The organism is Acinetobacter sp. SwsAc6, from assembly GCF_013391565.1.
Taxonomy (GTDB): domain Bacteria; phylum Pseudomonadota; class Gammaproteobacteria; order Pseudomonadales; family Moraxellaceae; genus Acinetobacter; species Acinetobacter cumulans.
In genome coordinates, this window is the sequence record NZ_JACAXE010000026.1 from 1 (window position 1) to 49793 (window position 49793).

Genomic DNA, 49793 nt, shown 5'->3' on the forward strand with positions numbered 1-49793 from the left:
ACGGATGAATATATTTCAGAAATCACTCAACGCTTGAATCATCGGCCAAGAAAAAGACTCGGCTTTAAAAGTCCGAGTCAGGTATTATGGCAACAACATGGTGTTGCACTTCAAATGCTAATCTAAGCTTTTTCAATGTCATAGCCAAAACGACCTGAGGCCAGTTCATAAAAATAGCGCGAGTTGGCAGCTTGCTCATCGGCGAGCATACCGCCTTCGCCCGAGCAAATCCCTGTACCTGCCAGCTCAGCGCCCATTGCAAGTGCTGTTTTTGCTTCTTGTGATAAGGCGCCAAAACTCATATCGGACACAAAGAGTGGAATATCTAAAACCAAGGGCTTTTTGGCATTTGGACCAATCACCACTTTTGTTGCAACGGGTGCATCATCAAGTAGAGGCACTTTCCACAGCTGTGCAGTCACCAGTTGAATATCTTCCCATTTGGGCAGCTTATCAAAAGGGACTCCCATCGCAGCCGTCGGGCCATGATGCCCAAAGTTTTTTAGGCCATTACGCGCAAGCTCTAAAATAAATTTATTGTGTGGCTCTTCTGGTGCAGGTGCAGAATCTGCATATAAACCTTGGTATTGATCGCGTTTATATTGTTGCGGATTGCGTTTTTCCCAAGCTGTAATTTCCTCTAAATCAACAAAAACCTGATCGTTCTCTACCCATGCTTTAAATTTTTGTAGGTTTTTATTGAGGTAACGAGGGTTGATTCCAGTTTTATAAATATAGTGCGAGCCATGTAGGCCACAGACAATTTTATCACCTTGAATATGTGCATCCGCCATCAATGCACCACGGTGCTGGCAACGACCGTACATGACGACCACATTTTCTGGGTCATCTTCGGGTAAGCGAAGAACGATTAAATCGACATTCGCCGCTAAAGCATAAGCGGGCTTTAATGGGGAAAGTTCTGTCCAAGAAATTAAAGAATGTGCTTGCATCATACCTGCCTAATTTTATTCAGTGAGTAATTTTGCTAATCAGATAAATTATTTTTGAAAACTCTAAGTGATGTCCAAGACCATCAAAATTGGATTTTCAAGCTAAGCTTAATATGGAATGATTTGATTATAGAGTGGCTAATTGTAAGAACACATGTTTTAGGAAATATAGACATCTGTGGATAAATCAGCATTAACGGTTTATTAAACGGGCCAAGACGTGTAAAATTTAGATCGAATTTTATTTATCCACCGTTTTTATCTTTTGAGGGTTTCCCTCGATCATAATCTCGCGGTGATATGCTCTATTGTACGGGGCATCACTCCTTAAGGATTTTTTATGCCAATTATCACTTTGCCAAATGGCGATCAAAAAGAATTTGATCACGCCGTATCTGTGATGGAAGTTGCTCAAAGCATCGGTCCTGGTCTTGCAAAAAATACAGTTGCTGGTCGTGTAAACGGTCAATTGGTTGACGCATCTGACTTAATTACAGCAGACGCAAGCTTGCAAATTATCACGCCTAAAGACGAAGATGGTGTTCATATCATTCGTCACTCTTGCGCTCACCTTGTAGGTCATGCAGTTAAGCAATTGTTCCCACAAGCAAAAATGGTAATTGGTCCAGTCATCGAAGATGGCTTCTATTACGACATCTTCAGTGAAAAACCATTCACACCAGAAGATATGGCTGCCATCGAAGAGCGCATGAAAAAGCTCATCGATCAAGATTATGACGTTATTAAAAAAATGACACCGCGTGATGAAGTGATTAAAGAATTCACTGCACGTGGCGAAGATTATAAATTACGTCTGATTGAAGACATGCCTGACGAAACAGAAATGGGCTTGTACTACCATCAAGACTATTTGGATATGTGCCGTGGTCCGCACGTACCGAATACTAAATTCTTAAAAGCATTCAAACTGACTAAAATGTCAGGCGCTTACTGGCGTGGTGATGCGAAAAACGAACAACTACAACGTATTTACGGTACAGCGTGGGCAGACAAAAAACAGCTTGCTGCATATATCAAACGTATTGAAGAAGCTGAAAAACGCGATCACCGTAAAATTGGTAAAGCACTTGATTTGTTCCACATGCAAGAAGAAGCACCGGGCATGGTGTTCTGGCATCCGAACGGCTGGACCATTTATCAAGTACTTGAGCAGTACATGCGTAAAGTTCAACAAGCCAATGGCTACGAAGAAATTCGTACACCACAAGTGGTGGATTTCACGCTTTGGGAAAAATCAGGCCATGCTGCAAACTATGCAGACAACATGTTTACGACGCATTCAGAGAATCGTAACTATGCTGTAAAACCGATGAACTGCCCATGTCACGTGCAAGTATTTAACCAAGGTTTAAAATCTTACCGTGATCTTCCTGTTCGTTTGGCTGAGTTTGGTTCATGTCACCGTAACGAACCATCGGGCTCATTGCACGGCATTATGCGTGTACGTGGCTTTACCCAAGATGATGCGCATATTTTCTGTACTAAAGAACAAATTGGTACTGAGGTTGCAGACTTTATTAAACTGACTTTAGATGTTTATAAAGATTTTGGCTTCGAAGAAGTGCAAATGAAATTGTCTACACGTCCAGAAAAACGTGTGGGTGATGACAAACTTTGGGACATGGCAGAAAAATCTTTGGCAGATGCTTTAGATGCTGCTGGCTTAGAGTGGGAACTTCAACCAGGTGAAGGTGCATTCTACGGTCCGAAAATTGAATTCTCATTAAAAGACTGCTTAGGCCGTGTATGGCAGTGCGGTACAATTCAATGTGACTTCAACTTGCCAGAACGTTTAGACGCTTCTTATGTAACCGAAGACAACGATCGTGATCAGCCTGTAATGTTGCACCGTGCAATTCTTGGCAGTTTCGAACGTTTTATTGGTATACTTATTGAACACTATGCTGGTTTCATGCCACCTTGGTTGTCACCAATCCAAGCATGTGTAATGAACATTACAGATTCACAAGCAGAAGCATGTGGGTCAGTCGTCGAGAAACTTAAAGAAAACGGTATTCGTGCCATTTCTGACTTGAGAAATGAGAAAATCGGCTTTAAGATTCGTGAACGTACATTAGAGCGTATTCCTTACTTACTGGTACTTGGGGACCGTGAAGTAGAAGAAGGTACAGTAAACGTACGTACCCGCTCTGGAACAAATTTGGGCACTATGTCAATCGATGCTTTCGTTGACTTAGTGAAAGCAGCCGTAGCCGAACGTGGCCGGTACATTGTGGAGTAAAAGCGATTAAACAGCCTGACCGTAATCAACAGGGTAGTAAATCAAACCGTCCTGCGTTGAATGATGAAATTCGTGCAAAAGAAGTCCGTCTTGTAGACGAAAATGGCGAGCAAAAAGGGATTGTATCTCTAAATGAAGCTTTGCGCGCAGCAGAAGCTGCTGATCTTGACCTTGTTGAGATCGTTGCAAATGCTGAGCCACCAGTCTGCAAAATCATGGACTTTAACAAGCATTTGTTTGATCTTAAGCAAAAGCAGAAAGAAGCGAAGAAAAAACAACATCAAGTACAGGTGAAAGAAATCAAGTTACGCCCAGGTACTGATGTTGGTGATTACAACGTAAAACTACGTGCAATCATCAAGTTCCTTGAGGAAGGCAACAAAGTAAAAATTACGTTGCGTTTCCGTGGTCGTGAAATGGCACACCAACAACTTGGTTTGGCTCAATTACAAAAAATTGAAGCAGACGTGGTTGATGTGGGTGTTGTTGAGCAGACCCCGAAAATGGAAGGTCGTCAAATGGGTATGTTACTTGGTCCTAAAAAACGTAAGTAATCTACATTTTGAAAAAAAGCCCTGCAATTGCAGGGCTTTTTTTATTGAAATAATAGGATTGAAGTGCTGATCTAAATAAAAGACATGAAAGCTACACTTTAAGCATGCTTAATGGTATCTACATAATCAGGGTTAAGGGCAGTATAAAAAATTGAAATAGATGTATTTGGCGAATAATCGGATTTTGAGAAAAACATTGCTTAATTTGTTATCTTTTTCGCTATATTTTTATGCTGAGTTTCAGTTTAAGTTAAGGTTTAAAAGCGTAATGCATGCTATAAACAGCACATAAATCAAGACAGTTGATATTAAAAATCAGAACATTGACAGGATAAGTATATGATTGATCTGTATTATTGGGGGACGCCCAATGGCCATAAAATCACCATTGCATTAGAAGAAATGGGCTTGGAATATCAAATTTTCCCAATTAATATTTTAGAGGATGATCAATTTCAGCCTGATTTTTTAAAAATCTCGCCAAACAACAAAATACCAGCGATTGTGGATCAAAACGGGCCACGTGGTGAAGCCATCTCCGTATTTGAGTCGGGTGCTATTTTACAGTACCTTGGCCGTAAAACTGGACTGTATTATCCTGAAGATGAATTTGAGCGTGTTGAAGTTGAGCAGTGGCTGATGTGGCAAATGGGTGGCTTTGGTCCAATGTTGGGTCAAAATCACCATTTTAGTCGTTTTGCGCCGGAGCGTATTCCGTATGCAACTGAGCGTTATGTGAATGAAACTAAGCGCTTATACAAAGTTTTAAATCATCAATTAATTGGGCAAAAATATGTAGCTGGCGGCTACTCGATTGCAGATATGGCGATACTGCCTTGGATTTTGCGTCATGAGTGGCAGGGGATTCAGTTAGAAGATTATCCACAAGTGAAAGAGTATGTCGAGCGCTTAACGGCGCGCCCTGCGGTGCAGAAAGCATTGGCTATAAAAGTCTGATGGCAATAACAAGGCATTGTTTTAAGCAGTTATGCTAAGATGATTGAAAATCATAAAACCACCACTTCTGCGGTGGTTTTTTATTGGATGAATACATGAAAGAATTTTTCTTAAATCTGACACGCATTGTGGAAGCCAATTCGCGGGTTTATTTTGCCATTATTGCAGCTATTGTGCTGTCTTTAGTCTTGTTTATTGCCGAGGCTGTGCATATTCAAACGGTCGCTAATGCATTGCAAACACATGATCAAGTCAGATTAAAAGAAGTGATTCAACCGCTAACTACACGTTATGGTTGGTCGCGCGCTTTCATTATTGGCGTTATGGTTTTGTGGTCGATTTGGGAATACCGTAAGACCAAACAGCGATTAGGTTTGTAATAACAACCAGACAGAGGAATAGCACAGCATGAGTTTGTTTTTGTTATTCCTTTGCGCCTTTGGGGCAGCCACACTGTTGCCTTTGCAGTCTGAGGCGGTTTTGTTAGGCTTGTTGATACAGCACAGTTATGCAGTTGGGTGGCTCATTGCCATAGCAAGCGTGGGTAATATTTTAGGTTCCTGTGTTAATTGGTATTTGGGCCTAAAGATAGAACAATTTAAAAATAAAAAATGGTTTCCTGTATCTGCCCAGAAAATGCAACAGGCTCAGGACTTCTATCAAAAATATGGCTATTGGTCATTGTTGCTCAGTTGGACACCAATCATTGGCGATCCAATTACCTTAATTGCTGGTCTATTAAAAGAAAATTTTTGGCGGTTTTTAGTGCTGGTAAGCGTGGCAAAAATTGGGCGTTATCTTTGCGTTTATTTGATTTTTATTAATGTATTTTAACGTTGTGCATGATTGAAGTCGGCATAAAAAAAGGCCCATCAAATGAGATGAGCCTTAGTGTGGACATTATTTGCAAGCATTGAGCTTAAATTCAATTTGGTCCTTAAAGTGGGATTGCTTATACATCCATAAGGTACGCGCATTGCGTTTTACGCTAATTTTACTGTCTGATACGGCTTGTACAATATTTTGATCCAGTGCATAAATACCAGAACCTTGTTTAATTTTTACTTTTTTAACGTTGCCGTGCTTGTCTGTGGCAAAGCTAAATTTAACTTGGCGGTTATGGCCATTGAGCTGACTTGAGTTAAGACTCAGCTTTGGTTGCACTACATATTGAAAAGCAGTTTTTTTTGCTTCGCTTTGAGCAAGCCAAACTTTTGAATCGAACTGGTAGTCACACACAGTTTCTTTGTTGCTGAGCTTGAGGTTAAAGGCTTGATAACCTATTTGTGATACGGCACGACCATTTTTGATATGGGGTTTGACCTGAGCATCTTCAACGGCTTGAATTAAAAGCTGGTCGAGGGCTTTAAGGCCAGTACTTTCTTCAACCGTAGCATTGGTTACATCACCTTTGGTATTGGCCACCACACGAATGATTGCTGCACGATTTTCATTTTTTAAATCTTCAATGCTGTAATTCGGCTCTGGAAACTTAGACCACTGTAAACGTGTGGTTAAGTGCGATGTCGGTGAGACGTCAATCGTCTGTGCAGGAAGCTGATGGACTTGTTTCGTAGCTGCACTGTAAGCCGTCAGTGGGAGGCACATTAAAGTAGATAAGCACAGAATTTTTTTCATAAGTTAAAGGCTTTAATCACGCAATGTGATGATTGGTCAATATTGAAGCGCAGTATTTCCTGAATTAGAAATACTGGCAAGTCTAAATCCACTGTTTTCGCTATTTTTCTGTACCCTTGGTGATGTCTAGTCCAAATAAATCTTTGGTTTTTGACCAACTGATCACAACAACAGCGAGGGTCATACAGCCGCCAAACACAGTTGCCATAATTGTCCCCATGTATTTTGCGGCTAAACCTGATTCAAAAGCGCCTAACTCATTGCTTGAAGAGACAAACATACCGTTTACAGCGGCGACACGACCACGCATATTTTCTGGCGGATAGATTTGTAAAATGGTTTGGCGAATGACAACTGAAATACTATCGCAAGCGCCTGTCATAGCGAGTGCAAATAAAGACAGCCACAATACGTTTGAATAGGCAAATAACAAGGTGAAGAAGCCAAAGCCCGCAACTGCTAATAACATATTGCGCCATGCATTTTGTGTGGGTGGAAACTTGGTGAGTGCAATCATCGTTATTAATGCACCGATTGAAGGTGCTGCGCGCAGATAGCCAAGGCCTTCTGGACCAACTTTTAAAATATCTTCTGCAAAGATGGGCAAAAGTGCAATCACACCACCAAACAGCACTGAGACTAGATCCAGTGAAATGGCCCATAGCACAATTTTGGTTTTCCAGATAAAGCGAAATCCATCGCCTAAGCTATTCCAAAGTTTGTCAGTTTCAATTTTTGGAAACTGACGCTTTTGCAGTAAGTTAATCAGCACAAAACACAGTACTAATAGGCCTGCAACGCTAAGTAAGCTGTTTTCACGTCCCCAGAAGGCCAACATAAAACCGCCTAACATTGGCCCTAAAATAACGCCACTTTGCCAACCAATCGTGGTCCATGTTGCACCATTGGCGTACAGTTCACGTGGAATTAAAAATGGTTTTAATGACGTAGCAGAGGGATTATAAAAACCACGAATGGTGCCTAGGCCAAAAATGACGGCATAAATACCCCATGACAGCGTTTGTACGCCAATCGTTGCTTGTCCATATAAGTGAAACAACCACCATAAAATGAGCGGCATGGGGATGGCAAAAAATAAGCAAATCTTCATAATTAATTGCTTATTAAAGCGGTCAGCAAAATAACCGCCCCACAAGGAAAGGCTGATAAATGGAATCGCTTCTGCTAAACCAATTAGGCCCAAGGTGAGTGGGTCTTTGGTAATTTGATAGAGGGAATAAGCCACAATAATTTCTTGAATTAAAATGGCTAAGGTCAAGCTAAATTGGTTGAGGGTGATAATTGAGAAATCACGATAGCGTAAGGCTGCGAATGCATCATGTGCAGGTGTCATAACAGGCAACTGGAGAGAAGATGCGAAAATTATAAGTCGCAGTTTATGCTTGGTTGATATTTCATCATGTAAAGCTTATAGAAAATAAAACTAAGCTCCTCAGAGGTAGATTTTAATTTTCGATGGTGCTTTTGTTTTGAACAAAGATGCTTTAGAATACTCGCTCCCTTACCTGCAGGGCGTAATCGCAATGGTGCGAACGTGCCGAACAGGTGTTCAAAAGAGGTTGTTATGCCTAAGATGAAAACTCGCCGTGGTGCAGCTAAACGCTTTAAAGCGACTGCAAACGGTTTCAAACGCAAACAAGCGTTCAAGCGCCACATTTTGACCAAAAAATCTGCTAAGCGTATTCGTCAATTACGCGGCTGTGTAATGGTTCACGTAAGTGACGTTGCTTCAGTTCGTGCTATGTGCCCATACATCTAAGGAGATTTTAAATGGCTCGTGTAAAACGTGGTGTACAGGCTCATCGCCGTCATAAAAAAATTCTAGCTCGTGCTAAAGGTTACTACGGCGCGCGTTCACGTGTTTATCGTGTTGCGTTTCAAGCAGTAATCAAAGCGGGTCAATACGCTTACCGTGACCGCCGTCAAAAGAAACGTCAATTCCGTGCTCTATGGATTGCGCGTATCAATGCTGGTGCTCGTCAAAACGGTTTGTCGTACAGCCGTATGATCGATGGCTTGAAAAAAGCTCAAGTGATCATCGACCGCCGCGTACTTGCTGACATCGCTATGCATGATTCAGTTGCATTTGCAGCTTTAGCTGAAAAAGCTAAAGGCGCATTGGCTGCTTAATCATCTTAGATGATAAAAAAAGACCGCTTTTAGCGGTCTTTTTTTTGGGCCTAATTTTAGGATGAATGGAAAAATATCCCAAATTTAAGTGATATGACTGTTTTTTGTTTAATGTTCTAATAGCTTCATTTAGCTTTGCTATTGGGTGAAAAATGAACAAAATATATAGAATCATTTGGAATAAGAATAAATCTTGCTGGCAGGCAGTATCTGAACTTGCAAAAAATGCAGCAGGCGCATCGTGTGCTGCCGTTAAAAAAAATAAGGCATCGTCTAAAATCTATTCAAATTATCTCAGCTTGCTGGTATTGCCGGCACTTTCATTATTGTCTTTCAGTGTATCCGCAGCGATCAGTGATATTGCATTGCCAACAGGCCAGCAGGTGATTGCAGGCAGCGCAGAATTTAAACAGTCTGGCAACACGCTGAATGTACTGCAGCAAAGTCAGAATTTATCAGCAAGCTGGAATACATTCAATATCGGCAGTCAGGCAGAGGTTAACTTTGTTCAGCCAAATAATTCCTCTATTGCAGTGAACAGGGTGTTGGACAGTAATGGCAGCCAAATCATGGGCAGGCTGAATGCCAATGGCCAAGTCTTTTTGATTAATCCAAATGGCGTGCTATTTTCCAAAACAGCGCAGGTCAATGCCGGAGGGATTGTAGCTTCTACTTTAGATTTGCAAGATCAGGATTTGTTTCAGGGAAAATTCAGTTTTTCCGGCAATGGCAAAGCAGCGTCTGTTGAAAACCATGGGAAAATCACTGCTGCGCATGGAGGCACGGTTGCGCTGATTGCTTCAGCCGTTAAAAATACCGGTGAAATTACTGCACCAAATGGCCGTGTGGAACTGACCGCAGCGGAAAAAGTGCGCATTACGCTGCAAAATGGAAAACTAGCCAGCTATGACATTGATCAGGGCGCGTTGCAGGCGCTGGTCGACAATGGCGGCGCCATTATTGCAGATAATGGAACTGTGCATTTAACGGCTGCTGCAGAAAAGCAGCTGGGCCGAGCGGTTGTCAACCATAGCGGCTATATCCAAGCTAACCGTCTTGAGACAAATGCGAAGGGCGAAATTGTGCTATTAGGCGATATGTCGAATGGGCAAAGCAATATTTCTGGAACATTGGCTGCTGAAGGCAAAAATGGTCAGAATGGCGGGTTTATCGAAACTTCGGCTGCGGCGGTTCATGTTTCTGATGCGGCTAAAGTCAGCACAGAGGCGGAACATGGCGCAAAACAGGGACAGTGGCTGATTGATCCTGTGGATTTTAAAGTCGGGCAGAATGGCCATATAACCGGCGCTGCATTAAGCGCTGCGTTAAAGACGACGGATGTGATTGTGCAAACGGGCCTGACGCAGGCTTCAGCATCCGGCGCGGTAAATACGGATACGTCCGGAAAAGGCGATATTATCATTGAAGACGCTGTTGCATGGGACAGCGGAAAAGCGCTGACACTGGATGCTTATAATGATATTTACATCAATCATGTCATTGATGCCGGCAAAGGTGCAGGCGGTCAGCTGCATTTGAAATACGGTCAGCAAAGTGCTGACGGCAGCATTAGTGAGATCTTTGATGCTGATGAACAGATGATGAAGCCTATCTATGCAGATTATTATATTCAAGCGCCGGTGCATTTGCAGCAGGGCTTGAATTTCAGCATTCAGCGCGGTTCTGATGTACAGAATTTTAAGGCTTTTCATGTTTTGACGGATATCCATGCTGTGCAGAACATGCAGGATGATCTCAGCGGCAATTATGCTTTAGGCAGCAATATTGATGCGGCTGCGCTTGCCAATTTTTCGCCTGTCGGTACGCTGATTGAAGGTACTGGCCCAAACAGTGGCAACCGCTCATTCACTGGCCGTTTTGACGGTTTAGGTCATATCATTGAAAATTTGACTGTTCATGCTGTGCAGCGCGGCCAGGGTCAAGGCAGTAACTGGGGGATGTTTGGCAAGACGCTAGATGCGGATATCCGCAATATCGGTTTGATGAATGTTAATGTCTCAGGAGATGACAATATTGGCGGTTTGGCCGGCAGCATATCGAGTACTCATATCAGCAACAGTTTCGTTACTGGCAAAGTTGCAGCGCAGAACTATGCCGGCGGCTTGGTTGGCTCATCCTATTTCAGCAGCATTGAACGCGCTTATGCAGATGTCAATGTGCAGGCGGATAATATGTCAGGGGCGCTTGCTGGTGAAGTGTACAGTACCGTTATCAAAGAAGCTTATGCGTTGAATGCTGATGGTTCACAGCAGGTTTGGGACAGCTCAGGTGCAATTGCTGCATTTATGGCTGGACAGGAAAAAAATAGCGCGGCCTATTCAGTTTTGGGCTGGTCTGTTGCAGACAGGGCTGGAATGAATGGCGCTTGGCGGATTTATGAAGGGCAGACTGCACCTTTGCTCAAAGCATTTTTAACACCTCTGACAGTAAAAGCGGATGACTACAGTGGCACATATAATGGCCAGATGCAAAACAGCAGCAGCTATACGGTGTTGGATGATTGGGCAGATGCTTCAAAAATTCTCGGATCTACTGTTTATACCGGAGGCATTAAAAATGCGGGATTAGGCCATTCTCAGCTGGCTGGGCTGTATTCAGTACAAAACGGCTACGATTTGATCTTTTCTCAAGGCGATATCACGTTAAGCAAAGCGCAGATCTATCAGATCAGCAATGCGGTTGCAGATAAAATCTACGATGGGCTGCTGACTGCACAAGTGAATGCAAATGCTGTTGCGGCAGGGCTGTTTGGGGCAGATCAGGTCACAGTTTCAATTGGAAGTGCGCAGTTCTCCGACAAAAATGCAGGCAGAAGTAAAACGGTGAGCTTGTACAATGTCACATTGAATGGCGCTGATGCGCAGAATTATGAGCTTGCATCTAATCTGACGTCGTCAGCGTTTATTTTTCAAAAAGTCATCGATAGTATCAGCGGGATAGAAGTCTTGAGCAAAACCTATGACGGCACAGTGAATGCATCACTGAATGCTGCAGATGCAATGCTCTTCGGAAAGGTTGAAAATGACAGCATTTCTCTAACCGGCAGTGCAAGCTTTATCGACAAAAATGCCGGTTCGGCAAAGTCCGCGCAAGTCAGCAATTTGCAGCTGAGCGGTGCGGATGCAGGCAACTATGCGCTGTCAAGCACGCTGCTGCAAAACGGCTTAACCGCAGCAGCAGACATCCATCAGGCTGAAATCCGCATAGACAGCGGTTTAAAAGCATTGAATAAAACTTATGACGGCACGGTCAATGCGCTGCTGGATGCATCCAATGCTGTTCTTTCTGGCAAAGTTCAAGGCGATGAACTGAGTGCATCCGGTACTGCAAGCTTTGCAGATAAAAATGCAGGAGAGGGTAAAACCGTCTATATCGGCAGCCTGAATTTAACTGGTGCAGATGCGTCGAATTATAAGCTGGAAGGACATTCGTCAGTGCTGTCGGCGGATATTGAAAAAGCGGATTTGACGGTAAGCCAGCTGCTGGCAAAAGACAAAGTGTATGACGGTACAGATGCTGCAGAGGCTGAACTTTGGCGTGCGCAGCTGAATGGCAAAATTGCTTCCGATTTTGTTGCCTTGAGCGGAGGAAAAGCCATATTTTCAGATAAGAATGCGGGACAGAATAAAACAGTTTATATTTCAGATCTGGTGCTGACTGGGGCCGATGCTCAAAATTATCAGCTGCAAAATACACCGTACACAGCTTCTGCGAATATCACGCAGAAAGTTATTTCGGATAACAGCGGCTTTGGGACGATTATCAAAACCTATGATGGAAAACTGTCTGCGCCGCTCTACAGTCAATATGCAATGTCAGCAGACATGATCCAAGGCGATAATGTGATTCTTTATGCCGAGGGAGCAAGTTTTGGCAGCAAAGATGCAGGCGCCAAAATTGCCAAGTTGGAAGGCTTGCAGATCCATGGTGCCGATGCAGCCAATTATCAGCTGTCGGCAAATGCGCCCTGGCTGAATGGCGTGATTGAGAAGGCTGTTATTCAAGGCATTTCAGGACTTCAGGCGCAGGATAAAGTATATGACGGCACAGTGAATGCAGTGATCGGTCAGAACAGCGCCGTTTTAAATGGAGTGATTCTAGGAGATTCAGTTTCTTTGAATATTGGCAGCAGCGCCTTTGCTGCTAAAGATGCAGGTACAGACAGGCAAGTCATTCTTTCTGATCTTGCGCTTATTGGGGCGGATGCGAAAAATTATCAGCTCTATGATCAAAATCTTTTTTTAACAGCGAATATACAGCAGGCGGAAATCAGTAGAATCAACGGCCTGAAGGCAGCGGATAAAGTCTATGACGGGACTATCAAAGCAGAGTTTGATACCCGCGGCGTCAGTTTCGATGGACAAGTCAGCGGCGATGATTTAGGTATTTGGGTCAATGGCGTTTTTGCAGATAAAAATGCAGGTACAGGCAAAAATGTTTCACTCAACAGCTTGCTGCTCATAGGTAAAGACGCGCTGAACTACAAACTGAAAGATACGGCGCTGGCAGGCTTTGAAGGCACGGCGAATATCTCCAAAGCTTTGATTACAGAGGTTCAAGGTTTATCTGCACAAAGCAAAACCTATGACGGAATAGCTTATGCCGATATTAATACAGGGATGAGTGTGCTGAAAGGCAAAGTGGGCTTGGATGACCTGCATATTAATGCGCAGGGGCAATTTGAAGATAAAAATGCTGGTGAAAATAAAAATGTATGGCTGAGCCTGCAGCTGGCTGGCAAAGACGCTTCAAATTATGAGCTGATCAATCCGTCATTAAATTTACAGGCTGACATATACAGCAGAATCATTTCGAGCATTTCAGGCGTGATTGTGGCGGATAAAATTACAACTTCAGATGATGGCACTTTCTATGCCTCTATCAATACGCAAAATGCAGTATTGGGCGGGAAGATTGGCGGGGATCAATTGGTGCTGAATGCCAAAGGCCGGTTTGAAGACAATAAGCCAGGAAATCAAAAAACAGTACATCTTTATGATGCTGTACTGACTGGGCCGGATGCTTCCAACTACAGCTTAGGAGACCTGAAATTTACAGCGCAGGGCAATATTAAACTCCCTGCTGCAGGAGGAGGCAGTTTTGCAGGGGGAAGCAGTTCTGCCGCAGGTATCGGCGCAATTGGCAATAGTATCAGCCTTACTGGCAGCAGCTATGCTGGTATTATTCAGGGGCTTGATATTGAAACCGCGCTTTTAGAGGTGCAATCGCGAAGAGCAGAATTACTTGAAAACCAGCTTGCGGCTCAGATTAATGCTGTGCAGGCAAAAAATGATCAAATTGCTAAGCTCAATGATGTATTGGCAGCAAGCAACGGCTTATTGGCGTTATTTAAGAAGGATGAAACTCATCTGATGCTAGGGCCAAATATTGTAAATAGTCCAGAGTATAAGAAGTGGCTGGAAGCCGCGGCTAAGGCTGGTGTTTCAGTCACTGCCCTCATTGCGGATAATAAAATCAGTAAAAGCGTATTATCCGCTTCTATAAACAATACAAAATCCCAAATAGATTCGTTATCCAATAGTCAGCAGATGGATATGCTGCGCTTGCAGAGTCTGTCAAATAAGCGCAATGAAGCTTTTGAGCAAATGACAAATTTTGTTAAGAAACTGCAGGACAGCCGAAGCTCGATTATTGGCAATATGCGCTAATAAAGCAGAATAAGCTGAATAAAAATAGATGCGGCATCGTTGAAAAAACGCCGTATATGGGGGAATGTAAAAGTGAATAAAGATCTGATGAGCAGAAGTTTAAAAAAATCTGCACTATTCTTGATGCTGCAGGCAGCAGTAACCATGTGTTTTGCAGAAACGATTCCAAATGCTGGACAGCTGCTGCAGCAGCAGATGCAGCCGCAGATGAAGGAGCCTGAATCAAAGCCTTTACCTGTTCCGGTCCAGCCAAATGGCACAATTCAAGGCAGTCAGACTATATTTGTAAAGCAATTTAATATAAGCGGGAATACGCAGTTTACTGAATCCATACTGAAAAAAGAAATTGCGGATCTTGAAGGCAAAACGCAAAACTTAGCAGGTCTTCAGCAGGCGGCTGACCGAATAAGTGACTATTATGCATCTCATGGCTACAGCTTCAGTTATGCATTTTTGCCTGTGCAAAATCTTAACAATGGCGAGGTGCAGATTCAGATTATAGAAACGGCCGTGAATGGCGTAAAGGTCAGCAATCAGACCAATACGCTGCCTTGGCTAATTAGGCAAATTGAAACGCCTTTACAGTCGCGGCAGATTTTGCGCGACAGCAGTTTAGATATGCTTTCAGTCAGATTTAATCAGCTGCATGGTGTAAAAAGTGAAGCGGCCTTAACACCGGGCAACGCTCTAGGTGAAACAGAATTAAGTCTCCTGCTGACGCCGGCGCAAAAAATTCAGGCTTATGCAGGCGCAGATAATGCTGGAAGTAAATATACAGGGGAAGCTCGAGCTTCAGCAGGTGTGCGTATCAACAGCATTGCAGGATTGGGTGACCAGCTGTCGCTGGATGTGCTCAGCAGCGGCAAAGGTGTGAATTACGGCAAAGCAGGATACAGCGCATTTATTAATGGCTATGGCACACAGTTGGGCGCCAGCTATTCATATTTGAAATATGAATTGCGTGAGGAGCTTAAAAATTTAGGCTATGAGGGTTCAGCGGAAGAGGCTTCGCTTTGGCTCCAGCAAAGCATGCGCAGTCAAACCGCCTTTGGGCTGGCACTGAGCCGTAAGCAGATTGAAGATGATATCCGCTCAGCGCAGTATGAAAATCACCGCCGTGTCGATGCGCTGCAGCTGAATTTAAATCACAGCAGTACCGACAGCCTTTTCGGAGCCGGCATCAATACGCTCTATACAGCGCTGAATTTTGGCAAACTTGATCTTCAATCTGCAGATACAAAAGCAATTGATGCATTAACGCGGAAAACTGACGGCAATTTTTTATCAGCTCAAATGAACGCATCACGCCTGCAAAAATTAGGCAGCAGCAGTCAGCTCTATCTTTCGGCTGCAGGTTTCTATAGCCCGGATAATTTAGACAGTTCAGAAGCATTTTATGTCGGCGGTCCAAGTTTTATGCGAGGCTATAAAAACAGCGCAATTTCAGGATCAGAAGGACTGACTGCATCGATTGAACTGCGTCAGGATTTGTGGTCAAGCGCCAGCAATAAGCTTAACGGCAAACTTTTTTTTGATGCAGCTAAACTGAAGCTGAATGCTTCTGTATGGGACAGCCTCACTGAAAAAAATACTATTTCGCTGCGTTCTGCTGGGGCAGGCATCGCATGGAGCAATGATCTGCTGGGCACTTTACAGGCAGATGCCGGATTTGCGCTGGGGGATAAACCGGTGCAGATCTCACAGCGTGATGATCACCAAATCTGGCTCAGCTGGCAGAAAGTATTTTAATGCCGTACAAAGTGAATACTAGAATGCAAAAAAGACCGCTTTTAGCGGTCTTTTTTGCTTAAAATTCTTATGCCGGGCGGGCGGATATTACCCGGGCTTTGTTTTGGTTTTGAGCTGAACCAGGGCAAGCTCGCTATGCTGGAAATGATAGTTATGCCAATGATAATAAATGGGAAATTCATAAATTTCATGGGTTTTAAGGTTCGGGTTGTAAAAGGGTGTTTTGGGTAAAATATAAAAAGTTTGCTGATTGTCTAATAAGCGCCATTTTTGGCCGCCTGCATCCATTGAGAGCAATTGCGCACCGGTCATTTTATGAGTGCCAAAATGCAAAGCATAATAACTATGCAATACCGGCATCAGAAAAAAGCTCAGGCTCAGCGTTAAAAATGTACTGGACAGCATGCTTCCTGTAAACGCTATTTTGGGAATATCTTTTTGTATCCATAATACGCTTGGAATGAAAATCAGCAGAAAAATAATGGCCAAACACAGCAAAACCGGATAATTGGAAATATAAAAGAACTGGGCTTGCGCGTTTAAATATAAGCCCAAAATACCAATAGGAACGTTGCCGATAAGCAGGTAGGCGATCCGCGGGCTGATCTTGGTTTGAAGAATTAAATTTTGCAGATCTTCTTGCGAAAGCGTCAGCGCCGCAATATCATCCTGAAAATTATAATATTGTTTGAGTATTTGAATCAGCTGCCCTTTTTCATGTTCACTTAAGCATGCAAGGTGCAATTGAGATTGAACATTTTTAAGGGGGAAGAATAAAAGCTGTGGATTCGCTTTGTTGGCAGTCTGAAAAATGGGACGCTGCATCCATGAGATCCATTTTGGGCGGGTTATACCAAGAATGGCAAATTGACAGTATTCTACCTCCTGCCGCTGAATGAATGTGCTGAGAGGCATTTTCCACAAGCGGTAATAAATTTTATCAGGCGTAATGACTAGTTTAATCTGCGTTTTTAAGTAATCAATGACAATTACAGATACGATGTAGATCAGTATCAGCTGAGTATGATCAGCTTGTAGCTCGTAAATCGGGAAATTTTTCAGGGTGTATTGCAGGTATTCAATCACTATGCTGAGGTTAAGCGGTTGAGCCTGATCTCTAAACCATTTGAAAAAAGGTATAACAATGATCATCACAATGCCCAGTAAAATAAGCATTAAACTTGTTGGCCATGAAATCAGCGGTTTTTTAGCGTAAATGGCAAATTCTGTTTTCATAAAGCCTCATAATAATTATGTTGAAATTTTATATTTAAGTATTTGGTTATTATATTTAAATTTTGAATATTTGAGCGATGCTCAGCGCTGCATTTTATTTGAAAATGAATAGGCTGGGCTGGGCTGGGCTGGCGCCGCGTCCCGGACGGAAGTTTGCGCGTTATGCCGTGATTTCAATGTTTGGTTTTGGTCATGCTGCCGTGCAGCTGCTTAATGTATTTAAATGCTCAGATGAAAACCCGCGCATATACTTGCCGCTTTGCGCTCAGTGCGGGAAGGCAGTCTTATGGCGCGCGCTCATCATAACCGCGGGCAGGCCCAAATCATTCAGCTGGGCGCGGCTTGATGTTCTGTTTTTTATACGGCGTGCAGATCAGGAGGGAAGCAGGCATAAATGAATGCTAAGGGCAAAATGATGGGATCAATACCGTCTGCGCACAGTGGGGTTTGAGGCTGCAATTGAACCGGATTCTATTGATGCCGATGAAAGTGCATCTGACGGCAGCGCAGAATAAAAGTTAACCTGCCGGATGGAATGCTGTTATCTTGATAGAGGTTCACCGGACTCAAGCGGATCATCATGACAATGAAAAGAATAAACGTAGTCGGTACTTCAGCCACGGGAAAATCAACTTTTCCAGAGCTTTGGCGGAAAAATTAGCGCTGCATTATATTGAACTGGATAACCTGTTTTGGCTGGATGACTGGCAGGAGTGCCCTGACGAAATCTTTTTTGCGCGTATCGAAGCTGAAATTGCCAAAGCGAAAAATGGTTATGTCATCGATGGAAACTATACCCGGGCGATTCCGGTGAAATGGTCGGAAATAAATACAGTAATTTGGCTGGATCTGCCGTTTCCAGTCAATTTATACCGCTCTGTAAAGCGCGCAATTTCTCGGGCCAAGTCCAAACAAGATCTTTGGCTGGATTCAAATAATCAGGAAAGCTTATGGCGGATGTTTGGCCGTGATTCTATCGTTTGGTGGATGATTAAGACCCATAAAAAGAATCGGGAAAAATATCAGCAGATGATGAAAGCGCCGGAATATCAGCATATTCAATGGATTCGATTAGAATCACCAACTGCAGTCGATGCGTTTTTAGAACAACTGAACGCTTATGTTTTTGATGTTTGAGTTTAGATATTTAAGTTTAGATGTTTAATCAATAAAAAGTGCAGCCCAGTTACAGAACTAATCTTTATAACGCGCTTTGCGCCATGCCTAATGTAGAGAGCAAAAAACACAAGGATAAGAATATGCTAGCTGAAATCAGAGGAATGGGGCAGGGTACGATCACGCTTGAATTGCAGATGATTCCGCGTAAAGGCGAATCTGTCAAAATTATGTATGGGCCGGATGCGCAGCTGGAAGGTGAGGTTGTATCAGTCAATCATTATATTAATCAGCATGCTGGAGAGCATAAAGTGCAGATTGAAATCAGGCCGTTTAATTATTTGATTACCGCTTAACCGGCTGAAAAAGCATCCTGACGGATGCTTTTAGCAAGCTGGCGGGGATACCGGGCTGAGTATGGCTGGGCTCAGTTTAAAGACCAAAATAATAGGCGCAGAGACAGATAACAATTGTCACCATAATCAGCGCAAAAACCCCGTTTTTATTGTTTTTGCTGTCATCGGCAGCCGGTTTTGCATAGGTTTTGCCGGCCTTTGGCGCATCGCTGCTGTCAAAAGGTGAAGGCACCGCTTTTGCAGTCAAACGTGCAGTTTTATAGTGGTTGGCAACTTTGACAATAAACTTACTGCGAAGATCATCTAACTTTTGCGAAAAATGACGCATATTCAGCTGTTCTTCTGCTGGTAGTGCTTCACCTTCAGCGTTGTATGGATGCTGAATTTTGTCTTGAATAAAAGTATCCAGTGCATCTAAGCGAAGTAAGGTCTGATGTGCATAATCCGCTTGATAATCTGTCGGCAATAAAGACAGCGCGCTTACATTATTCTGCAGTTGCTCGTGATTCAGCCCATAATAAGGGCTATCTAGCTCAGTTGGTTCAACAAAACCTTTGGCAAATTTGCTATCAAATAATTCATTGTCAGTATAAAGCTGAATATCATCCCAATTGGGTTGTTGTAAGTCGCTATCTATTCGTTTGGCTAAAGCGTTATTTAAGTCAAAGCGCCAAAATGTCTCAAGACGTAATGTAGATCGTTGAGATGTAGGTGCTTCATAATCATTGTCTGCGGTGTACCATTCTGCTAACTCTTTACCAAAGATCCAAGCCTGCTTTTTATGGGCATCATGGCTCACAATAAAGTGCGCAATAGGTAGAAGCTCAACATTGGCATTAGGATTTTGTTCGTCATTCAATAGTGCAGAGCGGTGCAGACTAATACGCTGAACACCTTGTTTTTTTAAGCCTTCTAACCAAATTTGAAAATGCTGTGCCAACAAATGTTGTGACATTAAGTCACGAAACACAAAATGGTGCTGATCGAAAATAGCATGCTGTACCCAGCGTTGAAAACTTAGATTTTGTGCTAAAAACTCATTTCCATAAGTAACCAGTGTTAGTTGCTGTTTCCAAATTTGATCGAGCGCCATAATGAAAGATCTCATTGATAATGCGCCTATCTTATACTTTTTTTAATTCTTGATGCTATTGCAATTTTTACTTATGAATGCGCTTCATCATCGCGTTCAAAAACTGTTAGAATATGGGGTTTTTATATTTTTCTAAATTGTTGCTTTGAGAGTTACTATGTCACTGGAAGCCCTGACCACTGAAGCGCTCGCTGCGATTGCAGCAGCAGATGACCTTGCTACACTTGATCAAGTTCGAGTGCAGTTTACGGGTAAAAAAAGCCAGCTCGCGGAACAATCTAAAGCACTGGGTAAAATGGACCCTGAAGAGCGTAAGGTTCACGGTGCAGCTATTCACGCTGTGCGTGAAGCGATTAACGCGGCTTTAACTGAACGCCAAACTCAATTACAAAAAGCGGCGCTAGAACAAAAACTGGCAAGCGAAACAATTGATATTACTTTACCTGGTCGCGGCCAAGCGATTGGTAGTATTCACCCGGTAACACAGGTGCAAGAGCGTATTTGTCAGTTCTTTACCAAAGCTGGTTTTACTGTTGCAACAGGCCCAGAAGTGGAAGATGACTATCACAACTTTGAAGCCCTCAATATTCCTGGTCATCACCCAGCACGTGCAATGCATGACACATTCTATTTTGATGTGAATCACTTGCTTCGTACGCATACCTCTGGTGTGCAAATTCGTACCATGGAAACACAACAGCCACCGATTCGCATTGTATGTCCGGGTCGTGTATACCGCTGTGACTCTGACCAAACGCATTCACCAATGTTCCACCAAATTGAAGGTTTATACGTTGCTGAAAACACCAGCTTTGCAGAATTAAAAGGCTTGTTGGTTAATCTTTTAAATGAATTCTTTGAAAAAGATTTAAAAGTACGTTTCCGTCCATCTTATTTCCCATTCACTGAGCCTAGTGCTGAAGTGGACATTATGGATGAGCGTGGCAAATGGTTAGAAGTATTGGGTTGCGGTATGGTGCATCCAAACGTATTACGTTCAGCAGGTATTGATCCAGACAAATACAAAGGCTTTGCATTTGGTCTAGGTGTAGAACGTTTTGCAATGTTGCGTTATGGCATCAATGACTTACGTATGTTCTACCAAAATGACGTGCGTTTCTTACGCCAATTTGCTTAAACGAATTTAAACAGTTATTTGAAAATTATTGAAATCCCCCTAAATCCCCCTTTGTAAAAGGGGGACTTTCCTGCCTTAAAGGGCAGATGTGCTTCCCCTCTATTTAAAAGAGGGGCTAGGGGAGATTAAGGAAATGAATTTATGAAAATTAGCGAAAATTGGTTGCGTACATGGGTTAATCCAGCCATTGATAGCAATACTTTATCTGACCAGCTGACGATGCTTGGTTTAGAAGTCGACGATATGGATCCAGCAGCAAAGCCTTTTACAGGTGTTGTAGTGGGTGAAGTTTTGACAGTTGTACAACATCCAGATGCAGACCGTTTACGTGTAACCACAGTAAACATTGGTACAGCTGAGCCTTTACAAATTGTATGTGGCGCGCCCAACGTACGTGAAGGCATGAAAGCACCCGTTGCAACCATTGGTGCTGTACTTCCAGGTGATTTTAAAATCAAAAAAGGCAAACTTCGTGGTGTTGAATCACAAGGGATGCTGTGCGGTGCATCAGAAATTGATTTAGAAGACAAAATCGATGGTCTGTTAGAGCTTCCTGCAGATGCGCCTGTGGGCATGGATATTCGTGAATATCTAGACCTAGATGATCACGTGATTGATATTAGCATTACACCAAACCGTGGTGACTGTTTCAGTATCCGTGGTATTGCACGAGAAATTGGTGTGATTAACCAATTGGCTGTGACTGCACCTGAAATTAAAGAAGTGGCTGCAACCATTGCGGATGAGAAAAAAGTTGTAGTTACAACTGAAGGTTGTCCTCGTTATTTAGGTCGTGTCATTAAAAATGTTAATACCAAAGCACCAACACCTGAATGGATGGAGCGTGCGCTTGCTCGTTCAGGTATTCGTCAGCATAGCATTTTGGTCGACATTACCAACTATGTATTGATGGAGTTGGGCCAACCGCTACATGCATTTGATGGCGGTAAAGTTCAAGGTGCTGTACACGTTCGTCAAGCAACTGCTGCTGAAAAGTTAACGCTTTTAAATGAGCAAGAAGTTGAGCTGAACGAAAAAGTGATGGTCATTGCAGATGATGAAAAAGCATTGGCAATTGCGGGCATCATGGGTGGTTTGTCTTCATCAGTAACAGACGAAACCAAAGAAATTTTCTTAGAATCAGCATTCTTTGCACCACTTGCGATTGCAGGTCGTGCACGTAATTTTGGTTTGCATACAGATGCATCTCAGCGCTATGAACGTGGTGTAGATTTTGAATTACCAATGATTGCCATGCACCGCGCATCTCAGCTCATTGCTGAACTTGCTGGTGGTGACTTTGGTCCAATCACTGTAGCAGAGCAAGCCAATGTATTGCCTACACGTGAAGCGATTGAATTAAAACAAGCGCAGGTTGATCAACTTCTTGGTTATAGCGTAGATGGCGAATTTATTGCAGATGCGTTAACGCGTTTAGGCTGTGATGTCACTGTACATGCTGCAGGTGAATGGACTGTTGTGCCACCATCACATCGTTATGATATGGCCATTTATCAAGACCTGATTGAAGAAGTCGCGCGTATTCATGGCTATGACAATATTCAAATCAGTCTGCCTGTTATTGATGTGAAATTGGCAAAATACCAAGACCAATTTGAGCTTGCTCAATTACGCCAAACGGTTGTGGCTTTAGGTTACCAAGAAGCAATCAGCTTTAGCTTTGCAGATTTGAAGCTTGAAAAACAGTTGAATCCAGCAGTGAATCCATTGGCATTGGCAAACCCAATTTCAAGTGATTTGGCAGTGATGCGCTCTACCTTGCTTTCAAGTCTGATTCCATGTGTGCAATACAATGTGAATCGTCAGCAAAGCCGTGTACGTTTCTATGAGCTTGGTTTGCGCTTTGACTATCAAGATGCAGCATCTATTCATGATCTAAAACAAATCCCAACATTTGCGATGATTGCGACAGGCCCACGTAATGTTGAATCTTGGCATGGTAAAGCAGCGCCAATGGATTTCTTTGACTTTAAAGGCGATGTTGAAGAAGTTTTAGCAGCAGGTCGTTTAGAGGTGGAATATGTACGTTCTGAGCGTGCATGGTTACATCCTGGTCAATCTGCAGAAATTTTGGTTAATGGAAAGTCAATTGGTTACTTAGGTCGCTTACACCCATCTTTAGAAGATGAATTGGATTTAAGTACGACTTGGGTTGCAGAACTCGATCAACAGGCTGTTTTGCAAACTTATGTATCTAATTTTACAGAATTATCACGTTTTCCGTCGGTAAGACGTGATATTGCGCTTTTAATTAGTGATAAGATTAATGTTAGCGAAATTCAGCAACTTATCGGAAAAACGGGTGGTGAGCTTTTAGACTCTACTTGGTTGTTCGATGTGTACACTGGTCAAGGTGTTGAAGAAGGCAAGCGCTCATTGGCATTTGCATTACTTTGGCAGCACCCATCACGTACTCTTGAAGATGCTGAGATCAAATCCGGTATGGATAATATTCTCCAAGTGTTAGAAAACACTTACCAGGCGACATTGAGGGCTTCATGACAGCACTAACAAAAGCAGAAATGGCTGATCATTTAAGTGAGCTCACGAGTTTAAACCGTCGTGAAGCGAAACAAATGGTCGAGTTATTCTTCGATGAGATTAGCCAAGCGCTAATCTCAGGCGAGCAAGTCAAACTTTCAGGTTTCGGTAACTTTGAGCTACGTGATAAGCGTCAGCGCCCAGGCCGTAACCCGAAAACGGGTGAAGAAATTCCGATTTCTGCACGCCGTGTAGTGACCTTCCGTGCGGGACAAAAATTCCGTCAACGCGTTGGAAATGAGCAGATCGATTGATCTGCTTTTTTTATTTTCCATTAACAACAAAATAGAGAATCTTAATCGATTTATATCGGAAGAGATGCTAGGGCAGTTGTTCTGGTGAAAGCTAATTGTGTACTGATCTTTCTGTTTATTGTGTTTTGAGATTTGTTGTTGTAATAAAAAAGAGAGCCATTAGGCTCTCTTTTTGTGCTTTATAATCGTTTAGATTATTTAGCTTCAGAAGCAGCAGCTTCAGAAGTAGCAGCAACAGCTTCAGAAGCAGCAGCAGTAGCTTCAGAAGCAGCAGCAGAAGCTTCAACAGCAGCAGCGTCAGCAGCAGCAGAAGCTTCAGAAGCAGCAACTACAGCTTCAGAAGCAGCAGCAGCAGGAGCTTCTTCAGTTTTTTTAGCACAACCAACGAAAGCTAAAGTAGTAGCAACTGCAGCAGCAACAGCGATTTTTTTGAATAACATGGCATCACTCTCTAAATATGAGATTAAAAAAAACCTTAGTTAGCACTGTTATTTGCTTTTATTATGCCTAATTTTTATTAGGTATGAACAATGCAGAGCAGTGTAACTGGTATGCGAATATGCTATCACTGAGTATTTTGAAATGCTACTGCTTCACAGGCAAAAAACTTAAAAAATTGGTTAAAAAGTGGCTTTTTTTAACAGAAAATAACAATCAAAGAAAAGAAATATATTGGATAAATGCTAAATAACCCCCTAAAAACAATAGGGTTTTTAATAAAATTATTTTTATAATCATTCACTTGAAAAAAACTTTACAAATGGCTGAGTGGATTGTGTATTTATGTAAACAAAGTCAACCAAATAAAAAGGCCATCGTTATAGATGGCCTTTTAAAATTTACATCGATTAGTTTGTCGCTTTACGCTTCATTTGGTCGAAGAAATCATCATTCGTTTTGGTTTCTTTCATACGATCAAGTAGGAATTCCATCGCAGCAAGTTCGTCTTGCGTATGCAGTAGCTTACGTAGAATCCATACTTTACGTAGGTTGTCTTCAGACATTAAACGCTCTTCACGGCGTGTACCAGATTTCTTGATGTTCATTGCAGGGAACACACGTTTTTCTGCAATACGACGATCAAGGGTAATTTCTTGGTTACCTGTACCTTTGAATTCTTCGTAGATCACTTCATCCATCTTACTGCCTGTTTCAATCAATGCAGTTGAGATAATGGTGAGTGAACCACCTTCTTCAATATTACGGGCAGCACCAAAGAAGCGTTTTGGACGTTCAAGCGCATGTGCGTCTACACCACCTGTGAGCACCTTACCAGAAGAAGGAATCACGGTGTTGTAAGCACGTGCTAAACGTGTAATCGAGTCAAGTAAGATCACAACGTCTTTCTTATGCTCAACCAAACGTTTGGCTTTCTCAATGACCATTTCAGCAACTTGTACGTGACGCGCAGGTGATTCATCAAATGTTGATGCAACCACTTCACCGCGAACTGTACGTTCCATTTCTGTTACTTCTTCAGGACGTTCGTCAATCAGAAGGACAATCAAGAAGCATTCAGGGTTGTTACGAACAATGGATTGCGCGATGTTTTGTAATAACATCGTTTTACCCGCTTTAGGCGGTGCAACAATAATCGAACGCTGACCTTTACCAATTGGAGCAACAAGGTCAACCACACGTGCAGTTAAATCTTCAGTTGTACCGTTACCCAATTCCATAACCAATTGCTCAGTTGGGAATAATGGCGTTAAGTTTTCAAATAAAATCTTGTTACGAGAGTTTTCAGGCGTGTCGTAGTTAATTTGGTTTACTTTAAGAAGGGCAAAATAGCGTTCGCCTTCTTTCGGTGGTCGGATTGTGCCGGTAATGGTATCGCCAGTACGCAGGTTAAAACGACGAATTTGTGAAGGGCTGACATAAATGTCATCAGGACCCGCTAAATATGAGCCAGCCGCTGAGCGTAAAAAGCCGAAGCCATCTGACAGAATTTCCAAAACGCCATCACCAAAGATCTCTTCGCCATTCATTGCATGGCGCTTTAAGATGGCAAAAATAATGTCTTGCTTACGGTTACGCGCCATTCCTTCAAGGCCCATAAACTCGGCAATCTTGATGAGTTCGCCAATCGGTTTTTTCTTGAGTTCGGTTAAATTCATAGGTGGTCAGATAGAATCTAAAATTCTGAGATACAGGTTAGAAAGGGAGCAACATTAGGCCGCAGGGATACAATAAAACGAAAGCAATTGAATATGTACAATCACAATTCAGAGGTCTGATTCATTGTTAGAAGAGAAATGTGAATAACAAATTCTTAGCCGAGCGGCATCTTATGTGTTGAGTCTCATAAGAAACTGAGAGGATTTAAGATCCTTTATTTCTTGAGCATGCAATATAAGAGAGATTCGATTTTTTGTCAATTTATCAGCAAAAAAAATACGCCACACAAGGTCGCGTATTTTTTAATTTTTTTAACTTAATTGAAGATTAGATGTTTTCTTCAATGAATGCAGTTAATTTAGATTTTGGTGCAGCGCCAACTTGAGTCGCAACAACTTCACCATTTTTAAACATAAGCAAAGCAGGAATGTTACGGATGTTGTAGTTCACTGCAGTTGCTTCGCAAGATGTCACGTCAACTTTAACGATTTTAACTTTGCCTTCGAATTCAGTAGAAAGAACTTCTAATACTGGTGCAATTGCTTTACATGGCGCACACCAGCCAGCCCAGAAATCTACAAGTACAGGTACGTCAGATTGTAATACGTCTGCTTCAAAGTTTGCATCAGTTGTGTTTACGATATTCGCTGACATGGATTTTGCTCCAGAATAATTTTTTAAAGGTGACTCTATAATTATTAGTATTACATAGCCGCCTTTAACAATGTAGGGGGATTGCTTAATTTTCGTAGATAAATTGAATTTTGTCTAATTGATGCTGACGATAGTTGCAATCGTGTCATGCAATTGTCACATTAAGCTCTAAAATATGGCACTTTTACTTCATGCACATAAATGGCTTTTAAATTGCATGGTTGTGAATTACTCTAAGCACAATTCTGTATAGGTTTATTTGAAATCATGTCTGATTTTTTGATTGATGAAGAACTTCTCGCTGCGATCGATATGGGGTCGAATAGCTTCCATCTTGCGATTGCACGTGTTGATCATGGCGAAGTAAAAAAAGTCGCATCAATGTCAGAAAAAGTACAGCTGGCAGCAGGTTTGGATGAAAATAAAAATTTAACTGAAGCAGCTCAGCAACGTGGTCTGGCATGTTTGGCCCGTTTTGTAGGTCGTTTGGGGTCTGTACAGCCAAAACGTTTACGTATTGTGGCCACCAATGCACTTCGCCAAGCAAAAAATGGACAAGAATTTATTCAAAAAGCGGCTGAAATTTTACCTAAGCCGATAGAAATTATTGCAGGTCGTGAAGAAGCACGTCTGATTTATTTGGGTGTTTCACACACCATGGCTAATAGTGGTCGCCGTTTGGTGATTGATATTGGTGGTGGCTCTACAGAGCTTATTATTGGTGAAGAGTTTGAGCCAATTCATACAGAATCGGTACAAATGGGTTGTGTAGCATTTACCAAAGCCTATTTTAGTGATGGCGAAATTAGCCAAAAAGCCTTTGATAAAGCGGTTACCGCAGCACGCAAAGAAATTTCAGGTCTTGCGACTACTTATAAAGCTGCTGGCTGGGATACTGTAGTCGGTTCAAGCGGTACGATTAAAGCTTGCCGTCAAATTACAGTAAATATGGGCTGGAGTAATGAGCAAGAAGAGCTGACGCGTGAAGGCTTAGAAAAACTAAAAGATAAATTACTCAAATATTCTCATGTAACGGATATGGAGTTTGATGGTTTAAAAGAAGACCGTCGAGCAGTTTTGCCAGCAGGTATTGCCATTTTATTTGCAGTATTTGATGTGTTAAAACTCGAAAAATTAGTCTATTCGGATGGCGCATTACGCGAAGGGGTGATGTACGACCTCTTAGGGCGTTTCCAGCATGAAGACATTCGCGATCGTTCGGTTCATGCTTTAATGGGCCGTTATAATGCTGATGTAAAACAGGCAGAACGCGTTGTTGCGACGGCACAACAGTTGTTCGAAGGTGTGGCAGAAAAGCTTGAATTAACCAATGATGACAGTGATTTACTGCGTCGTGCAGGCTATTTGCACGAAATCGGTTTAGCGATTAGTCATAGTGGTTACCATCGTCATGGTGCATATTTATTGCAACATTCAGACATTCCAGGTTTCTCGCAAATTGATCAAAATCATTTGTCACATTTGGTGGCACATCATCGTCGTAAGCTACGTAGCGATGCACGTGTAGATGTGATGAAAGTGGGCGGCACAAAACTCCTAAACTTGTGTTTGTTACTTCGACTCGCCGTTTTACTTAATCACAGTCGTAGCGATGAGATGCTTCCTGCCATTGAATTAGTCGCCCTCAATGCGCAACAATGGCAACTTAGCGTTTCTGGTGATGCCAAACAATGGCCACTGCTTGTAGCAGATTTGCATGATGAACAAGTGCAATTCAAGCATTGGGATATTGAATTGAATATTCAGTCGGAACAATTTATCGATTAACAGATCAGGTTAATTTAGGGATAATGGTCGACCTATGAAAAATAAAGCTGCTCAATCTAAAGCTTGGACAACGGTTAAAATTGCACGTCATCCAGAGCGTCCGCAATTTTTGGACTATGTAAGTGAAATTTTCACTGAGTTTGATGCGCTACATGGTGACCGTTTATTTGGTGATGATGGCGCTATGCTCGGTGGCTTGGCTCGTTTAGATGGCCAACCTGTAATGGTGGTAGGTCAACATCGCGGTCGTAGCACACGTGAAAAATTGCAACATAACTTTGGCATGAGTAACCCTGAAGGTTACCGTAAAGCACAGCGTTTGATGTCAATGGCAGAGCGTTTTGGTTTACCTGTATTTACCTTTATTGACACGATGGGTGCTTACCCAGGTGTGGGTGCAGAAGAACGTGGTCAAGCTGAGGCAATTGCAACGAGTCTTGCGCAAATGTCGAGCCTGAAAGTTCCTGTGATTGCAACAGTATTGGGTGAGGGTGGTTCAGGTGGCGCACTCGGTATTGGTGTTGCTGACCGTGTGGCGATGCTTTCACACAGTATTTATTCAGTAATTTCACCTGAAGGTTGTGCCTCAATTTTATGGAAAACTGCAGACAAGGCGGAACAAGCAAGTGAAGCACTTGCACTGACTGCAGACAAGCTCCAAAAAATGGGTATTGTGGAATATGTGGTTGACGAAGGTGAAGGTGCACATGTGCATCCTGAACAAGTCATGCAAAATTTAAAAGTAGTCTTGAAAGAGGCTTTGGCTGAACTTCAGCCAATGGATGCAACTGAACGATGCGAAGCACGTTACCAACGTTTAATGAAATTTGGCAGCAGCAATTTAGGACTGGCTTCTTAAGTCAAAGCCAAGCTTTTTCAGCACAGACTCGGTTTTTAATTGGATGCAGTGGTGGCATGGATTCCATGCTATTGCTGCATTTAATGTCTGAGCTGTGCCCAAATCACACACGTGCCATTTATATAGACCACCAGCTTCAGTCGCAAAGCGCAAGCTGGGGGGAATTTGTAGCTGAGCAATGCCAACAACGCAACATTCCATGCATTGTGCAAGCTGTTGAGGTTGCAACGGGTAATTTAGAAAACCAAGCCCGCCAAGCTCGATATGATGCCTATCTGCAACATTTAGCGCCCAATGAAGTATTGGTGCTGGCACATCACCAACAAGATCAAGCTGAAACGCTGATGCTCAGACTATTGTCAGGTGCAGGCATTCATGGTTTAGCAGCCATGCAGGCCGTTGATGTGCGCGAAGAAATGACCATTTGGCGTCCACTCTTGGATGTATCTCGTGAGCAAATTTGCCAATGGGCCCATCAATTAAATGTAAAAAACATTGAAGATCCTACCAATTTAGACACGCATTATGATCGTGCATGGTGCCGTGAAATATTGTGGCCCTTGCTTGAGTCGCGTTATCCTAAAATGCAACAAGCTTTAAGTCGTACGAGTTATTTAATGCAAGATGCGGAAGAAATTTTGGCATCAGTGTTGGAAACTGATTTAAAAGCCTGTGGTTCCGCCCAAGCATTGTGCTTAGAAACACTTTTGGCTTTACCTCAAGCTAGACAGCGTCAGCTTTTATCTGCGTGGATGAAAGGTCTGGCACAGTACCGCCCAGCATTTGAAATGGTGCAACGATTAGTTAATGAAGTCATACTGGCCAAAGCGGATGCACAGGCAGCGTTGCATTGGAATGGTTTTTATTATGTGCGTTTTGCTGGTTGGATGTATCGTTTAGCTAAGGCCGAGTATCTTGCATCTGCACAAGAGCAGACTGTGCCAAGCACCCTAAGCTTAGATTTGCATCAAGTGTTTACTGTGCTCTCGGGAAAGTTTCAAGTACAGGAAAATAGGCATGTGCAGGCCATGGGTTTGTCGCCAGCGCTATTGAATAAGCCTTTGATGCTCACACCGCGGCAAGGCGGCGAAAAAATCCATTTGCAGGGCCGTGTTGGGTCGTGGCCATTAAAAAAGGCCATTCAACAGGCACAAATATTTCCTTGGCAACGTCATACTATACAAATATTAAGCATAGATAATGTTATGCTAGGCGTCTTTACGCCCAAAGGTTTTTGGTTGGCTGTTTCATCTTATTGTGTAATAGGTGGGTGGCGACCAAACGTAATTTCTACAGTTGAAAATATCACAAGCGGATTGGAATCATGAGCGCAGTATTAAACAGTAATATCACTTTTATTGGTGGTGGCAATATGGCACAGGCCCTAATTGGAGGCTTGATTGCACGTGGCTTACCGCCGACACGTATTACTGTTTCAGATCCTGTAGATAAAGTCCGTGAACATTTGGCAAGCAAAGAATTGCATGTAACCACGGACAATATTGCAGCCATTCGCGATGCTGACATTGTATTATTTGCAGTAAAACCACAAGTCTTGGCCAGTGTTTTACAACCTTTAAAAGGCTTGTTGGACGGTAAACTGGTGATTTCAATTGTGGCAGGTGCTGACTTGGCAACCATTGGTGCATTATTAGATACGACGCGTATTGTACGTGTCATGCCAAATACACCAGCATTGGTTCAAACAGGTGCACATGGTTTATATGCAGAAGCCAACGTATCGGCAGAAGATCGTGAATTGGCAAGCCAAGTGCTAGCTTCTACAGGTTTAACCATTTGGGTGAGCACTGAAGCGCAGATTGATGCCGTTACTGCGGTGTCGGGTTCTGGTCCAGCATATTTCTTCTATATGATGGAAAGCATGATTCGTGCAGGTAAAAATTTAGGGCTAGATGAAAAAGTAGCGACAGCCTTAACTTTACAAACAGCATTGGGTGCGGCGCAAATGGCCATTACCAGTGCAAATAGCCCAGCAGAATTGCGTAAAAATGTGACGTCGCCAAATGGCACGACGCAAGCGGCGATTGAAGTATTTGATCACGCGCATATCTCACAAAATATTCAAGCAGCCTTGGCTGCCGCGCAAAAGCGTAGCCAACAGCTGGCGCAAGAACTCAGCGACAGCATTAAGTAATTTAATTTAGGAACGTTCAAGTATGGGTGCAAGTTCTGCGCTAATTTTTGGCATTATCATTAACGTCGCAATTTTGCTCGTATTCTTCCGGTTTTTAATGCAGTTGGCGGCGGTAAGCCCTTACAACCCTGTTGTATTGTCGACTGCAAAAGCGACCAAGATTGTTGATGTGTTCAGTCGAATTTTTCCAACAGTGGCAAAAGGTCGTGTGAACACGGCGGCTTTGGTTTTGCTGATCATTTTGTATATTTTAAAAATGTTTGGTCTGATGCATTTGTCTGGGGCTTCACTGAATAGTCCTGTGCATTTGCTGATTATGACCTTTGTTACCATGATTCAGGACTTGATCCGTTTCTGTCGTTATTTGATTTTTGCGACGATTATTTTGAGTTGGGTGGTGATGTTTACGCAGTCACGTTCACCTTATATCGAAGTGATTCAAGAGTTGGCAGAGCCTTTACTTGCGCCATTTCGTAAAATTATGCCGAATATGGGCATGATTGACTTGTCTCCAATTTTAGCGATTTTAGCGCTTTTGGTTGTAGAAACCATTATGAAAGAAGTTGCGATTGCGCTATTAACAGGTCTTTAAGCTTGTTGGTATCTGTGCAATAAAAAAGGACTCCGAGGAGTCCTTTTTTTAGGTCTTTATGTTTTGTGAGGGCTTTAGCTTACGAGCATTTTTCCTTGCGAACTCAGAATGTATTCTGAGATTCTCCTCTCCTGAGAGGAGAGGGAAAATGAAGTGTGTATTAATGCGCTTCGTCCCAGTTATTGCCTTTGCCAACTTCAACCACTAAAGGTACAGAGAGTTGTAATACAGATTGCATAACTTCTGCCAGTTTTAGTGCAAGCTCATCCGCAATCGCTTCATCAACTTCAAATACCAATTCATCGTGCACTTGTAGAAGCATTTTGGCCTGATCTTTAGGGAGCATTTTTTCTACTTCAATCATCGCCATTTTAATAATGTCAGCTGCTGAGCCTTGAAGAGGGGCATTAATCGCTGCACGTTCAGCACCTTGTTTTACCATTTTATTGCTGGCATTGATGTCTGGCGTATACAAGCGACGGCCTAAAATAGTTTCGACAAAGCCTTGCTCGCGGGCAACTTGGCGTGTGCGTTCCATATAGTCTAATACGCCAGGATAACGCTGGAAGTATTTACCAATATAGTTGCGCGATTCTTCACGACTAAAGCCAAGCTGGCGAGTTAGGCCAAATTCAGACATGCCGTAGAGCAGACCAAAGTTCACCGCTTTGGCTTGGCGACGTTGATTGCTGGTCACTTCGTCTAAAGGAATACCCAAAACTTCAGCCGCTGTACGACGGTGAACGTCTTGGCCATGATTAAAAGCATCCACCAAGGCATGGTCTTGTGAGAAGTGCGCCATTAAGCGTAATTCAATTTGCGAGTAATCGGCTGCCAGTAAGATACGACCTTTCGGCGCAATAAACGCTTTACGGATTTGGCGACCAATGTTTTCACGCACTGGAATATTTTGCAGGTTAGGATCGGTTGAAGATAAGCGACCTGTAGCAGTCAGCGCCTGATGGTAGCTGGTATGCACACGATGTGTATCATCATTCACTTGTTTGAGTAAGCCGTCTGTATAAGTACTTTTTAACTTAGACAGGCCACGGTATTCCAAAATTAGGTCAGTAATTGGATGTTCGATTTTTTCCAATACACTTTCGCTGGTGCTGTACTGACCTGTAGAGGTCTTTTTACCGCCTTTAAGCCCTAATTTATCAAACAGGATTTCACCGACTTGTTTTGGTGAGCTGACATTGAAAGATTGGCCCGCCAGTTCTGTGATCTGATTTTCTAGATTCTGCATGGTGTTTGCAAATTCAACACCCAGTTGATCCAAAAACGCCATGTTGAGCTCAATGCCGTTTTCTTCCATCATGGTCAGTACACGTGCCACGGGCATTTCGACATTGTGCAGAATATTCACCAGTTCTGGATGCTGTTGTAGTTTGGCATCTAAAACTTCGTATAAACGATAAGTCACATGCGCATCTTCAGCAGCATAATGCGCAGCCGTTTCGATCTCAATTTGATTGAAGGTTTTTTGTTTTGCGCCTTTACCTGCGACTTGTTCATAAGTCGTTGTTAAGTGGCTTAAATACAAACGTGCAACATCATCCATACCGTGGCGTGTAGCCACTGAGTTGAGTACATAAGACGCCAACATGGTGTCGAAGTACCAGCCCTGTAGCACAATGCCGTGATTTTCTAAAATATGTGCATCGTATTTGAGGTGATGACCAATTTTTTGGACTGATGCATCTTCTAAAATAGGTTTGATTTGCGCAAGTACAGCATTGCGGTCTAATTGTGCTGGTGCACCTTCATAGTCATGTGCGAGTGGCACGTAATAGGCATCTTGTGCATCAAAAGCAACAGAGAAGCCGACAATTTGCGCCACACGGTAATCTAAACTTGTGGTTTCGGTGTCAAAAGCAAAACGCTTTTCTGTGCTCACACGTTTAAATAAATTGTCCCAATCGGCTTGGCTCAGCACGGTATGGTATTGGGCTTCGCCTAAAACATCATCTGTACTGGTGAGGGTGGCTTGATCTTCTGCCACGACTTTTGCTGCAGTGTGCGTATCTTGAATAATCGCCTTAGAGTTTTGTTTATAGGTAACGCTATTTGGATTATTGGGATGGTCTAAAGATTGTAACTGGTTACGGAATTCGAGTTCCGTATATAAAGTACGCAGCGCTTCAACATTTGGATCTTGTAGTTTTAGATCGTCATAACTAAAACTTAAATCTAGATCAATCACAATGCTTGCCAATTGGTGATCAAGTGCAATGCCTTCAACACTGTCTTTGATGTTTTGACCGACTTTGCCTTTAATTTTATCGACATTTTCTAAAATGCCACCAATTGAACCATATTCGGTTAAGAGCTTGGCTGCAGTTTTTGCCCCCACACCTGGTACACCCATAATGCCGTCAGAGGCATCGCCCATGAGGGTCAGGTAATCAATAATTTGATTTGGCCATACCCCAAACTTTTCAAATACGCCATCGACATCTAAAGGACGTTCTTTGAAGCTGTCTTCTAAAGTCACTTTGTCTGTGACCAACTGTGCCATATCTTTATCGCCAGTGGAGATTAGGACTTGATGGCCTAAAGCTTCAGCACGTTTTGCCAAGGTGCCAATAATGTCATCTGCTTCGGCACCCGGTAGCATGTGTAAGGGAATACCTAGTGCTTTGATGAGTGCATGTAAGTAAGGGATTTGTTGAGACAGCTCCTCAGGCATGCTTGGGCGGTCGCCTTTATAAATTGGTGACAATTCATGACGGAATGTTGGCTCAGGTGTATCGAAAATCACCGCCATGTGAGTTGGCCCAATACGACGCATGAGTTTTTGAATAGCAGAAATCGCACCACGGACTGCATTGGTATGCAGACCTGTTGACGTGGTTAACGGTGGCACTGCGTGAAAGGCACGAAATAAAAAGTAAGAGCCATCGACCAAGACAAATGGTGGCATTGCGTAATTCCTTATCCAAAAAACGCTTTTATTGTACGTGATTTTTTCAACCTGCGCTGATGCTTGATGTTTTATGTGGGTTACCGAATATCTGATAAACATCCAAAATATTGCTGTCGAGGTGCGCTATGATCATCTTAAATAAATAGAGCGAAGACCGTATGCTGAAAGGGCAGAGTGATATTCGAATGATGTGGTTGATGGTGCTCATCATCGTTGCTGTTGGGCTGTGGTTTGCTGATTTAAAAGTTGTGAGTGCACTGTGTATTTTAGCTTTTGGCGTTAGTGTCATGCACTATGTCGATGATTTACAGCAACCGACCGATCAACTTAGACAACAGATTGGATTAGCACGACAGAGTACCTCCAAAGCACCGTTATATATTGCTTCGATTGTGGCCTTGGTGGGGGGGATTGCTGAATTTCATATTTTGACAGGGCTGGGTCTAAGCGCATGGATTTTCTTTTTTCTGCGTTGGTTAAAGCGTATAGAACGGCAACTGTTACAGACGCAGTATCAAATCCAACAGCAGGCGCAAGTTTTGGTACGGTCCACAGCGACTGCGGAATTTCAGCCGAGTTCTACCCTGGAGCATAGCACTGAGCCATTGGCTGAGCGTGCCCAATCTGCTTCGACAGGAAATCATTTGCGTTTAAGCGATCAGCTACAACAGTGGTTGTTTAAGGGAAATCCCGTTCTGAAAGTTGCTATTGCGGTTTTGGTGGTCGGCATTGTGCTGTTACTTCGCTTTGCAACAGAGCATTGGCAATTGAGTCTTGCCGTCAAACTGTTGCTGGTGGCAGGCGTGAGTATCGCAGTCACGGCGTTAGGCTATAGATTGCAACGTACAAATCGTAGCTTTACGCTTGCATTAGAAGGTTTAGGGCTTGCCAGTTTATCACTGACGTTGTCTTTTGCTTACTATAACCAGATCATTCCTACTTTGGCGCTGGCCAGTTGTTGCTTTGCAGGCATTCTCATGGCAACGGTATGGCTGAGTTTAAAACAACAAAGCATCGAACTTGCTTTGATGGCGATGGTCATTGCTTATATTGCACCCTTTACTTTACCAGTACGCAGTGCGAGCGCAGTCGAGTTTGTGAGCTATTACTTGGTGATTAATATTGCAGTTGCAGTGTTAAGCACACTTCGACCGTGGAAGTTTCTTAATCAAATTGCTTTTTTAATGACGCTGGTAGTAGGTGGCGCTTATGCTTTTTACCGTGGTGTGGATGCCGAACGCACTAGTTTAAGCCTGCTGATTTTTGCCCATGCTTCAATTTTTATTTGGTTAGGATTTCGCTATAGCCAATTGCTGGCTAAAGAGAATTTGGGCCAATTTCAGCTTAAACCAATTTTAGATTTGGCCTTAATTTTTGGTACTCCCATTGCCAGCTATGGCTTTTTATATTTGATGTATTTTGATGAAAATGGCTGGCAGGCGACCTTCAGTTTAGTCTTTGCGGTAATTTATGCACTGCTTTATCTGCTTGCAAAACGCTATCAGGTGATTGAGCAAATCACGCAGAGCTATTTTAGCCTCATGCTGATTTTTTTGGCCTTCGTCCCACCTATTTTACTGACCGAGCATTGGAGTGTTGCAGGTTGGGCGATTGAAGGGGCACTCATCTTTATGTATGCGCTGTATCGTCAGGCGCGTATTAGCCACTATGTGGGCATGGGCCTGTTGGTTATGGCGAGTTGCTCAGGCGTGTATTACTTCTCTGTGCAAAATGTTTTTCCAAGCCCTGTGTACTGGATTTTGGCATTGAGTTATCTCATGACGGTTTGCATTGCCAATGCTGTGCCTAAGTTTCAACAGCAATTGAGTAGTGGCACCATCAGCTTTTTCTGTTTACAGATGCTGTTTGCGACCATTGCATTGTTTGTGCTTTTACTGGATGTCATCGACAGCAAAAACCAAGTGACATGGATACTGCTCATACTCAGTTTGGGCTATGTGCTGTTGAATGAGTTGTTGTTGAGACGCGGCGCAACGTGGTCGTGGCTCCTGCCGAAATGGGTGGGGCTGATCCCCTTGTATGTGGTTGCATTTTATATGGTGATTGATGTGAGTCATCAAGGGGCATTGTTATGGCCTTCTGATTCTGACCGTATATTGGTGGCGACCACAGGCTTATTTTTAACCTTATTGTGGCTCCGACCTTTACTAGGGCTAAAAGCAGAAAAAGAGTGGGTGAGTTTAGGTGTGTTGTTGAGCTTGGCGCTGAGTAGTTTAACGCTTGTACCGAGTATGCCGTTTATTAGTGTGGTGATTTTACCGCTGTGTTTTGCCTTATGGTGTGCGTGGCGCCAGTCCGATTGGCCAATGTTCTGGCAAGCGCGTAGTAGTTTGGTGTTAATGTTGCTTTGGGTGGTCTTGTCACAACTGTTTAGCCAGCAAGCTTTTCAGTTTTATCTACTGCCAATACTGAATCCATTCGATTTAGTGAGTATTGCGATGTTGGCAGGTTTCATTTGGATGTTGAACCAACAAATGAAAGCAGGGTTAGAAAAAAGCCTAGGTGCCATTGTGATGGTACTCGGGCTACTTTGGCTGAGTAGTTATGTGGTGCTACGTGCATTACATCATTACTTGGATACACCATATAACCAATGGCAAATGTGGCAAGATGCGACCATACAGCTGAGTTTTACCCTGCTCTGGGTGAGTTTGGCCTTTATTTGTATGTTGCTGGCAAGTCGGCGTCAGTTGCGTTCGTTGTGGTTCTTTGGTGGCAGTATTTTAGTATTGGTCACTTTAAAGTTGGTGCTGTTTGATTTGTCTCATATTGGCACCTTAACGCGAGTGATTTCCTTCTTGGGTGCGGGTTTTGTCATGTTAATCATTGCCTATATTGCACCTATGCCCGAAATATCAAATGAAACGCACCCGCGTGAGCATTCATAAATATCAATATGTAGTGTGAATGACATTCAAATTAAAAAGGGAGCCGATTGATTGACTCCCTTTTTTTCGTAGATGAACATGACTAAACATGGCTTATTTTAAGTCTGGCTCACGTTTTAATTCTTCTGCATTGGCATAGCTATCAATTTCTTCATTATGCAAAGCTTGTGCGGAAGGGCGGTCAACAAAGCCCATTTTGGGTACAGGAATTTCAATTTGATTGTCGACAAAACCATTTCGAATGCGTTCCTGCATTTCATCACGAACTTTCAGGAAGTTTTCTTGCTGGCACCATACGGCAAACAATAACTCAATAGACGACTCACGAAATGCTGTAACGGTGACTGCGGGTTTCGGGTCGGCCAATACCAAAGGATATTTATTGGCAACATCCAGCAAAACTTCACGAACTTTAATAATATCTTCATGGAAGTTAATGGCTAGGGTAATTGGGATGCGCCGTATCGGAAACTTCGACAGGTTATGCACGGGTGCACGGATGAGCTGTTCATTGGGCAGGCGAACATAGACATTGTCTTGAGTCAGCAATTTTACAGAGAGTAAATCAATCGAAATGACTTCACCTTCAATGGTATGGCCACGAATTAACGTAATTTGAATGGTATCGCCAATTTCAAATGAACCTTCGCCAATTAAAAAGATACCACTGATGAGGTTGGATGCAGAAGTTTGCGATGCAAAACCCAAGGCCACCGTTAAAATACCAGCCGCCCCTAAAAAGACGCTGAGTTTGAAGCCGGCTTCTTTGAGACTGGCCATCACAAAGATCATAAAAATAAAATAGAAAATACCGCGTCGCCAAACTAAGCGTTGGTGTTCATTAAATCGTGTTCCAATCGTGCGAATAAACGTATTGGAAACAAAGCGTGCTATTAAAAAACCTAATAGCGCTAGTATAATGGCAACCACAATTTCTGTGAGTCGATCGGTATTAATATTTTTAACAATACTGGTCAGACTGCTGGTCACTTCTGCTGGAATATTGGTATTGGGCATCCATCACTCCTAGAACAGTGAATCGAACATATTAAATAATGCACCCGCAGGTTCGCGTGGTGGGTGCACATACATCACTTCACCTGCATGTGGTGGCGTACGGTTTTCAATGCGCACACGTGGTGGTCGATCAGGCCCTTCATGAATAACTTTGATTTGCGATGTCCATAATCGACCTGTGCTTTCGCTATAAAATAAAGGTAAGGCAGGTACAGGTACATTCATCCGATCAAAGCGCAGTTGTTCGTGGCTGGTATTGTGAAATTCAATAGGGGTGACTGCACGAAAAGCACGAATCTTCAATTGATGGAGTTCAGTGCGACCATCCACAGCTGTGGCATAGCAGATTTCACCTGTACGCTTATTGGGGCCAAACCATGTATCTTTGGGTAAAATCACTGGGATATCAAACAAAGGGTCTTTTTGCCCCTCAACAAAGCCCGCAACCCATAATGGTGTACTGATATAAAGCGTACCGCGCTGACCCGCTGGAATATAGATCGGATCGACAGGGCGGATAACGACAGAACGATTGGCCAAGCGCGGCATGATTTGAATTTTTTCATGCGTATTTTTAAACATATAACGTTCAATATGCACAGGTGCAGGAAATGCAAACTCAGGATCATCAATACGATGCCACTGTTGCTCATAGTCAAACTGTACGCTAGGGCGGTGATATTCCATTCGCCACTCTTGTAAACCACGGGTCAAGCGAAATAATAACGAGCCAAACTGCCATGATTTCGGTCGGTTCAGCTCAAAGTGATGCTCACCCCACCATTTTACTTTGGATGTTTCTGTTTCCAGTACGTCACTGACGAAAGACAATGGTATTTTCCTTATATCATTAAAAGCTGTAAAACATACTTCACGCTGTCATGTGCTTAGAGTACACTCAAATTACTTTTATTCATCATTATAAACTGTGATGCAAGTACTTAAACAATTACAAATACCATATAGTTTTGCCAAGCGTCATGGCGTATTGCTTCGTTATGAGGGTGACCAAGCATTTATTATTCGTCGTGACAATACACCGCTGTTGGCTTTACAAGAAGCACGTCGTTTTCTGGGGCATTCAGCCAGCTATCAACTATGCACTGAGCAAGAGTTTAATCAACTCCTCAGCTCAAGCTTTGCAGGTGATACAGGGGAATCACAGCAAGTCGCAGCAGGTTTGGAGGATCATCCCGATTTGCTCAGTCTTGCGGATTCTGTACCTGAAGCAGAAGATCTGATGGATCAGGAAGATGATGCGCCAATTGTACGTTTGATTAATGCATTGTTGTCCGAGGCGATTCGCGTTGGTGCATCGGATATACATATTGAATCTTTTGAGAAGAAACTCTCTGTACGTTTACGTGTGGATGGTCAACTGCGTGAAATTGTACAACCGCGCCGTGAACTCGCGCCTTTGCTGGTATCACGTATTAAAGTCATGGCAAAGCTGGATATTGCCGAAAAACGTATTCCACAAGATGGTCGTATTTCATTACGCTTGGCAGGTCGTGAAGTGGATGTACGTGTATCAACCTTGCCGTCGTCTTATGGTGAGCGCGTAGTGATGCGTTTGTTAGATAAGCAGGCGGGTCGTTTAAACATGACGCATTTGGGTCTCATGAACAACGACTATGAACGGCTAAAAGTTCTAGTTCACCGACCGCATGGCATTATTTTGGTGACTGGACCGACGGGTTCAGGTAAAACCACAACCTTATATGCTGCGCTGTCCGACTTAAACGATGGCTCTAAAAATATTCTGACGGCTGAAGACCCGATTGAATATCAATTAGAAGGCATTGGTCAGACACAGGTGAATACCAAAGTTGATATGACCTTTGCTCGCGCTTTAAAAGCCATGCTCCGTCAAGATCCTGATGTGGTGATGGTGGGTGAGATCCGTGATTTGGAAACGGCAGAAATTGCGGTACAAGCATCGCTCACAGGTCACTTGGTGTTATCGACACTGCATACCAATACGGCCATTGGCGCCGTAACTCGTTTAAAAGATATGGGCATTGAGCCATTTTTATTGTCCAGCTCGCTCATTGGTGTGATTGCACAACGTTTGGTACGCACTTTATGTTCGCACTGTGCAATGTGGCATGATGCTGACGATTTTGAAACTAAATTATTTGCAAATATTCAGCATGATACTGTGCTAAAACTGCCTAAACCTAAGGGCTGTGATCATTGTTCACATACAGGTTTTAATGGACGTACTGCAATTTATGAAATTGTGCCTGTAGATGAGCAAATGCGCCGCTTAATTCATGGTAATGCTGCGGAATATGAGTTGGAAAACTATGCACGTCGTGATGCGGGTTCAATTCGTGATGATGGTTTACGTAAAGTACTAGGAGGTAAAACAACGCTGGAAGAAGTGCTTCGTGTGACAAATGAAGCAGAGGAGTAATGAAGGAAACATTCACTTTGTTTTTTTATTACTGATAACAGCGCGTACTGTTGAATCTGCCTAATTAAAATCATGGAACATTGATTGAGCATTAATCGTCGAACGGGATAAATCATTTAAAAAGCCTAACTCAACTGAGTTAGGCTTTTATATCAATACAAAATATTGAAATTTATTAAGAAATCAAAAGTATTTCGTATAACGTGTATTGTGTTAATTGTATGAAGCCTTAATTTTTTAATTCAGACATCTTTATCTTTGCAACATCTAGGCCCATCTCTGCCGCTAATTCATAATATCTATATGCTTTATCTAAGTCTTTTGGGACTCCATTACCTTCTTCGTATAATGATGCTAAATTATAGGCTGCTCTAGGATCATTTTGCTGTAAAGCTTTTTCATACCAATATATAGCTTTAGAAATCGATTTTTCAATAATTTCGCCTTTCATATACATTACTGCGACATTAAATTGTGATGGAGCATAATTTTTCTCAGCAGCTTTCAAAGAATATTGAAAGTATTTATTTTTATCCTTAAGTCCATTCCAACCATTTAAATAACAGTTAGCTACGTTAGATTCACCTAGATAATAGCCCAAATCAGCAGATTCTTTAAAATATCCACAAGCCTTATTTTTATCGCTAGCAACATAAGAACCATTAAAATACATTAACCCTATTGAATTTATAGCTTCTGGTACCTTTTTTTGCATAGATTTGTTGTAAAATTCATATGCCAACTCATCATTTTTTTCAACTCCTTGTCCTCGATAATAAAGATTACCAATATTATTTTCAGCTATTCCATTACCATTTTCAGCAGATTTTTTATACCAAGTTATAGCATTTTCAATATCTTCATTTTGACCTAGATATCCATTTTCATATACTACCCCTAATAGATTTTGAGCAGTAGAATCTCCATTTTCAGCATTTTTTTGGATTTTTTGGAACAGTGATTTTTGTTGAATTTCATCATTTCCTTCAGCTATTTCTTTGAACTCTAATATCTGCACTTTATCTTTTTCTTGGCTGTAATTTTCACTTTTAGCCTCACAACCACTAATGATAAAAGATATAAATAAACTTACTACTAATGAAAATTTCATTGTGCATTTCCAAATCTAATTTAAAGGAATTACGAATGTATAGCTAAGATTATGTTGTATATTAAAACCACCTCCAATACCTGTTTCTGCACCAGCCATTGGGGTAGTTCCCTCATCAAACTTTCCATCAAATAAAGCATCAGGAGTAAGCCCCGCGCCAACGACAGCAGAACCACCTAATAGAAAATATGAATTGGCATTTACACTATACCCAAGCCCTTTTAAATCATCTAAGCTTGCTGCTTCACTAATCAAATACCCACCTTCTATAGATAATGATGGTGTTCCTTGTACAGCTGAAACCCCAGGTGCAACAAATATCCCCCATTTTCCAGAAGGAGTTCTAGCAACACCTACTTGTATACTTGCTCCAGCACCAATTACTGCAGCTATTGCTCCTGAAAAATTAACATACATAAGCTGTGTCCCTTTCATATTTCCTTCAATTTTGACTACAACTTTTGAATTATTTTTAGATATTTCAAATTTATCTTTTATATATTTTTTATATTCTTTATGATCTTGTAATTCTTGTTTTTTTGCATCAATTTCATCTTTAATTATAATGACTTGTCCAACTTTTAAAGAATTAATATTAATTCCTTTGTTTCTAATACTAATATCATTAACAGATACACTATGTTGTTTAGCAATAGATCCTAAATTTTCTCCAGCTTTAACGGTATGTTTGATAATACTCGGATATAAGTAAATATTTTTATCTAAATTTTTATTTAAAATACGAGTTCTTCGTTCATAACTTCCCGCTTTTTCTTGTTTTTGGAAAGTTTTAGTATTAATAATTATTGAAGGAGCTTCTATTGTTATCGTTCGGATCTCTTTTGAATCCATTCTTTTGTTATAAGAAAAAAAACCTATTTCTGTCCATTCTTTATAAGGCGTAGGGAACCCCATGACTTCAAATACTAATTTTTCTAGACCAACTATTGAGTCCCCTTTACCCTTACCATCTCTGGTAACAGATGTAACTAACAGTCGTTTTATTTTTCTATTTCCATCATTGATAACTGATATCTTATAGTTTAACCCATCTACAGCATGGCCTTGTCTGTCTTTAAAAAAAACATTAAATTTCATATTATTAATCTTCCTTATTTTTTACTTCTTCTTGGAAGTCTTCATCAGTAATCACCCATTCATAATCAGGATCATCTATTACAACTTGTAATTCTTCTTGTTTATTATCAATACTGGCAAAGCGTTCTGTTCGACCATGTTCATCTAGTACCCCTGATTTATATATTTTTTGATCTTTTAATAAAGCCCTATACTTAACTTCTGAAAATTCGAAGTCTTTAAACACATCAAAAACATCTATTCGATTTGTAAAAGAATAGTTATCTTTATTCATAGCCAAACTGCTAAAACTAGGCATTACAGATTGAACGTGAGCACCTCCTTTAAAAAGATGTTGTCCAGCTTTTACCTCAAACTTTGCAGGAGTTATAATTTTAATACCATCTTTATTAATGATAATCTGAGAACCGCCAGCCATAGGTTTACCTATTTTTTTTATTAATTATAAAAATCCAAATTTAATTGGATTGATATAAAATTTTATTTAATCAATGCTTTATATGAAATATGACCTTTATAGTAGCCATACAATTAAATGATAGCATCATTATCGCAGCAGACAATAAGCGAGTTGTAATAAAAGAAACAGGTGAAATGCAATTCAGTTCTGAAAAAGCTGCTAAAATTTACACGTGGGATCAAGGGATTATCACAGGTACTGGTGAAAGTTATGTCATTAGCCGATCCATTGAACTATTTAGGCAACTGGCTCATTTAGACCATAATAAACTCCCTCTATGCCTGGATATTTCAAGACAAATTAGAGAACTAGAAATTGGCACAGACTACTTTCAAGTTGAAAATACTAAGTTACTCTGTTCCTGTTATAGCGAACGTGGTGCACAACTTTACGTCATCCAACGATTTGGCCCTTCACAACCGTATGAACTTAGTGCTATTCCTACGATGGATATTACAGTTTGGTTGTATCATCCTAACATTGATGCAATTTCCGAGGATCTACACAACCTCCATCGAGATCTAAAAGATTATGTAGCCTTTACCCACAAAGCGGACTGGATCAATTACTACATTAATCGCCTAGCCCCAATCTACCAAAAACAAAGCCAACACGATCCATTAATGAGTCAGAGCTTTGATTTCTTTTTCCAGACAAAGGATGAATACCTCACTGGCCATATTCCGAATACCCAAAAGACAGCCCTAGACTTCAAAGAAATTTCCTCTAATTTAGGTTCTATTTGAAATTATGGTAATCATATGAAATGATTAATATTTTTTATATAATTTATTATTTCCAATTAGTTGTTTTTAGAGCCGATTATAAAAATCGGCTTCACCTCAAAATTTGAATTTTTTAAATCAAACAATCACATTCAACGTCACATCAATATTGCCACGTGTCGCATTTGAGTAAGGGCACACAATATGCGCAGCATCAACCAATTTTTGCGCCTCAGCTTGTTCTAGACCTTCCAAATGAATATTTAAAGTCACTTCAATGCCAAAACCTGTTGGAATAGGGCCAATGCTGACATCACCTTCCACATACACATCAGGTGTGATTTTTAAATGATCACGGTTAGCCACAAATTTCATTGCACCTAAGAAGCATGCAGAATAGCCCGCAGCAAAGAGCTGTTCAGGGTTAGTTCCGCCACCAGCACCGCCCATTTCTTTAGGTACTTTAAGTTGAATATCTAAAATACCGTCGGATGAGGTTGCTCGGCCATCACGTCCTCCAGTTGCTTTTGCATGTGCTGTATAGACTGCTTTTTCTAAACTCATTGTTATTCTCTAAATATTCTTAAGGGAGTATTAATCCTGTCTGAAAATCGCACAGGAATAAGCAGTGATTTTGTAAATATTGAAGTAGGCTTCAGTGGAAAATAGATAGAAAAAGCAAAAGAGATGAATTAAATGACGATACGAGTAGGGAAGTGTTGTTCATTGATAGTCTTAACTACCAATGAACATTTTTGGTATTGTTTACCAAAGGCCTGCAATTTTTTTCATTAATTGCGCACGGAAAGGGGCAGTCGGGTTGCCAGCATTACGCTGAGTTTCATTTTCATAAAACTTTTGCCAAGTCTGAACCATTTCTAAAGTGACATCTTGTGTTTTTAGCTTTTCAACGTCTTCTTTACTGATGTTATTTAAGCGTTTTTCCGCACCATCAGGTCCTGTTCCCCAACCAATAATACCCTGACCAAATGCAGGCAAAGACATATTGTTTGGTGTTGGTGGAATCGCTAAACGGTCAATATTTGGGTCAACCAAAGATTTAATGGTTGGTCGTACTTTTTCTGAAATTTGAATCTCAGCAAAAGAGGCAACAGAAACGGAAAGCAGTACAGCAGAAAGGAGAACGGATTTAAACATTGGAATAAAACCAATTTTAATAAATAAGAATCATTATTATAAATAAGCTGGTAGGGATTTACAGTACAACATGGAGTTAAATCGTGCTATTTGCTAAATTAAATAAGCAGATTAGTCGCTATACGAATTAGTCGGATATTGTAGTAAAACACGATGTTGCAATAGGGGCATAGATGCCCGAACTTGATTTTGCTCTTCTAAATTCGATGGAACGGTGATGATGGATGCACCTTCAGTTTGGATCATATCAAGCAATTGGCCACGACTGTCTGACGCGCCTGCATGGCCCCAAGTTTGGCGTTTTTCACCATGCCAACCTTGTTGTGCAGCACCCAAAACTAGGCATTGCGTATCCATTGCGCGTGCTTGTAATAACAATTGCCAATGCATCTCACCTGTAGTGTAGGTAAAGGCTGCGGGCGCTGTTAAAATATTTGCGCCTTGCGCACGCAGTGTGAGTGCAAGTTCTGGAAAGCGCAAGTCATAGCAGACCATCAGGCCAATATGACCAAACGGCGTTTTTGCAACCACTGGATCTGTGCCTGGTTCAAAGAACTTAGATTCTTGATAACCACCGACAGCGTCACCCACTTGTACATCAAATAAATGAATTTTGTCATAACGTGCTTCTGTACGCTCTGGGCTAATGCACAGGCTAACTGTCCGTACTCGACCATCTTTAATAATTGAGCCATCTGGACGAAATGGGCAAGGTAAAGTACCTGCGACAATCCAAATGCTATAGCGATGTGCAAGCTGTTCTAAGCGTTGTTGAAAAACTTCAAACTGCGCAGCGGTTTCACGCTGTTTACCTGCAGCAAAGCAGATAAAATTTTCAGGAAACACAATGAGACTTGCTCCCTGAGCTTTACTTTGCTGAATCAAAGATTCAATGACAGAGAAGTTTGCTTCTATATCATTTTGTGAATTCATTTGAGCAACAGAAAGAAAAGTCATGGAGTTCTCAATGTGAAAAAAAAGGGGGGAGATTACGCGTTGTGTTGTACAGCAGTTTGGTCGATAGAATCTTGCTCTTTTTGCAATTGTTTCACTAAGGGCTCAAACATATTTTGATTGCTTTCATTGAGTTTCATCAATGTTTTATGCGCATCTAATACGGTGCAAAGCATATTGTTATGCGTTACATTTTCTTCCATTAATGTACGTGTACATACATTTGGATCGCCACAATAATTCAAAATCACAAATACCTGCCCAAGCCCCATACTGTTGGCGAGCGTGGTAATATCTGAATTTGTTGAAAGCATGACTGCTTGAATGTGATGGATTTGTTTGAGCTTTAAGCCCAGCTTAGCCAAAATGCCTAAAACTGTACTGTCAATAAATGTAGTTTGGGTTAAATCTACGATCGCACCAACGACATTCTCTTGTTGTTCAATTTTATTTAGCAGCTTGTCTAAACTAATGCAAGATTGGGCACGCACTTCGCCTATAAGCTTAAAAATATGCGTTCCATTCAAGCTTGCATATTCAACATGACCTGTTGACATATAAATGCCATTTGCAGAGAAGGATAGTAAATTATCCCATAGGGGCACTGCTTACTCAAGTATCCGAAAGGATGATTCTATAGTGAAAAACGATAAATATTTGATTTATAAATTAATTGATTCGACGCAAGCTTAGAATTGCAATATCATCGGCAACGTGCTCGGGTGCTTGAAATGATTGATTTTGCAAGTGATGTACCAATTGACGCAATTGTTCATTCAATCCACCATCGAAAGGTTCAAGTGCGCCATCTGAACAAATAATAAACCGAGCATTCGGTTTTAGTTGGCATTCAAACTCTTCCACTTCTAAGTCTTCTGTTAAACCTAATGGAAAACTACTGGTGGTTAAAATACGAGGTTCTTGGTCTTTTTCAAATAAAATTGCAGGGGGGTAGTGGCCTGCACTCGACCAGCGTAAATGATGTGTTTCAATATTTAAAATACCCGCAATCATCGTGATGTGCTTTTCGATATTTTCTTGCACCAGCATGCCGTTAAGCTTTTTAATCAGTTCACGAGGATTTTTAGAACGACCGTGGAAAGCAGCCATCCATGAGGTTAATAGACTACTGGTCACCCCATGGCCGGAAACATCTGCCAAATAAAACATGATTTCTTTATCGCTAATTTTCCAGTAATCATACCAATCACCAGATAAATAAGCAGAAGGTTGAAATAAAGTCTCGATTTTATAATTGAATAATTCAATAGGATTGGGCAGTAATTTTTTTTGTAATTCAGCCGCTGAAGGTAGATCGCGACTGTCTTGATTACGCTTGTATTTGGCATCAATTTTAATAAGCGCTTTTTGTGGGTTTGAAGGGAGTTTGCTCCAAATCCAACCTGCCAGCGCACCTTGTTCCCAAGCGGCAGCCAAAGCCAAGCCTTCATCTTCTAATGCCAGCGCAATCGTCGGCAAAGTCCACTGATGTGTTAGATAATCCTGTACATCAGCAATTGCAATAATAGTCGGATCATACAAATGGAGATCTTCAATGCGAATCATTTGAACACTGGGAAGTGTGTCTAGTACCTGATCTAGATGTGGAATATCACGGGTCGGTTGAATGAAATACATAAAGAAATAAGATGATCCTGAAGTATCATGAGCAATATACTATAACAAGCATTCGCAGGGCGGAGGAGAAAATCATCATCCCCCGCAATTAAATTAAAACTATTCTGTGGCGTGATCGTCAGAAGAATCAGTGTCTACTGGATCTGAAGATTCATCCTCTGGATCGTCGCCTTCATCACTAATAAACATATTTTCATCTGCAAGGCCCTTTTTCTCAGCAACAATAAAGTTTAGGCGTTGTAGATAAATATCACGAATTTGAGCATATTTATCACCTTGTAGGACTTTTTCAAGATCGAGCAATTCCGCACGACTATCAACAGCACGTAAGGCTTGTTCAGCCCAAAAGACACCTTTATGGTCTTCTAATATATAGCGTTGTGGGCGCGCAAAACTATCAGCAGCAAAGCCTACCGTTTCACGAATTGTACTTGGGCCTAATATAGGAAGAACCAAATAAGGTCCAGTAGGCACACCATAATAACCAAGAGTTGTGCCAAAGCCTTCGGTTTCTGCTGTTAAATGTAAGCGACGTGCAGGGTCTGCAAAGCCTAAAGTGGTTAGTGTATTAATGGTAAAACGGCCTAAGCTTTTAGCAGCATGCATCGGGCGACCTTGAACCAGTTGATTCACCGCATTCCAAGGCTCATTTAAGTTTTTACGAAATTGACGATATGAGCCACGAACAGGCTCGGGTACTTTTTCTGAATACTGCACTGCAATAGGACGTGCAACATTACGATCTAATACATCGTTAAACTGATAAACCTTACGGTTCCATGCTTCAAAAGGATCTTTTTCTTCATCTGCTTGTGATGCTGAAGCATTTACAGTGAGTTTTTTTACGACTTCACTAGATTTTGTTGCAAACTTCGAATTAGACGAAGTCGTAGATGAGATAGATTCATCTGATGGCTCAGCTGCAAATGCAGGTGAAATCGCAAGGGTGAATAGCAAACTTGCAGATAAAAAAGAAAAATGATGCATATAGAATGATCCCAAAATTTATTATTGGCTTAATAAAGCTGACTCAATCATAAATAAAATCGCTTTAATAGTCTTGAATATCGAACCATTAAAGCAAATTTGCCTAAAAAATGAATCAAAAAAATGAAAAATGGCTAAAAAGCATACGTATGACTGTTATTTTTCAAAAAAAATAAAAAATAGGGTTGCAACGGATGTGAAATGCTGTAGAATGCACATCCATCGGCGGTGATGAAGATTAAAACTTCTGATAAAACAAAGACTTGGTTGAATTGATTAAGTTTGGTTTTATTTGATAAGTTTAAAATAATTTGAATTACTTGTTGACACTAAATAAATTTAGTGTAATATAGCCGACCTAGCTTGCTGGTGACGAACCATCAAGAAGATCATTAAGAGATTATGAAGAACAACTTGTGTGGATTTTTACTGGTTGATCAATCGAATATATTTTCATTGATAATTGGTAGAAATTTCTCGAAGTTTATTTGAGTAAATATTTGTCAGTAATT

At 41.7% G+C, this 49793-nt stretch carries 41 protein-coding genes and 1 pseudogene; 22 read left to right on the top strand and 20 right to left on the bottom strand.

What is annotated here, in order from left to right; translation table 11 throughout:
- Window positions 1–122: 122 nt before the first annotated feature.
- Window positions 123–956 (bottom strand): glutamate synthase-related protein, encoded by an 834-nt coding sequence (locus tag HYG93_RS14715; protein WP_202981939.1) that lies wholly within the window; start codon window positions 954–956, stop codon window positions 123–125.
- 337 nt (window positions 957–1293) lie between these two features.
- On the opposite strand from HYG93_RS14715, the gene thrS reads away from it, so the two are divergent.
- The 5 genes from thrS (at window position 1294) to HYG93_RS14740 (ending at window position 5561) form a co-directional block, all read left to right on the top strand.
- Window positions 1294–3216 (top strand): threonine--tRNA ligase, encoded by a 1923-nt coding sequence (gene thrS / locus HYG93_RS14720; protein WP_120364267.1) that lies wholly within the window; start codon window positions 1294–1296, stop codon window positions 3214–3216.
- Window positions 3217–3221: 5 nt separating this feature from the next.
- A complete protein-coding gene (gene infC, locus HYG93_RS14725) occupies window positions 3222–3770 on the top strand; it encodes a translation initiation factor IF-3 (RefSeq protein ID WP_106986237.1) in 549 nt (182 codons plus the stop codon).
- 339 nt (window positions 3771–4109) lie between these two features.
- Window positions 4110–4727, top strand: coding sequence for a glutathione S-transferase N-terminal domain-containing protein (locus HYG93_RS14730; RefSeq protein WP_106986236.1), 618 nt, complete (start codon window positions 4110–4112; stop codon window positions 4725–4727).
- 95 nt (window positions 4728–4822) lie between these two features.
- A complete protein-coding gene (locus HYG93_RS14735) occupies window positions 4823–5107 on the top strand; it encodes a hypothetical protein (RefSeq protein ID WP_106986235.1) in 285 nt (94 codons plus the stop codon).
- Between the two features lie 28 nt (window positions 5108–5135).
- Window positions 5136–5561 (top strand): YqaA family protein, encoded by a 426-nt coding sequence (locus tag HYG93_RS14740; protein WP_106986234.1) that lies wholly within the window; start codon window positions 5136–5138, stop codon window positions 5559–5561.
- Between the two features lie 66 nt (window positions 5562–5627).
- Here the strand turns inward: HYG93_RS14740 and HYG93_RS14745 are convergent, their stop codons facing one another.
- On the bottom strand, window positions 5628–6365 hold the full coding sequence (locus HYG93_RS14745) for an energy transducer TonB (RefSeq protein ID WP_106986233.1): 738 nt from the start codon (window positions 6363–6365) through the stop codon (window positions 5628–5630).
- A 100-nt stretch (window positions 6366–6465) separates the two neighbouring features.
- Complete coding sequence (locus HYG93_RS14750) at window positions 6466–7719, bottom strand: MFS transporter (RefSeq protein WP_106986232.1); 1254 nt, start codon at window positions 7717–7719, stop codon at window positions 6466–6468.
- Between the two features lie 231 nt (window positions 7720–7950).
- Between HYG93_RS14750 and rpmI the strand changes: the two genes are divergently transcribed.
- From rpmI to HYG93_RS14770, 4 genes are all read left to right on the top strand, one after another.
- A complete protein-coding gene (gene rpmI, locus HYG93_RS14755; protein WP_004804484.1) occupies window positions 7951–8145 on the top strand; it encodes a 50S ribosomal protein L35 in 195 nt (64 codons plus the stop codon).
- An 11-nt stretch (window positions 8146–8156) separates the two neighbouring features.
- Entirely contained in the window at window positions 8157–8516 is a 360-nt protein-coding gene (gene rplT / locus HYG93_RS14760; RefSeq protein ID WP_004723060.1) for a 50S ribosomal protein L20, read from the top strand.
- Between the two features lie 152 nt (window positions 8517–8668).
- The gene (locus HYG93_RS14765) at window positions 8669–14206 is read left to right on the top strand and encodes a YDG domain-containing protein (protein WP_106986231.1); all 5538 of its coding nucleotides are present in this window, start codon (window positions 8669–8671) and stop codon (window positions 14204–14206) included.
- 72 nt (window positions 14207–14278) lie between these two features.
- Window positions 14279–15955, top strand: a complete 1677-nt coding sequence (locus HYG93_RS14770) for a ShlB/FhaC/HecB family hemolysin secretion/activation protein (protein ID WP_228198886.1) — start codon at window positions 14279–14281, stop codon at window positions 15953–15955.
- Between the two features lie 87 nt (window positions 15956–16042).
- Here HYG93_RS14770 and HYG93_RS14775 read toward each other — a convergent pair whose 3' ends face one another.
- Window positions 16043–17191 (bottom strand): hypothetical protein, encoded by a 1149-nt coding sequence (locus tag HYG93_RS14775; protein WP_106986229.1) that lies wholly within the window; start codon window positions 17189–17191, stop codon window positions 16043–16045.
- Window positions 17192–17777: 586 nt separating this feature from the next.
- Here HYG93_RS14775 and HYG93_RS14780 point away from each other — a divergent pair.
- Both HYG93_RS14780 and HYG93_RS14785 read left to right on the top strand, forming a co-directional pair.
- A pseudogene (locus HYG93_RS14780) lies at window positions 17778–18328 on the top strand (adenylate kinase).
- 122 nt (window positions 18329–18450) lie between these two features.
- The gene (locus HYG93_RS14785; RefSeq protein WP_106986240.1) at window positions 18451–18663 is read left to right on the top strand and encodes a KOW motif-containing protein; all 213 of its coding nucleotides are present in this window, start codon (window positions 18451–18453) and stop codon (window positions 18661–18663) included.
- Window positions 18664–18739: 76 nt separating this feature from the next.
- On the opposite strand, the gene HYG93_RS14790 is transcribed toward HYG93_RS14785, so the two are convergent.
- Complete coding sequence (locus HYG93_RS14790; protein ID WP_178962589.1) at window positions 18740–19756, bottom strand: hypothetical protein; 1017 nt, start codon at window positions 19754–19756, stop codon at window positions 18740–18742.
- A 157-nt stretch (window positions 19757–19913) separates the two neighbouring features.
- On the opposite strand from HYG93_RS14790, the gene pheS reads away from it, so the two are divergent.
- From pheS to HYG93_RS14805, 3 genes are all read left to right on the top strand, one after another.
- Complete coding sequence (pheS, locus tag HYG93_RS14795; protein ID WP_106986225.1) at window positions 19914–20894, top strand: phenylalanine--tRNA ligase subunit alpha; 981 nt, start codon at window positions 19914–19916, stop codon at window positions 20892–20894.
- 141 nt (window positions 20895–21035) lie between these two features.
- Window positions 21036–23417, top strand: coding sequence for a phenylalanine--tRNA ligase subunit beta (gene pheT / locus HYG93_RS14800; protein WP_178962585.1), 2382 nt, complete (start codon window positions 21036–21038; stop codon window positions 23415–23417).
- Window positions 23414–23710 (top strand): integration host factor subunit alpha, encoded by a 297-nt coding sequence (locus HYG93_RS14805; protein WP_004649746.1) that lies wholly within the window; start codon window positions 23414–23416, stop codon window positions 23708–23710. The genes pheT and HYG93_RS14805 overlap by 4 nt, the downstream gene beginning before the upstream one ends.
- A gap of 194 nt (window positions 23711–23904) precedes the next feature.
- Here HYG93_RS14805 and HYG93_RS14810 read toward each other — a convergent pair whose 3' ends face one another.
- From HYG93_RS14810 to trxA, 3 genes are all read right to left on the bottom strand, one after another.
- On the bottom strand, window positions 23905–24150 hold the full coding sequence (locus tag HYG93_RS14810; RefSeq protein ID WP_106986223.1) for a hypothetical protein: 246 nt from the start codon (window positions 24148–24150) through the stop codon (window positions 23905–23907).
- 408 nt (window positions 24151–24558) lie between these two features.
- Window positions 24559–25827, bottom strand: coding sequence for a transcription termination factor Rho (gene rho / locus HYG93_RS14815; protein WP_106986222.1), 1269 nt, complete (start codon window positions 25825–25827; stop codon window positions 24559–24561).
- Window positions 25828–26155: 328 nt separating this feature from the next.
- Window positions 26156–26482: a thioredoxin gene (gene trxA / locus HYG93_RS14820; protein ID WP_106986221.1), complete on the bottom strand. Its 327-nt coding sequence runs from the start codon at window positions 26480–26482 to the stop codon at window positions 26156–26158.
- Between the two features lie 267 nt (window positions 26483–26749).
- On the opposite strand from trxA, the gene ppx reads away from it, so the two are divergent.
- Genes ppx through HYG93_RS14845 form a run of 5 tightly spaced genes read left to right on the top strand, consistent with a single transcriptional unit; the run spans window position 26750 to window position 31876 of the window.
- Complete coding sequence (gene ppx, locus HYG93_RS14825) at window positions 26750–28270, top strand: exopolyphosphatase (RefSeq protein ID WP_106986220.1); 1521 nt, start codon at window positions 26750–26752, stop codon at window positions 28268–28270.
- A gap of 34 nt (window positions 28271–28304) precedes the next feature.
- Window positions 28305–29129, top strand: coding sequence for an acetyl-CoA carboxylase carboxyltransferase subunit alpha (locus tag HYG93_RS14830; protein WP_106986219.1), 825 nt, complete (start codon window positions 28305–28307; stop codon window positions 29127–29129).
- Window positions 29066–30457, top strand: coding sequence for a tRNA lysidine(34) synthetase TilS (gene tilS / locus HYG93_RS14835; RefSeq protein WP_120364273.1), 1392 nt, complete (start codon window positions 29066–29068; stop codon window positions 30455–30457). The genes HYG93_RS14830 and tilS overlap by 64 nt, the downstream gene beginning before the upstream one ends.
- Window positions 30454–31284, top strand: coding sequence for a pyrroline-5-carboxylate reductase (gene proC / locus HYG93_RS14840; protein ID WP_106986217.1), 831 nt, complete (start codon window positions 30454–30456; stop codon window positions 31282–31284). Before tilS ends, proC begins: the two co-directional genes overlap by 4 nt.
- 22 nt (window positions 31285–31306) lie before the next feature.
- On the top strand, window positions 31307–31876 hold the full coding sequence (locus HYG93_RS14845) for a YggT family protein (protein ID WP_106986216.1): 570 nt from the start codon (window positions 31307–31309) through the stop codon (window positions 31874–31876).
- 160 nt (window positions 31877–32036) lie between these two features.
- Here HYG93_RS14845 and polA read toward each other — a convergent pair whose 3' ends face one another.
- The gene (gene polA, locus HYG93_RS14850) at window positions 32037–34802 is read right to left on the bottom strand and encodes a DNA polymerase I (RefSeq protein ID WP_178962586.1); all 2766 of its coding nucleotides are present in this window, start codon (window positions 34800–34802) and stop codon (window positions 32037–32039) included.
- A gap of 161 nt (window positions 34803–34963) precedes the next feature.
- Here polA and HYG93_RS14855 point away from each other — a divergent pair, with 161 nt between their 5' ends.
- Window positions 34964–37714 (top strand): DUF2339 domain-containing protein, encoded by a 2751-nt coding sequence (locus HYG93_RS14855; RefSeq protein WP_178962587.1) that lies wholly within the window; start codon window positions 34964–34966, stop codon window positions 37712–37714.
- A gap of 93 nt (window positions 37715–37807) precedes the next feature.
- On the opposite strand, the gene HYG93_RS14860 is transcribed toward HYG93_RS14855, so the two are convergent.
- Together HYG93_RS14860 and HYG93_RS14865 are read right to left on the bottom strand one after the other, a co-directional pair.
- Window positions 37808–38731, bottom strand: coding sequence for a mechanosensitive ion channel family protein (locus HYG93_RS14860; RefSeq protein ID WP_106986213.1), 924 nt, complete (start codon window positions 38729–38731; stop codon window positions 37808–37810).
- Window positions 38732–38740: 9 nt separating this feature from the next.
- A complete protein-coding gene (locus HYG93_RS14865; protein ID WP_106986212.1) occupies window positions 38741–39562 on the bottom strand; it encodes a hypothetical protein in 822 nt (273 codons plus the stop codon).
- 100 nt (window positions 39563–39662) lie between these two features.
- Here HYG93_RS14865 and gspE point away from each other — a divergent pair, with 100 nt between their 5' ends.
- Window positions 39663–41150 (top strand): type II secretion system ATPase GspE, encoded by a 1488-nt coding sequence (gene gspE, locus HYG93_RS14870; RefSeq protein WP_178962588.1) that lies wholly within the window; start codon window positions 39663–39665, stop codon window positions 41148–41150.
- 229 nt (window positions 41151–41379) lie between these two features.
- Here gspE and HYG93_RS14875 read toward each other — a convergent pair whose 3' ends face one another.
- Genes HYG93_RS14875 through HYG93_RS14885 form a run of 3 tightly spaced genes read right to left on the bottom strand, consistent with a single transcriptional unit; the run spans window position 41380 to window position 43777 of the window.
- Complete coding sequence (locus tag HYG93_RS14875) at window positions 41380–42261, bottom strand: tetratricopeptide repeat protein (RefSeq protein ID WP_120365128.1); 882 nt, start codon at window positions 42259–42261, stop codon at window positions 41380–41382.
- Window positions 42262–42276: 15 nt separating this feature from the next.
- Entirely contained in the window at window positions 42277–43359 is a 1083-nt protein-coding gene (locus tag HYG93_RS14880) for a LysM domain-containing protein (RefSeq protein WP_120365127.1), read from the bottom strand.
- A gap of 4 nt (window positions 43360–43363) precedes the next feature.
- On the bottom strand, window positions 43364–43777 hold the full coding sequence (locus HYG93_RS14885; RefSeq protein WP_228198724.1) for a DUF2345 domain-containing protein: 414 nt from the start codon (window positions 43775–43777) through the stop codon (window positions 43364–43366).
- An 89-nt stretch (window positions 43778–43866) separates the two neighbouring features.
- Here HYG93_RS14885 and HYG93_RS14890 point away from each other — a divergent pair, with 89 nt between their 5' ends.
- Window positions 43867–44565 (top strand): hypothetical protein, encoded by a 699-nt coding sequence (locus tag HYG93_RS14890; protein ID WP_117008180.1) that lies wholly within the window; start codon window positions 43867–43869, stop codon window positions 44563–44565.
- Between the two features lie 117 nt (window positions 44566–44682).
- Here the strand turns inward: HYG93_RS14890 and HYG93_RS14895 are convergent, their stop codons facing one another.
- From HYG93_RS14895 to HYG93_RS14920, 6 genes are all read right to left on the bottom strand, one after another.
- Entirely contained in the window at window positions 44683–45108 is a 426-nt protein-coding gene (locus HYG93_RS14895) for an organic hydroperoxide resistance protein (RefSeq protein ID WP_117008179.1), read from the bottom strand.
- Window positions 45109–45309: 201 nt separating this feature from the next.
- The gene (locus HYG93_RS14900) at window positions 45310–45702 is read right to left on the bottom strand and encodes a DUF4951 domain-containing protein (protein ID WP_117008178.1); all 393 of its coding nucleotides are present in this window, start codon (window positions 45700–45702) and stop codon (window positions 45310–45312) included.
- A gap of 111 nt (window positions 45703–45813) precedes the next feature.
- Complete coding sequence (locus HYG93_RS14905) at window positions 45814–46659, bottom strand: carbon-nitrogen hydrolase family protein (RefSeq protein ID WP_106986207.1); 846 nt, start codon at window positions 46657–46659, stop codon at window positions 45814–45816.
- Between the two features lie 32 nt (window positions 46660–46691).
- Window positions 46692–47213, bottom strand: a complete 522-nt coding sequence (gigB, locus tag HYG93_RS14910; RefSeq protein ID WP_106986206.1) for an anti-anti-sigma factor GigB — start codon at window positions 47211–47213, stop codon at window positions 46692–46694.
- Between the two features lie 112 nt (window positions 47214–47325).
- Window positions 47326–48294, bottom strand: a complete 969-nt coding sequence (gigA, locus tag HYG93_RS14915; RefSeq protein ID WP_106986205.1) for an RsbU family protein phosphatase GigA — start codon at window positions 48292–48294, stop codon at window positions 47326–47328.
- 99 nt (window positions 48295–48393) lie between these two features.
- Complete coding sequence (locus HYG93_RS14920; RefSeq protein ID WP_106986204.1) at window positions 48394–49281, bottom strand: VacJ family lipoprotein; 888 nt, start codon at window positions 49279–49281, stop codon at window positions 48394–48396.
- Window positions 49282–49793 lie beyond the last annotated feature (512 nt).

Bases quoted from the DNA above. Each gene is read 5' to 3' on its own strand.
- polA (WP_178962586.1), bottom strand. From the start codon at position 34,802: ATGCCACCATTTGTCTTGGTCGATGGCTCTTACTTTTTATTTCGTGCC.
- gigA (WP_106986205.1), bottom strand. From the start codon at position 48,294: ATGTATTTCATTCAACCGACCCGTGATATTCCACATCTAGATCAGGTA.
- HYG93_RS14885 (WP_228198724.1), bottom strand. From the start codon at position 43,777: ATGGCTGGCGGTTCTCAGATTATCATTAATAAAGATGGTATTAAAATT.
- thrS (WP_120364267.1), top strand. From the start codon at position 1,294: ATGCCAATTATCACTTTGCCAAATGGCGATCAAAAAGAATTTGATCAC.
- pheT (WP_178962585.1), top strand. From the start codon at position 21,036: ATGAAAATTAGCGAAAATTGGTTGCGTACATGGGTTAATCCAGCCATT.
- HYG93_RS14855 (WP_178962587.1), top strand. From the start codon at position 34,964: ATGCTGAAAGGGCAGAGTGATATTCGAATGATGTGGTTGATGGTGCTC.
- HYG93_RS14790 (WP_178962589.1), bottom strand. From the start codon at position 19,756: ATGGCGCTCGATCAAATTTGGAAACAGCAACTAACACTGGTTACTTAT.
- proC (WP_106986217.1), top strand. From the start codon at position 30,454: ATGAGCGCAGTATTAAACAGTAATATCACTTTTATTGGTGGTGGCAAT.
- HYG93_RS14745 (WP_106986233.1), bottom strand. From the start codon at position 6,365: ATGAAAAAAATTCTGTGCTTATCTACTTTAATGTGCCTCCCACTGACG.
- gigB (WP_106986206.1), bottom strand. From the start codon at position 47,213: ATGTCAACAGGTCATGTTGAATATGCAAGCTTGAATGGAACGCATATT.
- rpmI (WP_004804484.1), top strand. From the start codon at position 7,951: ATGCCTAAGATGAAAACTCGCCGTGGTGCAGCTAAACGCTTTAAAGCG.
- HYG93_RS14845 (WP_106986216.1), top strand. From the start codon at position 31,307: ATGGGTGCAAGTTCTGCGCTAATTTTTGGCATTATCATTAACGTCGCA.
- HYG93_RS14715 (WP_202981939.1), bottom strand. From the start codon at position 956: ATGATGCAAGCACATTCTTTAATTTCTTGGACAGAACTTTCCCCATTA.
- HYG93_RS14895 (WP_117008179.1), bottom strand. From the start codon at position 45,108: ATGAGTTTAGAAAAAGCAGTCTATACAGCACATGCAAAAGCAACTGGA.
- HYG93_RS14890 (WP_117008180.1), top strand. From the start codon at position 43,867: ATGACCTTTATAGTAGCCATACAATTAAATGATAGCATCATTATCGCA.
- rplT (WP_004723060.1), top strand. From the start codon at position 8,157: ATGGCTCGTGTAAAACGTGGTGTACAGGCTCATCGCCGTCATAAAAAA.
- pheS (WP_106986225.1), top strand. From the start codon at position 19,914: ATGTCACTGGAAGCCCTGACCACTGAAGCGCTCGCTGCGATTGCAGCA.
- HYG93_RS14880 (WP_120365127.1), bottom strand. From the start codon at position 43,359: ATGAAATTTAATGTTTTTTTTAAAGACAGACAAGGCCATGCTGTAGAT.
- HYG93_RS14900 (WP_117008178.1), bottom strand. From the start codon at position 45,702: ATGTTTAAATCCGTTCTCCTTTCTGCTGTACTGCTTTCCGTTTCTGTT.
- HYG93_RS14905 (WP_106986207.1), bottom strand. From the start codon at position 46,659: ATGACTTTTCTTTCTGTTGCTCAAATGAATTCACAAAATGATATAGAA.
- HYG93_RS14810 (WP_106986223.1), bottom strand. From the start codon at position 24,150: ATGTTATTCAAAAAAATCGCTGTTGCTGCTGCAGTTGCTACTACTTTA.
- HYG93_RS14765 (WP_106986231.1), top strand. From the start codon at position 8,669: ATGAACAAAATATATAGAATCATTTGGAATAAGAATAAATCTTGCTGG.
- ppx (WP_106986220.1), top strand. From the start codon at position 26,750: ATGTCTGATTTTTTGATTGATGAAGAACTTCTCGCTGCGATCGATATG.
- HYG93_RS14920 (WP_106986204.1), bottom strand. From the start codon at position 49,281: ATGCATCATTTTTCTTTTTTATCTGCAAGTTTGCTATTCACCCTTGCG.
- trxA (WP_106986221.1), bottom strand. From the start codon at position 26,482: ATGTCAGCGAATATCGTAAACACAACTGATGCAAACTTTGAAGCAGAC.
- HYG93_RS14875 (WP_120365128.1), bottom strand. From the start codon at position 42,261: ATGAAATTTTCATTAGTAGTAAGTTTATTTATATCTTTTATCATTAGT.
- HYG93_RS14735 (WP_106986235.1), top strand. From the start codon at position 4,823: ATGAAAGAATTTTTCTTAAATCTGACACGCATTGTGGAAGCCAATTCG.
- HYG93_RS14805 (WP_004649746.1), top strand. From the start codon at position 23,414: ATGACAGCACTAACAAAAGCAGAAATGGCTGATCATTTAAGTGAGCTC.
- HYG93_RS14860 (WP_106986213.1), bottom strand. From the start codon at position 38,731: ATGCCCAATACCAATATTCCAGCAGAAGTGACCAGCAGTCTGACCAGT.
- HYG93_RS14830 (WP_106986219.1), top strand. From the start codon at position 28,305: ATGAAAAATAAAGCTGCTCAATCTAAAGCTTGGACAACGGTTAAAATT.
- HYG93_RS14740 (WP_106986234.1), top strand. From the start codon at position 5,136: ATGAGTTTGTTTTTGTTATTCCTTTGCGCCTTTGGGGCAGCCACACTG.
- HYG93_RS14785 (WP_106986240.1), top strand. From the start codon at position 18,451: ATGCTAGCTGAAATCAGAGGAATGGGGCAGGGTACGATCACGCTTGAA.
- gspE (WP_178962588.1), top strand. From the start codon at position 39,663: ATGCAAGTACTTAAACAATTACAAATACCATATAGTTTTGCCAAGCGT.
- HYG93_RS14730 (WP_106986236.1), top strand. From the start codon at position 4,110: ATGATTGATCTGTATTATTGGGGGACGCCCAATGGCCATAAAATCACC.
- HYG93_RS14750 (WP_106986232.1), bottom strand. From the start codon at position 7,719: ATGACACCTGCACATGATGCATTCGCAGCCTTACGCTATCGTGATTTC.
- HYG93_RS14775 (WP_106986229.1), bottom strand. From the start codon at position 17,191: ATGAAAACAGAATTTGCCATTTACGCTAAAAAACCGCTGATTTCATGG.
- tilS (WP_120364273.1), top strand. From the start codon at position 29,066: ATGCGAAGCACGTTACCAACGTTTAATGAAATTTGGCAGCAGCAATTT.
- rho (WP_106986222.1), bottom strand. From the start codon at position 25,827: ATGAATTTAACCGAACTCAAGAAAAAACCGATTGGCGAACTCATCAAG.